51 protein-coding genes, 4 tRNA genes, 1 other RNA gene and 1 pseudogene are annotated in these 54,733 nt (G+C 65.9%); 34 read left to right on the top strand and 23 right to left on the bottom strand.

The annotated features are described in order from the left end of the window. A pseudogene (locus AC1DFE_RS12045) lies at window positions 1-113 on the top strand (L-idonate 5-dehydrogenase); the annotation flags it as partial. A gap of 50 nt (window positions 114-163) precedes the next feature. On the opposite strand, the gene AC1DFE_RS12040 reads toward AC1DFE_RS12045, so the two are convergent. Beyond that, the gene (locus AC1DFE_RS12040; RefSeq protein WP_476906096.1) at window positions 164-904 is read right to left on the bottom strand and encodes a FadR/GntR family transcriptional regulator; all 741 of its coding nucleotides are present in this window, start codon (window positions 902-904) and stop codon (window positions 164-166) included. Between the two features lie 243 nt (window positions 905-1,147). Between AC1DFE_RS12040 and gndA the strand changes: the two genes are divergently transcribed. Next, entirely contained in the window at window positions 1,148-2,584 is a 1,437-nt protein-coding gene (gndA, locus tag AC1DFE_RS12035; protein ID WP_476906095.1) for an NADP-dependent phosphogluconate dehydrogenase, read from the top strand. Window positions 2,585-2,701: 117 nt separating this feature from the next. Then, window positions 2,702-3,535: an oxidoreductase gene (locus tag AC1DFE_RS12030; protein ID WP_476906094.1), complete on the top strand. Its 834-nt coding sequence runs from the start codon at window positions 2,702-2,704 to the stop codon at window positions 3,533-3,535. 61 nt (window positions 3,536-3,596) lie between these two features. Here the strand turns inward: AC1DFE_RS12030 and epsC are convergent, their stop codons facing one another. The 3 genes from epsC to msrA all read right to left on the bottom strand — a co-directional run bounded on the left by epsC (window position 3,597) and on the right by msrA (window position 5,750). Beyond that, window positions 3,597-4,181, bottom strand: a complete 585-nt coding sequence (gene epsC / locus AC1DFE_RS12025; RefSeq protein WP_476906093.1) for a serine O-acetyltransferase EpsC — start codon at window positions 4,179-4,181, stop codon at window positions 3,597-3,599. Between the two features lie 41 nt (window positions 4,182-4,222). After that, the gene (gene cysK / locus AC1DFE_RS12020) at window positions 4,223-5,158 is read right to left on the bottom strand and encodes a cysteine synthase A (RefSeq protein ID WP_476906092.1); all 936 of its coding nucleotides are present in this window, start codon (window positions 5,156-5,158) and stop codon (window positions 4,223-4,225) included. A gap of 67 nt (window positions 5,159-5,225) precedes the next feature. Next, window positions 5,226-5,750 carry a peptide-methionine (S)-S-oxide reductase MsrA gene (msrA, locus tag AC1DFE_RS12015; protein WP_476906108.1) on the bottom strand — a complete coding sequence of 175 codons (525 nt, stop codon included), beginning with the start codon at window positions 5,748-5,750 and terminating at the stop codon, window positions 5,226-5,228. A gap of 115 nt (window positions 5,751-5,865) precedes the next feature. Between msrA and AC1DFE_RS12010 the strand changes: the two genes are divergently transcribed. Together AC1DFE_RS12010 and AC1DFE_RS12005 are read left to right on the top strand one after the other, a co-directional pair. Beyond that, the gene (locus tag AC1DFE_RS12010) at window positions 5,866-6,768 is read left to right on the top strand and encodes a Nif3-like dinuclear metal center hexameric protein (RefSeq protein WP_476906107.1); all 903 of its coding nucleotides are present in this window, start codon (window positions 5,866-5,868) and stop codon (window positions 6,766-6,768) included. A gap of 123 nt (window positions 6,769-6,891) precedes the next feature. After that, entirely contained in the window at window positions 6,892-7,629 is a 738-nt protein-coding gene (locus tag AC1DFE_RS12005) for a zinc ribbon domain-containing protein (protein ID WP_476906091.1), read from the top strand. Between the two features lie 18 nt (window positions 7,630-7,647). Here AC1DFE_RS12005 and AC1DFE_RS12000 read toward each other — a convergent pair whose 3' ends face one another. Beyond that, window positions 7,648-8,412, bottom strand: a complete 765-nt coding sequence (locus AC1DFE_RS12000; RefSeq protein WP_476906090.1) for a YaaA family protein — start codon at window positions 8,410-8,412, stop codon at window positions 7,648-7,650. A gap of 69 nt (window positions 8,413-8,481) precedes the next feature. Next, window positions 8,482-9,402 (bottom strand): alpha/beta hydrolase, encoded by a 921-nt coding sequence (locus AC1DFE_RS11995; protein WP_476906089.1) that lies wholly within the window; start codon window positions 9,400-9,402, stop codon window positions 8,482-8,484. Window positions 9,403-9,472: 70 nt separating this feature from the next. Between AC1DFE_RS11995 and rnpB the strand changes: the two genes are divergently transcribed. The 4 genes from rnpB to AC1DFE_RS11975 all read left to right on the top strand — a co-directional run bounded on the left by rnpB (window position 9,473) and on the right by AC1DFE_RS11975 (window position 12,914). Continuing rightward, window positions 9,473-9,864: RNase P RNA component class A (rnpB, locus tag AC1DFE_RS11990), an RNA gene on the top strand. Window positions 9,865-10,148: 284 nt separating this feature from the next. Further along, window positions 10,149-11,642 carry a glyceraldehyde-3-phosphate dehydrogenase gene (locus AC1DFE_RS11985; protein WP_476906088.1) on the top strand — a complete coding sequence of 498 codons (1,494 nt, stop codon included), beginning with the start codon at window positions 10,149-10,151 and terminating at the stop codon, window positions 11,640-11,642. Window positions 11,643-11,757: 115 nt separating this feature from the next. Then, a complete protein-coding gene (locus tag AC1DFE_RS11980; protein WP_476906087.1) occupies window positions 11,758-11,967 on the top strand; it encodes a hypothetical protein in 210 nt (69 codons plus the stop codon). A gap of 149 nt (window positions 11,968-12,116) precedes the next feature. Beyond that, window positions 12,117-12,914: an HNH endonuclease family protein gene (locus tag AC1DFE_RS11975; protein ID WP_476906086.1), complete on the top strand. Its 798-nt coding sequence runs from the start codon at window positions 12,117-12,119 to the stop codon at window positions 12,912-12,914. Window positions 12,915-12,940: 26 nt separating this feature from the next. Here the strand turns inward: AC1DFE_RS11975 and def are convergent, their stop codons facing one another. From def to orn, 3 genes are all read right to left on the bottom strand, one after another. Then, window positions 12,941-13,513 carry a peptide deformylase gene (gene def / locus AC1DFE_RS11970; RefSeq protein ID WP_476906085.1) on the bottom strand — a complete coding sequence of 191 codons (573 nt, stop codon included), beginning with the start codon at window positions 13,511-13,513 and terminating at the stop codon, window positions 12,941-12,943. Between the two features lie 126 nt (window positions 13,514-13,639). Beyond that, window positions 13,640-13,712, bottom strand: a tRNA-His gene (locus tag AC1DFE_RS11965). A 130-nt stretch (window positions 13,713-13,842) separates the two neighbouring features. Next, window positions 13,843-14,472 carry an oligoribonuclease gene (orn, locus tag AC1DFE_RS11960; protein ID WP_476906106.1) on the bottom strand — a complete coding sequence of 210 codons (630 nt, stop codon included), beginning with the start codon at window positions 14,470-14,472 and terminating at the stop codon, window positions 13,843-13,845. 248 nt (window positions 14,473-14,720) lie between these two features. Between orn and mptB the strand changes: the two genes are divergently transcribed. Further along, window positions 14,721-16,277: a polyprenol phosphomannose-dependent alpha 1,6 mannosyltransferase MptB gene (gene mptB, locus AC1DFE_RS11955; protein ID WP_476906084.1), complete on the top strand. Its 1,557-nt coding sequence runs from the start codon at window positions 14,721-14,723 to the stop codon at window positions 16,275-16,277. On the opposite strand, the gene AC1DFE_RS11950 is transcribed toward mptB, so the two are convergent. The 3 genes from AC1DFE_RS11950 to AC1DFE_RS11940 are packed head-to-tail and all read right to left on the bottom strand — an operon-like array spanning window position 16,270 to window position 18,764. Further along, window positions 16,270-16,956, bottom strand: a complete 687-nt coding sequence (locus AC1DFE_RS11950; RefSeq protein ID WP_476906083.1) for a DNA alkylation repair protein — start codon at window positions 16,954-16,956, stop codon at window positions 16,270-16,272. The two genes, mptB and AC1DFE_RS11950, sit on opposite strands and share 8 nt — an antisense overlap. Before the next feature lie 50 nt (window positions 16,957-17,006). Next, window positions 17,007-17,636: a GNAT family N-acetyltransferase gene (locus AC1DFE_RS11945; protein WP_476906082.1), complete on the bottom strand. Its 630-nt coding sequence runs from the start codon at window positions 17,634-17,636 to the stop codon at window positions 17,007-17,009. A gap of 39 nt (window positions 17,637-17,675) precedes the next feature. Beyond that, on the bottom strand, window positions 17,676-18,764 hold the full coding sequence (locus AC1DFE_RS11940; protein WP_476906081.1) for a LacI family DNA-binding transcriptional regulator: 1,089 nt from the start codon (window positions 18,762-18,764) through the stop codon (window positions 17,676-17,678). Window positions 18,765-18,941: 177 nt separating this feature from the next. On the opposite strand from AC1DFE_RS11940, the gene AC1DFE_RS11935 reads away from it, so the two are divergent. Genes AC1DFE_RS11935 through AC1DFE_RS11920 form a run of 4 tightly spaced genes read left to right on the top strand, consistent with a single transcriptional unit; the run spans window position 18,942 to window position 22,668 of the window. Then, window positions 18,942-20,111, top strand: a complete 1,170-nt coding sequence (locus tag AC1DFE_RS11935; protein ID WP_476906080.1) for a Gfo/Idh/MocA family protein — start codon at window positions 18,942-18,944, stop codon at window positions 20,109-20,111. Next, entirely contained in the window at window positions 20,111-21,325 is a 1,215-nt protein-coding gene (locus AC1DFE_RS11930) for a dihydrodipicolinate synthase family protein (RefSeq protein WP_476906079.1), read from the top strand. The genes AC1DFE_RS11935 and AC1DFE_RS11930 overlap by 1 nt, the downstream gene beginning before the upstream one ends. Continuing rightward, window positions 21,322-22,179 (top strand): sugar phosphate isomerase/epimerase family protein, encoded by an 858-nt coding sequence (locus AC1DFE_RS11925; RefSeq protein WP_476906078.1) that lies wholly within the window; start codon window positions 21,322-21,324, stop codon window positions 22,177-22,179. Before AC1DFE_RS11930 ends, AC1DFE_RS11925 begins: the two co-directional genes overlap by 4 nt. A gap of 57 nt (window positions 22,180-22,236) precedes the next feature. Next, window positions 22,237-22,668, top strand: coding sequence for an SRPBCC family protein (locus tag AC1DFE_RS11920; protein WP_476906077.1), 432 nt, complete (start codon window positions 22,237-22,239; stop codon window positions 22,666-22,668). A gap of 30 nt (window positions 22,669-22,698) precedes the next feature. On the opposite strand, the gene AC1DFE_RS11915 is transcribed toward AC1DFE_RS11920, so the two are convergent. Both AC1DFE_RS11915 and AC1DFE_RS11910 read right to left on the bottom strand, forming a co-directional pair. Continuing rightward, window positions 22,699-23,178 (bottom strand): LapA family protein, encoded by a 480-nt coding sequence (locus AC1DFE_RS11915; RefSeq protein WP_476906076.1) that lies wholly within the window; start codon window positions 23,176-23,178, stop codon window positions 22,699-22,701. Window positions 23,179-23,385: 207 nt separating this feature from the next. Further along, window positions 23,386-23,458 (bottom strand) — tRNA-Arg (locus AC1DFE_RS11910). A 207-nt stretch (window positions 23,459-23,665) separates the two neighbouring features. On the opposite strand from AC1DFE_RS11910, the gene AC1DFE_RS11905 reads away from it, so the two are divergent. From AC1DFE_RS11905 to ettA, 3 genes are all read left to right on the top strand, one after another. Continuing rightward, complete coding sequence (locus AC1DFE_RS11905; RefSeq protein WP_476906075.1) at window positions 23,666-24,232, top strand: single-stranded DNA-binding protein; 567 nt, start codon at window positions 23,666-23,668, stop codon at window positions 24,230-24,232. Between the two features lie 61 nt (window positions 24,233-24,293). Further along, complete coding sequence (locus AC1DFE_RS11900) at window positions 24,294-24,854, top strand: DUF6993 domain-containing protein (RefSeq protein WP_476906105.1); 561 nt, start codon at window positions 24,294-24,296, stop codon at window positions 24,852-24,854. A 43-nt stretch (window positions 24,855-24,897) separates the two neighbouring features. After that, on the top strand, window positions 24,898-26,580 hold the full coding sequence (ettA, locus tag AC1DFE_RS11895) for an energy-dependent translational throttle protein EttA (protein ID WP_476906074.1): 1,683 nt from the start codon (window positions 24,898-24,900) through the stop codon (window positions 26,578-26,580). Window positions 26,581-26,747: 167 nt separating this feature from the next. On the opposite strand, the gene AC1DFE_RS11890 is transcribed toward ettA, so the two are convergent. Beyond that, window positions 26,748-27,719 (bottom strand): acyl-CoA thioesterase, encoded by a 972-nt coding sequence (locus tag AC1DFE_RS11890; RefSeq protein ID WP_476906073.1) that lies wholly within the window; start codon window positions 27,717-27,719, stop codon window positions 26,748-26,750. 63 nt (window positions 27,720-27,782) lie between these two features. Between AC1DFE_RS11890 and AC1DFE_RS11885 the strand changes: the two genes are divergently transcribed. After that, entirely contained in the window at window positions 27,783-28,445 is a 663-nt protein-coding gene (locus AC1DFE_RS11885; protein WP_476906072.1) for a DUF8185 domain-containing protein, read from the top strand. Between the two features lie 35 nt (window positions 28,446-28,480). On the opposite strand, the gene AC1DFE_RS11880 is transcribed toward AC1DFE_RS11885, so the two are convergent. The 4 genes from AC1DFE_RS11880 to pepN all read right to left on the bottom strand — a co-directional run bounded on the left by AC1DFE_RS11880 (window position 28,481) and on the right by pepN (window position 32,765). After that, entirely contained in the window at window positions 28,481-28,954 is a 474-nt protein-coding gene (locus tag AC1DFE_RS11880) for a globin (RefSeq protein ID WP_476906071.1), read from the bottom strand. Window positions 28,955-28,956: 2 nt separating this feature from the next. Then, the gene (locus tag AC1DFE_RS11875) at window positions 28,957-29,616 is read right to left on the bottom strand and encodes a mechanosensitive ion channel family protein (RefSeq protein WP_476906070.1); all 660 of its coding nucleotides are present in this window, start codon (window positions 29,614-29,616) and stop codon (window positions 28,957-28,959) included. A 107-nt stretch (window positions 29,617-29,723) separates the two neighbouring features. Beyond that, a complete protein-coding gene (locus AC1DFE_RS11870) occupies window positions 29,724-30,203 on the bottom strand; it encodes an OsmC family protein (protein ID WP_476906069.1) in 480 nt (159 codons plus the stop codon). 3 nt (window positions 30,204-30,206) lie between these two features. Continuing rightward, window positions 30,207-32,765, bottom strand: coding sequence for an aminopeptidase N (pepN, locus tag AC1DFE_RS11865; protein ID WP_476906104.1), 2,559 nt, complete (start codon window positions 32,763-32,765; stop codon window positions 30,207-30,209). A 206-nt stretch (window positions 32,766-32,971) separates the two neighbouring features. On the opposite strand from pepN, the gene AC1DFE_RS11860 reads away from it, so the two are divergent. The 4 genes from AC1DFE_RS11860 (at window position 32,972) to AC1DFE_RS11845 (ending at window position 36,678) form a co-directional block, all read left to right on the top strand. Further along, window positions 32,972-33,988 (top strand): hypothetical protein, encoded by a 1,017-nt coding sequence (locus tag AC1DFE_RS11860; protein WP_476906068.1) that lies wholly within the window; start codon window positions 32,972-32,974, stop codon window positions 33,986-33,988. Window positions 33,989-34,100: 112 nt separating this feature from the next. Continuing rightward, window positions 34,101-34,595: a ribose-5-phosphate isomerase gene (locus tag AC1DFE_RS11855; protein ID WP_476906067.1), complete on the top strand. Its 495-nt coding sequence runs from the start codon at window positions 34,101-34,103 to the stop codon at window positions 34,593-34,595. Beyond that, window positions 34,595-35,497 carry an Fpg/Nei family DNA glycosylase gene (locus AC1DFE_RS11850; RefSeq protein ID WP_476906066.1) on the top strand — a complete coding sequence of 301 codons (903 nt, stop codon included), beginning with the start codon at window positions 34,595-34,597 and terminating at the stop codon, window positions 35,495-35,497. The genes AC1DFE_RS11855 and AC1DFE_RS11850 overlap by 1 nt, the downstream gene beginning before the upstream one ends. 95 nt (window positions 35,498-35,592) lie before the next feature. After that, window positions 35,593-36,678: a winged helix DNA-binding domain-containing protein gene (locus tag AC1DFE_RS11845; RefSeq protein ID WP_476906065.1), complete on the top strand. Its 1,086-nt coding sequence runs from the start codon at window positions 35,593-35,595 to the stop codon at window positions 36,676-36,678. 62 nt (window positions 36,679-36,740) lie between these two features. Here AC1DFE_RS11845 and AC1DFE_RS11840 read toward each other — a convergent pair. Beyond that, window positions 36,741-36,814: transfer RNA gene (locus AC1DFE_RS11840), tRNA-Gly, on the bottom strand. Window positions 36,815-36,952: 138 nt separating this feature from the next. Here AC1DFE_RS11840 and AC1DFE_RS11835 point away from each other — a divergent pair. The 6 genes from AC1DFE_RS11835 to AC1DFE_RS11810 all read left to right on the top strand — a co-directional run bounded on the left by AC1DFE_RS11835 (window position 36,953) and on the right by AC1DFE_RS11810 (window position 42,273). Continuing rightward, window positions 36,953-37,027: transfer RNA gene (locus AC1DFE_RS11835), tRNA-Pro, on the top strand. Window positions 37,028-37,105: 78 nt separating this feature from the next. Beyond that, window positions 37,106-38,497, top strand: coding sequence for a trigger factor (tig, locus tag AC1DFE_RS11830; RefSeq protein WP_476906064.1), 1,392 nt, complete (start codon window positions 37,106-37,108; stop codon window positions 38,495-38,497). Between the two features lie 242 nt (window positions 38,498-38,739). Continuing rightward, window positions 38,740-39,354 carry an ATP-dependent Clp protease proteolytic subunit gene (locus AC1DFE_RS11825; protein ID WP_476906103.1) on the top strand — a complete coding sequence of 205 codons (615 nt, stop codon included), beginning with the start codon at window positions 38,740-38,742 and terminating at the stop codon, window positions 39,352-39,354. A gap of 38 nt (window positions 39,355-39,392) precedes the next feature. Further along, window positions 39,393-40,052 (top strand): ATP-dependent Clp protease proteolytic subunit, encoded by a 660-nt coding sequence (locus tag AC1DFE_RS11820; RefSeq protein WP_476906063.1) that lies wholly within the window; start codon window positions 39,393-39,395, stop codon window positions 40,050-40,052. A gap of 194 nt (window positions 40,053-40,246) precedes the next feature. Next, on the top strand, window positions 40,247-41,533 hold the full coding sequence (clpX, locus tag AC1DFE_RS11815; RefSeq protein WP_307103359.1) for an ATP-dependent Clp protease ATP-binding subunit ClpX: 1,287 nt from the start codon (window positions 40,247-40,249) through the stop codon (window positions 41,531-41,533). 125 nt (window positions 41,534-41,658) lie between these two features. Continuing rightward, complete coding sequence (locus AC1DFE_RS11810; protein WP_476906062.1) at window positions 41,659-42,273, top strand: mycothiol-dependent nitroreductase Rv2466c family protein; 615 nt, start codon at window positions 41,659-41,661, stop codon at window positions 42,271-42,273. Window positions 42,274-42,651: 378 nt separating this feature from the next. Here the strand turns inward: AC1DFE_RS11810 and valS are convergent, their stop codons facing one another. After that, a complete protein-coding gene (valS, locus tag AC1DFE_RS11805; protein ID WP_476906061.1) occupies window positions 42,652-45,273 on the bottom strand; it encodes a valine--tRNA ligase in 2,622 nt (873 codons plus the stop codon). A gap of 86 nt (window positions 45,274-45,359) precedes the next feature. Between valS and AC1DFE_RS11800 the strand changes: the two genes are divergently transcribed. Further along, a complete protein-coding gene (locus AC1DFE_RS11800) occupies window positions 45,360-45,734 on the top strand; it encodes a DUF488 domain-containing protein (RefSeq protein ID WP_476906060.1) in 375 nt (124 codons plus the stop codon). A 78-nt stretch (window positions 45,735-45,812) separates the two neighbouring features. Then, entirely contained in the window at window positions 45,813-46,604 is a 792-nt protein-coding gene (locus tag AC1DFE_RS11795) for an SDR family oxidoreductase (protein ID WP_476906059.1), read from the top strand. 18 nt (window positions 46,605-46,622) lie between these two features. On the opposite strand, the gene AC1DFE_RS11790 is transcribed toward AC1DFE_RS11795, so the two are convergent. Further along, complete coding sequence (locus tag AC1DFE_RS11790; protein WP_476906058.1) at window positions 46,623-47,675, bottom strand: endonuclease/exonuclease/phosphatase family protein; 1,053 nt, start codon at window positions 47,673-47,675, stop codon at window positions 46,623-46,625. A 351-nt stretch (window positions 47,676-48,026) separates the two neighbouring features. On the opposite strand from AC1DFE_RS11790, the gene ileS reads away from it, so the two are divergent. From ileS to ndk, 4 genes are read left to right on the top strand one after another with little or no spacing between them, the layout of a single operon-like run. Beyond that, window positions 48,027-51,356, top strand: a complete 3,330-nt coding sequence (gene ileS, locus AC1DFE_RS11785; RefSeq protein WP_476906057.1) for an isoleucine--tRNA ligase — start codon at window positions 48,027-48,029, stop codon at window positions 51,354-51,356. Between the two features lie 3 nt (window positions 51,357-51,359). Then, on the top strand, window positions 51,360-52,721 hold the full coding sequence (locus tag AC1DFE_RS11780) for a bifunctional folylpolyglutamate synthase/dihydrofolate synthase (RefSeq protein ID WP_476906056.1): 1,362 nt from the start codon (window positions 51,360-51,362) through the stop codon (window positions 52,719-52,721). Continuing rightward, complete coding sequence (locus tag AC1DFE_RS11775) at window positions 52,721-53,185, top strand: DUF4233 domain-containing protein (RefSeq protein WP_476906055.1); 465 nt, start codon at window positions 52,721-52,723, stop codon at window positions 53,183-53,185. The genes AC1DFE_RS11780 and AC1DFE_RS11775 overlap by 1 nt, the downstream gene beginning before the upstream one ends. Window positions 53,186-53,226: 41 nt before the next feature. Next, window positions 53,227-53,646, top strand: a complete 420-nt coding sequence (ndk, locus tag AC1DFE_RS11770) for a nucleoside-diphosphate kinase (RefSeq protein ID WP_476906054.1) — start codon at window positions 53,227-53,229, stop codon at window positions 53,644-53,646. A 109-nt stretch (window positions 53,647-53,755) separates the two neighbouring features. Here the strand turns inward: ndk and AC1DFE_RS11765 are convergent, their stop codons facing one another. Further along, a complete protein-coding gene (locus AC1DFE_RS11765; RefSeq protein ID WP_476906053.1) occupies window positions 53,756-54,439 on the bottom strand; it encodes a vitamin K epoxide reductase family protein in 684 nt (227 codons plus the stop codon). Between the last annotated feature and the right edge of the window lie 294 nt (window positions 54,440-54,733).

Raw genomic sequence — 54,733 nt, 5'->3', positions numbered from 1 at the left:
CCATCGACCCGGTCATCACGCACGACTACCCCGTCACCGACGCCCTCGAAGCCTTCGACATCGCCCGCAACTCCGCCCAATCCGGCAAAGTCCTCCTCAACTTCGCCGGCTAAAGCCAGCCACAGCTTTCAGGCCGGATCAGCAGGCGGAACCAACCAGGGGGCTAGGCGGACTGCGTCCGCGGCTGCAGCGGAACGAAAACCCTCGGCTGCTCCACCCAGACGGGCTCCATTTCCGAGATGGTGCGGCGCATGATCCTGCTCGACGCCTCGCGGGCCTCCGATGCGTGGCCTCCAAAGATGGCTTCGGCCACATCGAGGTGCCACTGCAGCGTGAGGTCCCGGGGGCGGTCAGGCATGAGGCCGTGCACCGTGCGGCCGGTCAGGGTTTCGGCCACCTGGCCCACGAGGTTGGCAAACATCTCGTTGCCGGAGCCGCTGAGCAGCAGGGAGTGGAACTGGATGTCCAGCTCCAGGAAGCGGGGGACGTCGCCGGCTTTGCCGGCGTCGCGCATGGCCAGGGCCACGTCGAGCAGTTCCTGCCGGAGTTCCTGCGGTGCGTTGACCGCCGCCAGTTCTGCGGCCACGGGTTCGACGGCGGAGCGCAGCTCCGCGAGGGAGCGCAGCTGGGCACCGCGGCCTTCCCCCGCCAACCGCCACCTGATCACGAGCGGGTCGAACGGATTCCAGCGGTGCGCGGGCAGGACCTTGATTCCCACGCGCTTGGTGGTCTCCACGAGGCCCAGGGACTGCAGCACCCGGACCGCTTCGCGGATGACAGACCGGGATACCTGCAGTTCGTCCTCCAGCTGCTCCGCCAGCATCACATGCCCTGGCGGGAGGCTGCCGTCGACGATTCTGGTACCCAGGTGCTCGACGGCACGGTGGTGGAGGCTGGTTGACATAGTGGTAAGCATAATCCGGCGTGGAGGCTTTGGTGCCCTGCAGCCGGGGGAGTCTGGACGTCGCCGGAGTGGCGCGGCCTAGACTCTAGAGGGCGCGGTTTGCGTCCAAGGAGTGGTCACCCGCTTTCGCCCTCGACCGCGAATATATATGCTTTATTCACAGCCTACTTTTCTAAAGTTCGTTCCGCAGGACGTGCGGGACGCAATGCACAACACGTTGCACACACTGAATTGGAGTTTTTGATGTCAGCACACATCGGTGTCACCGGCCTTGCGGTGATGGGCGCCAACCTGGCCCGCAACCTGGCCCGCAACGGGTTCACCGTTGCCCTGCACAACCGCTCGGTCGAAAAGACCGACGCCCTCCTCGAAAAGCACGGCACGGACGGCGACTTCGTGCGCACCGAAACGCTGCAGGAGCTGGTGGACTCCCTGGAGAAGCCGCGCCGCGTGCTCATCATGGTCAAGGCCGGCAAGCCGGTCGACGCGGTCATCGACCAGCTCGTTCCGCTGCTGGAACCGGGCGACATCGTGATCGACGCCGGCAACTCGCACTACGAGGACACCCGCCGCCGGGAAGCCGCGCTGGCCGAGAAGGACCTGCACTTCGTGGGCGTAGGCGTTTCCGGCGGTGAGGAAGGCGCCCTCAACGGCCCGTCCATCATGCCCGGCGGCTCCAAGGAGTCCTACGACGCCCTGGGCCCGCTGTTGGAGAAGATCTCCGCCAAGGTTGACGGCCAGCCGTGCTGTGCCTGGATCGGTACCGACGGCGCCGGCCACTTCGTCAAGATGGTCCACAACGGCATCGAATATGCCGACATGCAGGTCATCGGCGAAGCGTTCGACCTGCTGCGCTCCGGCGCCGGCATCGAGCCTGCCGAACAGTCCAGGATCTTCGCCGAATGGAACAAGGGCGAGCTCGCTTCCTTCCTGATCGAAATCTCGGCCGAGGTTCTCGGTCACGTGGACGCCAAGACCGGCAAGCCGTTCGTCGACGTCGTCGTGGACGCCGCCGGCCAGAAGGGCACCGGCCGCTGGACCGTCATCTCCGCGCTCGAACTGGGCTCCCCGGTTTCTGGCATCGCCGAGTCGGTTTTCGCCCGGGCCCTTTCCTCCCAGGCGGAGCAGCGAAAACTCGGCCAGGAACTGCTGGCCGGCGAGGAAATCGCAGTCGAAATCCCCGAAAACTTCGTCGAAGACGTCCGCCAGGCGCTGTATGCTTCCAAGCTGATCTCCTACGCCCAGGGCCTGGACATGCTGACGTCCTCCGCCAAGGAATACGGCTGGGACCTCAAGCTGGACCAGATCGCCTCGCTGTGGCGCGGCGGCTGCATCATCCGTGCCGAGCTGCTCAAGGAAATCACCAAGGCTTACGCCGCGGACCAGAAGCCGGCCAACCTGCTGTTCGCCCCGGCCTTCACCAAGGCCATCGCGGAAGCGCTCCCGGCCTGGCGCCGCGTGGTTGCCACCGCCGTGCAGCTCGGCATTCCGGTACCCGTATTCTCCTCATCGCTCGCCTACTACGACGGCCTGCGCCGCAAGCGCCTCGCTGCGGCGGTCATCCAGGGCCAGCGCGACCTGTTCGGTGCACACACGTACGGCCGTGTCGACGCCGAGGGAACGTTCCACACGCTGTGGGGCGAAGACAAGTCCGAGGTCGAGGCAGTGGACACCCACTAGTCACACCCGGTGAAACGCAGGAACGGCCGGCCCTCCCGGATAGTCTGGGAGGTGCCGGCCGTTCGTGCGTCCGGCTCCGGCCATGTCTCGACGACGATCCGCCCCTAGGAGTGCCGAGTGTCCCAGCACGTAGCGATTGTCACCGGAGCCTCCACCGGCATCGGATTCGAATCGGCCAAGCTGCTCAGCGCCAACGGATTCACTGTGTACGCCGGGGCAAGGCGGGTGGACAGGATGGAGCCGCTCAAGGCGCACGGGGTCACGGTCCTGCCGCTGGATGTCACGGATGACAGGTCCATGCAGGGCGTGGTGGCCACTGTCATGCGGGAGCAGGGCCGGATCGATGTCCTGGTCAACAACGCCGGTTTCGGCTCCTTCGGCGCGCTGGAGGAGATGGAGCTGGCGGAGGGACGCCGGCAGTTCGACGTGAATGTCTTTGGGCTGGCGCGGATGACGCAGCTGGTCCTGCCCTCGATGCGTACTGCCGGGCGGGGCAGGATCATCAACATTTCGTCCATCGGAGGGAAGTTTTATGAGCCGCTTGGCGCGTGGTACCACGCCACTAAGTTCGCTGTGGAAGGGCTCAGTGATTCGCTGCGGCTGGAACTGAAGCCGCACGGGATCGGCGTGTCCATCATCGAACCCGCGAGCACCGTCACCGAGTGGGGCCGGATCGCCGCCGCGGGGCTGCTGGCCAGTTCAGGCGAGGGGCCGTACGCGGACCAGGCCAGGGAGATGTCCGCCGTGCTGGCGTCCACCGAGAGGCCAGCAACGTCCACCCAACCGGACGTCGTCGCCGGGGCGGTACTGCAGGCAGCCACCGCCGCACGTCCGCGGACCCGCTACCCGGTGGGCAGGGGCGCCGCCGCCATTACGGCCTTGCGGCGGCTCCTGCCCGACCGGGTCTACGATCTGGCGGTGACAGCGGTGCTGAAACGCATTGCCCGCTGATGCGGCCGGCGCCGCAGCTCAACAAGCCTGCCCACAGGGCACAGCCGGCCAAAATAAGGGATCAGATCCGGTATTCGATGTAATACTCGGCCGGGTCCACGGCGGGCTTGGTTTCCCGCAGGGCGTCGCGGTGCCGCCAGCTCGCAGGGATGCCAGTGATAATGGACTCGGGCGGGGCGTCCTTGACCACGACGGCGTTCGCCCCCACGGCGCTGTCGTGCCCGATGGTGATCGGTCCCAGGACTTTGGCCCCGGCGCCGATGGTCACGCGGTCCCCGATGGTGGGGTGCCGCTTGACCTTCGCGAGGGAACGGCCACCGAGGGTGACGCCATGATAGATCATGACGTCCTCGCCGATCTCGGCCGTTTCACCGATGACCACGCCCATGCCGTGGTCAATGAAAAAGCGGCGTCCGATCGTGGCACCCGGATGGATCTCGATGCCCGTCAGGAAGCGTGTCAGCTGCGAAATGAGCCGGGCGGGGAACCGCGTGGACGGGTCCTGCCACAGCTTGTGCGTCAGACGGTGCGCCCAAATGGCGTGAAGCCCGGAGTACGCGAAAAAGTTCTCGAAAGAACCTCGAGCCGCCGGGTCGTGGGACCGGGCGGCGTCGAGGTCTTCCTTAAGTCTTGCGAAGAAACCCACAAAGTTCTTTCTACAGGAAACGGAAAGCGGGTGGCTAAGGTCTAGCCGCGGATGTCGTCATAGAGCACGGTGGAGATGTAACGCTCGCCGAAGTCGCAGACGACCGCCACAATCAGCTTGCCGGCGTTTTCCGGGCGCTTGGCCAGTTCGAGGGCACCCCAAACGATGGCGCCGGAGGAGATGCCGCCCAGGATGCCTTCCTTGATGCCGAGCTCGCGGGCAACGGCCACGGAGTCCTCCAGGGTGGCGTCCAGGACCTCGTCGTAGACGCTGGTGTCCAGGAGTTCCGGGATGAAGTTGGCGCCCAGGCCCTGGATCTTGTGCGGGCCGGGGGCGCCGCCGTTGAGGATGGCGGAGTCCTTGGGCTCGACGGCAACGATCTGGACGCCCGGCTTTCGCTCCTTCAGGACCTGCCCGACGCCCGTAATGGTCCCGCCGGTGCCGATGCCGGAGACAAAGATGTCCACCTTGCCGTCGGTGTCGGTCCAGATTTCCTCGGCCGTGGTTTCACGGTGGATCTGCGGGTTGGCCTCGTTGGCGAACTGCTGGGCCCAGATGGAGTTCTCCGTGTTGGCCACGATTTCCTGTGCCTTTTCCACAGCACCGCGCATGCCTTCCGAACCCGGGGTCAGCACGATCTCGGCACCGAAGGCGCGGAGCATGACGCGGCGCTCGGTCGACATGGTTTCCGGCATGGTCAGGATGACCTTGTAGCCGCGGGCTGCGCCCACCATGGCCAGGGCGATGCCGGTGTTGCCGGAGGTGCCTTCGACGATGGTTCCGCCGGGCTTGAGCGCGCCGGACTTCTCCGCGGCGTCGATGATGGCGACGCCGATACGGTCCTTGACGCTGTTGGCCGGGTTGTAGAACTCGAGCTTGACCGCAACGGTGGCGTCCAGGCCTTCCGTCAGCCGGTTGAGCCTGACCAGCGGGGTGCCGCCCACCAGCTGTGTTACATCGTCGTAGATCCGTGCCATGTGTACTTGCGCCTATCTCTCAGGAGGGAATACTTTGGTCAGCCTAACGATGGGGTCAGCGCCCCCGCTAAGCATTAAGCCACGCAGAGTAATATTTCCGTGCCTTGGCCAGCTTCGGGTTAATAATGACCTGGCAGTAGCCCTGCTCCGGGAACTTGGCGTAGTAGTTCTGGTGGATGTTCTCCGCCGGGTAGAACGCGGGGAGTCGGCTGACCTCGGTCACAATCGGCCGCGACCACAATGCCTGGTTCCGTTCGATCGCCTCCTCGAAGAGGATCTTCTCCTCGGTGGTCTCATAGAACATTGACGACCGGTACTGCGTGCCGACGTCGTACCCCTGGCGGTTGAGTGTGGTGGGGTCGTGCAGGGCGAAGAACATGTCCAGGATGACCTCGGCCGGGATGACACCCTCATCGAACGTCACAGCCACCACCTCCGCGTGACCCGTGGTGCCGGAGCAGACGGAGTAGTAGTCCGGGTCGCGATCATGGCCGCCGGTGTACCCCGAAACCACCGATGTGACGCCCTTCGTTTTCTGGTAGACGGCGTCCAGGCACCAGAAGCAACCCCCGCCAAGCACAAAAGTCTTCATGTCCTCTTTACTCATGCTTCTTTAATGATCCAGGCACGCCAATGATTCCCCCAGCCAACCCTAGGCTCATATGCCGGGCAGTGGCCAGAGACGACTGTAGGGTAAAAATATGAGTATGGAACCTGTGAACAGCGACGTTGCAGCGGAACCGGAAAAAGCTCCCGATGCCGCGGAGTCGCCCGCCGCCGCAACGCTGGGGCAGCTCATGCTGGCCGTGGAGGAGCTCTGGCCGGAGTCGCTGGCAGAGTCATGGGACGAGGTGGGCCTCGTGGCCGGCCATCCGTCCGCTGAAGTCACGCGCGTCATGTTCGCCGTGGATCCCACCATTGAGGTTATCGACGAGGCCATCGAATGGGGCGCGGAGCTGCTCATCACCCATCACCCGCTGCTCCTCAAGGGCGTCACCTCGGTTGCCGCCAACACCCCCAAAGGCCGGGCAGTGCACCGCCTGATCGAATCCGGTACGGCGCTCCTGACGGTCCACACCAACGGCGACTCAGCGGTGGGGGGCGTTTCCGACGTCCTGGCCGACGCCCTTGGCCTGGAGAACGTGTCTCCGCTGACCCCTGCAGCGGACGGCCTGCCCGAGGAAGGCATTGGGCGGGTTGGGGACCTCAGCGAGTCGATGACCCTGGGCGACTTCGCCGCCCGGGTTTTCGGCATCCTTCCCGCGGTGGCGGGCGGCGTGCGGGTGTCCGGGGACAAGGACGGGCTGGTGCAAAGGGTCGCCGTGTGCGGCGGGGCCGGGGACTCCCTCTTTGGCGAGGTCCGGGCCAGCAACGCCGACCTGTACGTCACCGCGGACCTCCGCCACCATCCGGCGTCGGAGGCCAGGGAAGCTGCCGTCAATGACCGCCCGTACCTGATCGATGTTTCGCACTTCGCCAGCGAATGGCTGTGGCTCCCGGCTGCCGCCGAGGCGCTGGGCAACGTGCTCGGAGACCAGGGCCTCGACGTCGAAATACGGGTCAGCACCACCAACAGCGATCCGTGGGACTTCATACTGACTCCCGGCTAAGCCTGGCGCGCGAGGGGCCCCCGGGTGAGCGTAGCGAGGCTGGGGAGCGCGTTAGGCGCTAGAGTCTAGAAAACCCCACAGGGGTGCCGGCCAGGGGCCGGATGGGATCAAGCGGAGGTAAACGTGGCCAAGGCAGCACCGGCGGAACAATTAAAGTTGCTCGAGCTACAGGGCCTGGACGCCCGGCTGAAGTCACTGTCGAACCGCCGCCGCAGCCTTGAGACCGATCCCCGGATCACCGATCTTGAAGCGGCACTCAGCGTTGCCAACGGGGAACTGGGCGCCGCGAAACTCGCGGTCCATGACGCCGAAGCGGAACTGAAGCGGGCCGAGGCAGATGTGGAGCAGGTGGCTACCCGGATCGAACGGGACGAGGCCAGGCTCAACAGCGGCACCGGCCTGTCCAAGGACCTCGTCGCCCTGCAGAAGGACATTGCCTCGCTTAACAAGCGCCGGTCAGACCTGGAGGATGTTGAACTGGAGGTCATGGAGCGGCTGGACGGACTGCGTGCGCGGCAGGCGGCGCAGCAGAGCATTGTGGACGACATTCAGGGCTCGTTCGGCGGGATCCGGGCCGAGCTCGACGCTGCTCTGGCCGAGGTCGCCGCCGAGGAGACCGAAGTGGCCGGCAGACGGGCGGCCTTTGCAGCGGGGCTGGACGCCGGGATGCTTGCCGTCTACGAGAAGACGCTGGCCCGGCGCGGAGTGGGTGCGGCGCGGCTCTTCCACGGCACGTCCGAAGGTTCCGGCATGCAGTTGAGCCCCGGTGACCTGGCGGAGATCAAGGCTGCATCCGAGGACGACATCGTGTTCTGCCCTGACTCCGGCTGCATCCTGGTGCGCTCCGCCGAGTGGGTCTGACCCTGAATCAGCGCAGGTCTACCCCGGCAGGATGACGTTCAGGGCGTGGGCCTTGCGCGCCGTGCCCGGAATGAGTTCGGCCTGCCACTTTTCGGCCGCGGCTTTCTGCACCTGCTCCGGGGTCTGCGGGGCCTTTCCCCGCCGCGTCAGCAGGTGCCGGGCAAGTTCGCCCCGCGTGTGCTTGGCGAAGTGGCTGACCACCTTCCGCTCGCCGTTCACTTCCGTGAACACATTGACCGTCACGGTGTCTGCCGGCGGCGGAGTCCAGGCGGCAGCGTAGGTGCTGGACCGGCAATCGACCAGAAGCTGGCCGGCGGCAGTTTCGCCGAGGGCGTCGGTCAGCTGCGGTTTCCAGAATGAGGCAAGGCGTCCGACGTCGGGCAGTGCCGTTGACATGGATAGCCGGTAGGCGGGCACGGAGTCGGCGAACCGGATGGCGCCCCACAACGCGGAGATGACCAGCACCGATTCATCAGCCCGCCGCCGCTGCGCCGGCGTCATCGACCTGTAGCCGAGGGCGTCGTACAGGACGCCCGAATACACCTGGTGAGCCGGCGCCGCCGGTTCGGCGTGGAGCCGGGTGTTGCGTTCGACGTCGTCCTTCAGGGAAGCTCCGACGCCCAGCAGGGCGAGGGCGTCCTGGTGTGCACTGACTGTCCCCAGGGCGTCGAGCACCTTGGCCCGGTAGGAGTTCAGCACAGGGAAACTCAACGAGGCCCAGTCCATGGCGTCACCGCGGACGGGCGGAGTCTTGCCCTCGGACGGGGGGAGCAGAATCAGCACCGTACGATCTTACCGGCCAGGTGCGGGCGAACCAGTTGACGTACTCGGATGCAGTCGCGGTGCATTCGTTCAGTCGAGGGAACGGCCCAGGAAGTCCAGCACGTCCGGCAGGACTGACCGCCAGTACAAGGCGTCGTGGCCGCCGGGCTGAAAGCCTCCCTCCACCCGGCCGGGAAGTCCCGCACGGTACTGGCGCACCACGGGGGCCAGTTCATCCTCACTGCCGCAGTCGATCCTTTTGGGAATCGCTGCAAGCCTCGGCCGGAGCGCGAAAACGTTATTCGCCGCGAAGTCGGCCGGGCCGTCGAAGGCGCCGTACATCCCCTCCCCGTAGCTGGGCCAGATGGCCGGGCTCATGGCCGCAACGGCGCGAAGTCCGGACACCCTGCCCCGCGACGCCAGGAGCAGCGCACCGAACCCTCCCATCGACGTGCCGAAGATGCCAACCCTTCCGAGGTCGAGCCCCTGATCGCCCAGGAACGGAAGGAACTCCTGCACCAGCATCGACTGCGTGTCGCTGCCGTCGGCGCGGGCATGCCACCAGGAGTCGCCGCCGTCCACCGCGGCAACTGCAAAGGGCGGCCCGCCGTCGTCCAAGTGGCGCTGTATCGCCCGGTCAGCCTCAAGGTCGCGCAACAGCATCTCGCTGCTGCCGCCCAGCCCGTGCAGGAAGATCGCCACCGGCAGCAACTGGTTTGCGTGCTCCGGAAGCGGCACCGCCAGTGACCAATGCGTGGTGACAGCCAGGCGGAAGCGGGAAACAAATGCGCCTGTCCGGGTCGACACTGTGGAAGGCGACACTGTAGACGGGGGAGCCGGCGGGATGGCCGCCGTCGTCGTTCCCGCCGAGTCGGGCACGGGGCTGGTCGCTGTGGGGCCGGGAACCGGGGGAGGCGTCGCCGTGCAGGCGGATGCCGCGGCTGCGGTCAACCCGGCAGCGACGGCTGCCAGTTGCAGCATGCGCCGCCGTGGAAAGGACGACTCGTCCATTTCCCGATCTTAGACCCCGGAACCGGCGCGTGTCCGGGCGTGCGGGAAAGCCCGTAAACTGGACTGCGGATGGGTTGACCAGGCGGCCGCGCGCCACGCAAGTGGCTCGAGGAACGTCCGGGCTCCACAGGGCAGGGTGGTGGGTAACGCCCACTCGGGGTAACCCGCAGGCCAGTGCCACAGAAAACAGACCGCCTGCGTCGCGCCGATTTGAAAGCGGCACGAAGCAGGTAAGGGTGAAACGGCGGTGTAAGAGACCACCAGCTTCCCGGGTGACCGGGAAGGCTAGGTAAACCCCACCCGGAGCAAGGCCAGACAGGACACGTTTGAGGGCTGCCCGCCCGAGTGTCCGGGTAGGCCGCTGGAGGGCGTCGGCAACGGCGTTCGTAGATGGATGGCCGCTACTCCCGTGCCGGCAACGGCCCGGGAGCACAGAACCCGGCGTATCGGTCAACCCATCCACTTTTTGACCGGGTTTTCTTGACCGGGCGACAGGCATCACACCCGGTGTGAGTGATTTCACGGACGCCCGGACCTTTCGGGACCCGGGGCCCACCTAGAATGGATAGTGAACGTAGAAGTTCCTCCGCCGGATCTGCGTTCGCAGCCGGCGGTTTTTCTTTGCACGTCCAACGGCATCCGGGGTGGACCGAAACCCTGCCGGTGCCAGCATGCCCTGGATAACTTCCAGTGGCCGCCATCCGGTTTACGAGGACGTAGCCGGTTGAACCAAGGAAGGTAGTTCTGTGAGCCAGACGTCAGATTCTTGTCTTGATACGTGGATGAGCCGAGAGGCGCTCGCCGAGGCCATGATCCCGGTTATCGGCCGGCTGTACCGTGAAAACAACGTGGTTACCTCCATCCACGGCCGCAGCCTGATCAACAAGTCCACCATGAACATCCTGAAGGCGCACCGCTTCGCGCGCCGGATGAGCAAGGACGAGCTGCTCCTGGAGGAGACCGCGCCGCTGCTGAACACGCTGGCACAGCTGGACCTGGGTGCCGCTGCCATCGACATCGCCCGGCTGAACCAGAAGTTCAAGTCCGACGGCGGCGACCTGACTCTGGAGGAATTCCTCCGCGCCGAACTTGCCGAGATCGTGGGCAAGCGCGGCGGCGACGACCGCACCAGCACCGACGTCGTGCTGTACGGCTTCGGCCGGATCGGCCGGCTCCTGGCACGCCTTCTCATCGAAAAGGCCGGCGGCGGCCACGGCCTGCGCCTGCGCGCCATTGTGGTCCGGCGCGGCTCGGACAACGACCTGAGCAAGCGCGCCAGCCTGCTGCGCCGCGACTCCGTCCACGGTTCCTTCGAAGGAACCATCCGGGTGGACACCGACGCCAACACCATCACGGCCAACGGCGTCCGGATCCAGGTCATCTACTCGGACAATCCCGCCACCATCGACTACACGTCCTACGGCATCAACAATGCCCTGGTGGTGGACAACACCGGCCGCTGGCGCGACGCCGAGGGACTGTCCCAGCACCTGCTGAGCAAGGGTGTGGCCCGTGTCCTTCTGACCGCACCGGGCAAGGGTGACCTGAAGAACATCGTGCACGGAATCAACCACCGCGCCATCACCGAGGCGGACCGGATCGTGTCGGCAGCCTCCTGCACCACCAACGCCATCACCCCGGTGCTGAAGGCCCTCAACGACAAGTACGGCGTGATCCACGGCCACGTCGAAACGGTCCACTCGTTCACGAACGACCAGAACCTGATCGACAACTTCCACAAGGGCGACCGCCGCGGACGCTCAGCCGCGCTGAACATGGTGATCACCGAGACGGGCGCCGCCAAGGCCGTGGCCAAGGCGCTGCCCGAACTGCTGGGTAAGCTCACCGGCAGCTCCATCCGGGTTCCCACCCCGGATGTTTCCCTGGCCATCCTGAACCTCAGCCTGGAAAAGGGAACCACCAAGGACGAGGTCAACGACTACCTGCGTGAGATGTCGCTGCACTCGGACCTGCGCAAGCAGATCGACTACATCGACTCCCCGGAAGTCGTCTCCACCGACTTCGTCGGCTCCCGCCGGGCCGGCATCGTGGACGGCCTCGCCACCATCGCCAACGACAAGAACCTGGTTGTCTACGTCTGGTACGACAACGAGTTTGGCTACAGCTGCCAGGTGGTCCGTGTCATGGAAGAGATGGCCGGGGTCAACCCGCCGGCCTTCCCAGTCAAGGACTCGGAAAAGGACGCCGCCCCGCTCCTGGCCGTGGCAGCCTCCGCCTAACCGGTACCTTTCGTCAGCCCCGTCAGCACAGTGGTGCCGGCGGGGCTGACCCATTCACGGGAAGTTCCCGGGCAATTCTCTGGAATCGGCCGGTAATCGGGGACAAACTTGTGTCATGGAACAGAACCCGACCATCGAGCATGAGACAACCCTGGAACATGCCCTTGATGTTGCAAAGGCCAACCAGAAAGAAGCCCAAAGACTTCTGGACGAGGCTCGCGCTTCACATGCGGCAGGGGACATCCGCGACGACAGGGTGGCCCAGCTGGAGCGCCTCCTTGATCTCGCCAACACCGACCTCCATCGGGTCATGCGGGAGCAGTAGGCAACCCGCCCTCCACAGGACACCCCTCCTCAACACTGTGGATACCCGCACAGCCACGGGTGGTTTCGCCTAGGCTCCTGGGTGTGAACCGAGATCCTGCCCGGAATCAGCATCGCCCTTGGGGTGCCACCGTGCCCTCGGGCGGCCCTGTGAGTAGCAGCTGGGCCACCTACCGGCGTGCGCGCCGACGCTCCCGGGAGGCCTGGGTGCTGCTCGGTGCCGTCGCCGCTTCGCTGGTGGCTGCCACCCTATGGTTTTTTATTGCAGGCCAGTACATCGTCGCGGAGCCTGCCGTGTCCGGACCCAGCGAGGCGCCGGTGTTCGATGTTGCCTGGATGAAGCCCGTGACGCCCCCGCACCCGGTGCCCAGTGGCGGTGCAGCCGCTGCGCTGGAAACCCTGGCGGTGAAGGGCAGGGCGTCTGGGAGCCACTATGACCGGTCAGCTTTCGGCCAAGCGTGGCAGGACGCCGACCACAACGGCTGCGACACCCGCAACGACATCCTGCGCCGGGACCTTCGCGACGTTTCGTTCAGCAAGGGATCCAAGTGCAGGGTTGCGTCCGGCAGCATGCAGGAACCGTATGTAGGGCAGGTAGTCAGGTTCGTCCGCGGCGCAGACTCCAGTAAGGACGTGCAGATTGACCACGTCGTGGCGCTGGGCGACGCCTGGCAAAAGGGGGCCCAGCGGCTGACAGCGAAGGAGCGGCAGAACCTGGCCAACGATCCGCTGAACCTCATCGCCGCGGACGGTGACGCCAACCAGGAGAAAAGTGCGTCGGATGCCGCCACCTGGCTGCCGAAGAACAAGGCTCTCCGATGCCACTACGTGGCACGCCAGATCTCGGTGAAAGCAGCGTATGGACTCTGGATCACACAGCCGGAGAAGGATGCCATGGCCCGCGTACTGGGTTCATGCCCCCAACAGCAGACCGTGGTGCCACGGTAAGGCTGGAGGTCAAAGAGGTGGGGGTATCAGTGGCCGAACGGGTCAGGATCCACACCGGGCATCCAGGTCAGGCCCGGGACACCCCAGCCGCTCTTCTTGGCTTGTTTCATCGCCTTCCGCGAATATCTGTCGATGAGGCGGTTGACGTACAGCTTGCCATCCAGGTGGTCGTACTCGTGCTGGATGATCCGGGCAAACCAGCCCGTAGCTTCGAAGTCCACCGGCTCGCCGTGCCCGTCAAAGCCCTGGACGCGCACCCAGTCGGCGCGCTTGAGTGGATACTGCTCGCCCGGGAAGGACAGGCAGCCCTCAACTTCCTCGTCCGGATCGGGCAGCGCGCCGGATACCTTGGAGAGGGTCAGTACGGGGTTCACCACCGCGCCTGCCGGGGGAGCGCCGTCCTCGTTCTCGTACTTGTACACGAAGATCCGCTTGCCGACGCCGACCTGGGGCGCGGCCAACCCAACGCCGTTCGCCTTGTCGTTGGTTTCGAACATGTCGGCAATCAGCTGGCGAAGCCCGTCGTCGAACTTCTCCACTTCAGCAGCCCGGCGGTGCAGCACCGGCTCGCCCCAGATCGTGATGGGCAGAACGGTCATGGCAGCGGATTCCTTCGGCGCTTTGCCGGACAGGAGCCGGCAGGGGTGGAAAACAAACAAAGGCCGCACCGGATAACCGGTACGGCCTTTGTTGCTGGCCGGCAATGAACTGCCGTCCTCGGTGAGGGTGAGCGACGGGGGTTGAACCCGCGACCTCCTGGACCACAACCAGGCGCTCTGCCAACTGAGCTACGCCCACCATGTGCCCTGCAGACTATCCGGTGTCCCGGCCGTCCGAAAAGGCAACGACAAATAGCTTACCTGCTGTTGGGGGATGCTTTTGCCATTTTTGGCTGTTTTGGCAAAATTTCCTTCAAACGTGGCGCAGATTACTTTCCCGGCTGCTGCGCTGCGGGCGGCGGAACGCTTTCAGAAGCCCGCTGCTCAACGGCTGAGGGCGACGCCGCGATGCGCTGGGAGATCTTCTGGGCCGTGGCGCTGTCCGGCCCGGGAGCGGAAACGAAGACGGCTTCCCGGTAATATCGCAGCTCGTCTATCGAATCCTTGATATCCCCCAGGGCCCGGTGGCCGCCGAGCTTGGCCGGGGCCTGGAAGTAGGCACGCGCATACCAGCGCCGGGCCAGTTCCTTGATGGTGCTGACGTCGATGATGCGGTAGTGCAGATGTTCCACCACGGAGGGCATATCCCTGGCGAGGAAGACCCGGTCCGTCCCAACAGAGTTGCCGGCCAGCGGCGCCTTGCGGGGGTCCGGCACCCACTTGCGGATGTAGTCGAGTACGAGGGTCTCGGCCTCGGCCATCGTCCTCCCCGCCGGAAGCTCGTTCAGCAGTCCCGACCGGGTGTGCATGTCCCGGACGAAGTCGTTCATCTGCGCGAGGGCGGCGTCGTCCGGCTTGATCACCACGTCCACCCCGTCTCCGAGGATGTTGAGTTCGGAGTCGGTCACCAGGGCCGCCACCTCGATCAGGGCGTCGTTGACGCTGTCGAGGCCGGTCATTTCGCAGTCGATCCAGACGATGCGTTCGTTAGTAATAGGCACCCGTTCAGCCTACCGTTTAGCCGCGCGCAAGCCTTGGAGAGGCGCTCCGATGCTAATATTTCGGGTACGTGGCAACGCCTTATTGCGGCGGCCACGAGCCCGGCGCCGCTCAATTCGACTGGCCGCTCAGCTTGGCTGCACATGGGGCAGCACGCCCAAAGAAACATGCCTAAAAATAGGCGCAGAAGAGATTGGACGATCCTGAGATGACGGCGCCTGTGCCTGCGATAGGGGAAACGGCCACCGGCACTTCCACGGACCCGGCCCGGCCGGAAGTGGATAACCCACGTTCGCCGATACTCTCCGGCTTTATCGGTTCCATGTTCCTGCTCATCGGCTCGCTTGGCGTGGGCTGGCTGGCGCCCGTCTCCGAACTGCGGCGGATGCCGCTGTTCATCTGGATGCGCACCGAGGCGTTCGGCGTCGGGCTGTCCATAGTGCTGCTCGCGGTGGGCGGAATGCTGCTGGTCCGGGCGTGGCTCAGGCTTGGCCAGCACGTCCACGTATGGGGCCGGGAGGCCCGCAAGGCCACGCTACAGGCGATCCTCGCGTGGGGCCTTCCCATGATGTTCACGGTACCGCTGTTCAGCCGGGACGTTTACGCCTACATTGGCCAGGGCAGGCTGATGGTGGAAGGCTTCAACCCGTACGAGAACGGGATCTCGGCGCTGTCGAACTACTTCCAGCTGGGCGCGGACAAGATGTGGACCGAGGCCCCGGTTCCCTACGGCCAGGTGTTTTTGTGGATCGAGCAGTTCGTGGTCTGGTCTACCAACGTGCAGCCGGAAGCCAGCATCATGCTGTTCCGTCTCGCCGCCGTTGTGGGCGTGGTGCTGTGCATCGTCTACGTCCCCAAGCTCGCCGAGCTGCACGGGGTCAATCCGCACCGGGCCCTGTGGCTGACGGCGGCGAACCCGCTCTTCCTGACCAACTTCATCGCCAGCGTCCACAACGATTCGCTTATGATCGGGCTCGCCCTCGCGGGCCTCTACTACTGCGCGACGCGGCGCGTCATCCTCGGCATTATTCTCGTGACTGCCTCCATCGCGGTGAAGCCGATCACCGTGGTGTTCCTTCCGTTCATCGGCCTGCTCTGGGCGGGCAAGGGGGCCAGCTGGCCGAGGAAGTTTGTGTTCTGGGGCCTGACGGCCGGAATCAGCTTTGCCCTGCTCTACCTGATGAGCCTTGTGAACGGTTTCGGATTCGGCTGGATCAACGGTCTCTCGGCGCCCGGCAGCGTCTGGATCTGGTACGCCCCCGTGGGTCTGCTTGGCCTGGTGGTGGCGTCCATCGCCAACGCCTTCAGCCTGGACGGCTGGGGGCTCGCCAAATGGGTTTACGACGCCGGCAAGCTTCTTGCCGTGGGCATCGTCGCCTGGCAGATTTTCAGGGGGGACCATGACCGCCTCATGCGCCGCCTGACCCTCGCCTTCGCGGCAGTTGTGGTGCTGGCGCCCATGATCCAGTCCTGGTATGTGGTGTGGCTGATCCCCCTGTTCGCCGTCACGGGCATCCGCGACGACTGGCAGGTCAAGGCCCTCTACTTCATCGTTTCCTTCTTCATGGTCTACGCCATCTCCGACCAGCTGGAAGTCTTCCCCTACCTGCAGACCGATGACCTGGGCCTGGCCCTGGCGCTGGCCCGGAACGCGGCCGCGATCATCGCCCTGCTGTTTGCGCTGTACCTGATCTTCCTCGACCGCAGCACCAAGCTGCTGTTCAGCAAGGCGGAGCAGCCCGTCACGACGCGCCCAATCATCTGACCTGCTGGTTTTTGAGGGCTTCCCTGCACGAGAGCGGGCTGAGGGACGGGCCGTTCCGGGTCACGAACTCCAGGACCCATTCAGGGTCGGTTTTGGCGTACTCACGCAACGCCCACCCAATGGCTTTTCGGATAAAGAATTCCTTGTCGGCCATGTTCGCCTCGATGACGTCAGTGAGCAGCCCGGTATCCGTCTGGAACTTTGCTGCCAGCTGGGCCGTGATGGACGCCCGCCGGATCCAGAAGTCCTGGTCGACGCGCCACTGCAGCAGGACACAGGTAAGTTCCTCCCGGCGGGCCTGGAGCAGTGCGCCGATCCGGTGGGCCACCCCGTCCACATAGTCCCACGATGAGCCCGTTCGGATGATCTCCTCATACACCGGGAGCATCAGAGGGTCTCCGGCCACACTCCGCAGTCCGGTCAGGTCGATCGCCGCGTAACGTTCCTCGCGGTAACGGGCTTCACGCCAGAGGGCAAGCACCGTTGACCGCAGGTCGTCGGCGGATTCGAAGGGATGGGCGGCGGCCACGGCCTTGGTTGTCTTGCGCACATCCGGCACGCGGACGCCGAGGGATGGCGTTGGGGACTTCATGTACGCCTGCGCCGCGGCGCCGCGGACGGGGTCTGCAGCCGCCTGCAGTTCGGAGCGGATCAACGCCAGCACCGCTTCGTTTGCCATGCTGCCAAGATAGCCGGTGATCCTAACCCCGCCCTGAGGCGGAGTTTCTGCTATCGCACCCGCAGCCGCACCACCGCACGCCCGGGAACAGCGTCACTCACGACCTCAAACCCGGCGGCCAGGAACAGCCCGAGCGTGCCCTGGTAGAGGTCCGGCGGCCCGGCCTTCGGCCGTTGCGCGGGATCCACCGGATATCCCTCGACGACGGCGGCCCCGTTGGCGCGTGCGTGGTCGACGGCGGCGGTCAGCAGGGCAGCGGCCACGCCGCTGCGCCGGTGCCCGGGGGAGACAACGAAACAGCTCACCGACCAGACGCTCTCCCCGTCTCCGTCCCGGTCGCTGTCGCCGTCGTCGGCGACGGCGCGGCCGGCCGCCCTGAACACCTGCGAACGGAGAATCCGCGGGTAGCGCCCGCGCGGCTCCACGGCGCACCAGCCGACGGCGGAACCGGCGCGGTACGCCAGAACGCCCGGCGCCGGCCTGCCGCCGTCGAACTTGTCCTTCAGCTGGGCCTTGCGGTCACCGGTCGGCGTGGCCGCAAAATCGGCCCTCGGGAGGGCAAAGAACCGGCACCAGCAGCGTGCTGGTTCGCCCCGGACACCGAACAGCTGTTCGACGGCGGGCCACTCGGCGGCCGCGGTGGTGATGCCGTCCGCTGCCTCCTGCGAAGAATCTGTCATGGCCGCCTTCCCTTGCCGCAGGGCTATCTTGCCGCAGGACTACGAAGCGGCTTCGCCGGCCGGCTCGGTGCTGCGGCGCAGCGTCACTTCGCCGGTGACCGCGACGGCTGCCGGCTGGCCGGAACCGGCGCCGGGAACTGCCAGCCTGCCGATCTCCTCCAGGGGCAGCCGGACGGTGGAGAGCGCCGGCCGGAAGTCGCGCAGCGTTTCGATGTCGTCAAACCCGGCGACGGCGGCGTCACGAGGGATGCGCAGGCCTTTGGAGCGCAGTGCGGCGGTGACCCCGATCGCCATGACGTCGTTGACGGCGAAGATACAAAGCCGGGGCCGTCCGGCTCCTTCAGGACCTTCGCCGCCGTTTCCGCCGTGCGGGTCGATGCGGGCGGCGAGCTCCAGGCCGGCGTCGTATCCGCCCGTGCGGTCGAATCCGGTATGCAGAACGTCTGCCGGCGGCAGCCCTGCGTCCGTGAGGCCGCGCTGGAAGCCGCGCACCCGGTCGTCGGAGGTCAGGAGGCCCTCCGGGCCGGCGATGATCACGAACGCTCCGGAGTGTGTGGCGGCCAGTGACCGGGCGAGTTCGGCGGCGAGTTCCTCGTTGGGAACCTCAACCACCTGGTAGCCCTCGTCGGATTCGGCGCCGACCACGGCATGGCCCACTACACCCACCCGCCCGCCGTTGCGGCAGTAGCGGTCAAGCTCCGCGGCCAGTTCGGCATTGCCCTGCTTGTCGGCCGTCCGCGCAGAGCGCGAGCCCGCTATCACTATCGAATCCGCCCGGCGTGCGGCAAAGGCCGCCACAGCCGCGCGCTCATCAGCGGGGCTGCCCGCGGTGGTGGCCAGCAGCACCATTTTGTTCTGGTGCCGGGCCGCGGTCTGGACACCGCGGGCGATGGCCGAGAAGTAGGGGTCCGCAATGTCGTGCACGATGAGGCCGATCAGGCCGGAGCTCGATTTCGCGAGGCCCTGCGCCTGGGCGTTGGGGATGTAGCCCAGGGAGTCCGCGGCTTTCCGGACGCGTTCCGCGATGTCAGGTCCGGGTGTCCTGGCCGAACCGTTCAGGACACGGCTGGCGGTGGCAGGGGAGACTCCGGCCAGGCGGGCTACTTCGGTCAGCGTGCTTGCAGCCACAGGCGCAACTCCTCTTTCAACGGCCCCAGCCTCGGGAAAACTCGGCTGATGCTCACATTATCGCAGCTGCAGAAATCTTCGGAAAGCGCTTGCCAGATCGGCTCGGCGTTCTGCACTATAGAAGCAGCGGGAACGCGCTTTCCCGATATCAATCCACTTACCACTGAATGAGGACTCATGGGCTTCGAAACAAAGACGATCCGCATCGCCATGAACGGCATCACCGGCCGGATGGGGTATCGCCAGCACCTCCTGCGCTCCATCGTTCCGATCCGCGACGCCGGCGGTTTCACCCTGGAGGACGGCACCAGGGTCCAGGTCGAGCCGATCCTCGTCGGCCGCAATGAAGCGAAAATCCGCGAGCTCGCCGAGCTGCACAAGATTTCGGAGTGGACCACAGACCTCGACGGCGTGATCAACGATCCCACTGTCGACGTCGTCTTCGACGCCTCCATGACCAGCCTCCGGGCCGCAACGCTGAAGAAGGCCATGCAGGCCGGCAAACACATCTTCACCGAAAAGCCGACGGCGGAAACGCTCGAGGAGGCCATCGAACTGGCCCGCATCGGCAAGGACGCCGGGGTCACCGCTGGCGTGGTGCACGACAAGCTCTACCTCCCCGGTCTGGTCAAGCTGCGCCGCCTCGTGGACGAAGGGTTCTTCGGCCGGATCCTCTCCCTCCGCGGCGAGTTCGGCTACTGGGTCTTCGAAGGCGACGTGCAGACGGCACAGCGCCCGTCGTGGAACTACCGCAAGGAAGACGGCGGGGGAATGACGACGGACATGTTCTGCCACTGGAACTACGTCCTCGAAGGCATCATCGGCAAGGTCAGGAGCGTCAACGCCAAGACCGCCACCCACATCCCCACGCGGTGGGACGAGGCCGGCAAGGAGTACAAGGCAACGGCCGACGACGCCTCATACGGCATCTTCGAGCTGGTTACCCCCGGCGGGGACAATGTCATCGGCCAGATCAACTCCTCGTGGGCCGTCCGGGTCTACCGCGACGAGCTGGTCGAATTCCAGATCGACGGTACCCACGGGTCCGCCGTCGCAGGGCTGAACAAGTGCGTCGCGCAGCAGCGGGCCCACACCCCGAAGCCGGTCTGGAACCCGGACCTTCCGGTCACCGAATCCTTCCGCAGCCAGTGGCAGGAAGTCCCGGCCAATGCCGAACTGGACAACGGCTTCAAGCTGCAGTGGGAAGAGTTCCTGCGTGACGTCGTCGCCGGCCGCGAGCACCGCTTTGGGCTGCTCTCCGCCGCCCGCGGCGTGCAGCTCGCCGAACTCGGCCTGCAGTCCAGCGACGAACGCCGCACCATCGACATCCCGGAGATCACGCTCTAATGACTTCACTGATCCTGCCCACATCCGACGGCGGAACCCGGGAATACCGGCTCCGCTCCGCCACCACCTGGACCAAGCCGACAGCGCCGCTGACATCGCGCCGTGCCTACGCGGCTGCCCACGTCATCCCCGAGGTCACCGCCGACAACACCCCGGGTGCACCGGCCCGGCTGGACTGGGAGGCCACCCTGGCCTACCGGCACGAGCTGTGGTCCTACGGGCTCGGCGTTGCCGATGCGATGGACACCGCCCAGCGCGGCATGGGCCTGGACTGGGCCGCCACGCAGCAGCTGATCAAGCGCACCGGGGCGGAGGCAGCCTCCGTGGTCTCCGCCGGCGGGACGGCCACCGCCGGTATGACGGTCCGCGACCTCGTGGCCTGCGGCGCCGGCACCGACCAGCTGGACCTCGCCACGCTGCCATCCGGAGAGGCCGGGCTGCAGGCAGTCCTGTCCGCATACCGCGAGCAGGCCGCCGTCGTCAGTGAGGCCGGACCCAAGGTGATCCTCATGGCCTCCAGGGCGCTGGCCCAGGCGGCGTCCGGTCCCGAGGACTACCTGAAGGTCTACTCCACCCTGCTCCAGGAGGCCGGCCAGCCGGTCATCCTGCACTGGCTCGGCACCATGTTCGACCCCGCGCTGGCCGGCTACTGGGGCTCCGACGACGTCTCCGCGGCCACCGAGACGTTCCTCTCCCTCATCCGCGAGTACGCGGACAAGGTGGACGGCGTCAAAGTTTCCCTCCTGGACGCTTCGCATGAAGTCGCCCTGCGGGCCGCGCTTCCCGCGGGCGTCCGCCTCTACACAGGGGACGACTTCAACTACCCGGAACTGATCGACGGCGACGGCACCCTCCACTCCGATGCCCTGCTGGGCATCTTCGCGGCCATCTATCCGGCCGCGTCCGCGGCGCTGCAGAGCTACGACGCCGGAGACGCCGCGAAGGCGCGGGCTATCCTGGACTCCACCAGGGACCTGGGCAAGCACATCTTCAGCGCCCCCACGTTCTACTACAAGACCGGGATCGCCTTCCTGTCCTGGCTGAACGGCAAGCAGCCGGGCTTTCAGATGGTCGGCGGGCTGCACTCGGGCCGTTCAGTGGTGCACCTGGCCAAGACCTTTGAGCTGGCCGACGAAGCCGGGCTGCTGAAGGACCCTGCGCTCGCAGCGTTCCGCATGTCCGACTTCCTTCGCATCAACGGAGTGGGAGTATGAGCCTCTTTTCAGAACCGTCCCCGTTTTCGCGGCTTTCCCTCAACAGCGCCACCACTAAGAAATGGACGCTAGCCGAGGCCGTTGACGGCTGCGTGCGCGCCGGCATCCCCGCCATCGGGCCCTGGCGGGACATCGTTGCCGAGGCCGGACTGGACAAGGCGGCGAAGCTCATCAAGGACGCCGGGCTTCGGGTTTCCTCGTTGTGCCGCGGCGGGTTCCTCACGGCTCCGGACGCAGATGGGCAGGAGGCGGCGCTCGCCGACAACAGGGCCGCAATCCTGGAAGCCGTGGTGCTGGACACCCAGGAACTGTTCCTCGTGGTCGGAGGCCTGGCGCAGGGGGAGAAGGACGTCGTGGCTTCCCGCCAGCGCGTGGCTGACCGGCTCGAGGACCTCGTCCCGTTCGCCGTCGAACACGGCGTCCGGCTGGTGCTGGAACCCCTGCACCCGATGTACGCCGCTGACCGCGCCCTCATCTCGACTCTGGGGCAGGCGCTGGACCTGGCGGCTCCGTACGATGCCCGGGCGGTGGGGGTGGCCGTCGACACCTTCCATGTCTGGTGGGATCCGGAACTCAAAGTCCAGATCGAGCGGGCCGGCAGGGAGAACCGGATCGCCTCCTACCAGGTGTGCGACTTCAACCTTCCGATCGCCGCGGACGCGCTGCTTTCCCGCGGCATGATGGGCGACGGTGTGATTGACTTCGCCACGATCGGCAGCTGGGTCCGGGATGCAGGCTACACCGGCGACATCGAAGTGGAGATCTTCAACCAGGATATTTGGGACGCGGACGGCGACGACGTCCTGGCGAGGATGAAGGACCGCTACGCGGAACTGGTGCAGCCCTTCGCCTAGGCCTGTGCCTTACCTCGGCGGCCGTCCGCGGGTAGGGTGGCGCCAGGAGGGGAAGCCATGGACAAACAATTCAGGGACGCCGAAGCGAGCATTGTTGTCCCCGCACAACCGGAGCGCGTGTGGAAGGCGCTGACGGATCCGGCCGATGTCAAGGAATACTTTCTCGGCACTCGCGTCACCTCGACCTGGCGGGTGGGCGAACCCGTGACATTCGAGGGGGAGTGGCAGGGCAAGACGTACCGGGACACCGGGACCGTGCTGGAGGTCCGGCCCAACGAGCTACTGCGCATCACCCACTACAGCCCCTTGTCGGGACTGCCCGACGAGCCGGAGAACTACCACACCGTTGACTACGGGCTGGAGCCCGTGGCGGCGGGCACCCGCGTCACCATCATTCAGGGCAACAACAAAAGTGATGGCGAAGCCGCGGAGTCGGAAAAACTATGGGGCATGGTGCTTGGAAACCTCAAGGAGTACCTGGCGGGGTAACTGGTGCCGCGGCCCTGACCGCGTTCGGCTTTACCGCTTTCGGGTGGACACCCGGCGCCGGTGGGCAGCAGCGCGAAGCTGGATGATCCGGGCTGCGCCGGCCATGGCCACGAGGACACCACCGCCCACTGCCGCAATGAAGAGGGACATCCCGAGCGACACCGCCCCTTCCAGGCCCAGGAACTTCACCTGGACGAGTTCCTGGTTCTGCAGGATGAAGATGATCAGGAGCACCAGTACCACCAGGGCCGAGGCCACCGCCGCCCAGATCATCCCGGCGCGGGTCACGCGCCGTTCGGGCTCGGGCATGCCCGGCTGCGGTGACGTTGTTCCGTCGTAGCCTGGGATGGCGGCCGTGCCGGGATGGCGCCCTGCCGCGCCGGTATTCGTGGCCGCGACCGTCGGGGTTGGTTCACTGGGCGCCGCGGCGCCCGGCTGGGCGGCCGCCGGGCCCGCGGGCCCTGGCGTTTCCGGATCGGTGGGGTATCCGCCCGGCTGGCTCTGCTGCATGCGGGTGTTCCTTCCTCGACGGTAGGTGCAGGTTGGACCGGCCTGTACATGACGCCGGCGCCCAGTCCGATCATAGGCACAGTTCGGGCATATTAGTAAGCATGCTTTGCATATTTTCACTGGGCAAAGAAAAACACCCCGGTCCGAAGACCGGGGTGTCACCGATGCCCGGCGCACCCGTCACGGATGTCCCGACTCATCACAACGCGCCCCAGGAGGGAATCGAACCCCCGACCGGCGGATTAGAAGGCCGCTGCTCTATCCCCTGAGCTACTGGGGCAATGGCTGGCCGACACATTGCTGGCGCGTAAAAAGTCTACATTGAGTTGCGCGCCGCCAGCGTCAGGCGCCGGCTGTTTCACTCTCCCGTCACAGGCCGCGCGCTCCGGTTTTCCACATACGGAACATCGGCCCTCGCTGTCCCCCTGCTGCCGGTTGATGCTTGGAATGCCTGCTAGGGCACGACCATTCGAGACAGGACACCAAGATGACCGACACCATTACTGTCCGCGGCTTCGTTGCCACGGAGATCCGCAGCTCCACCACTCCCGGGGGCGTTCCCACCGCCTCGTTCCGCCTCGGTTCCGCTGAACGGCGGTACGACCGCACCGCCAACGCCTGGGTGGACGGCAACATTAACTGGTTCACCGTGCAGGGATACCGTCAGCTGGCCGGAAACATGGGCTGCAGCATCAAGAAGGGCCAGCGCGTCATCATCATGGGCAAGTTGAAAATGCGCAGCTGGGAGAAGGACGGCCGGATCTACCACGACGCCGAGATCGACGCCGACGCGGTGGGCCACGACCTCAAGTGGGGGACCGCCAACTTCATCCGCAACTCCGGCAACCCACAGGCCACTGACTTCGGCCCCGCGAACGGTGAGCGAAGCACTTCCGGCCCCTCAGGCGCGGGCGAGGATGGGGCCGACGAGGACCGGGAGGAAGATGACGACTCCGATGGGGACGCGGCCGCGGCAGGCATCTTCCTCGACGACACCGGCGACGAACTGCAGCTCGATCCCGAAACGGGCGAACTCACCGGAGCCGCTGCCTGAACGCCGGGTGCCGTGCGGCACCGCACCCCCTGGCGGTGCCGCATGGCAGAATGGCAGCGTGATGCGAGCGACGACACTTCAGCGGAACCATGCACTCCGCGGCAACGCCACTGGCGCCTGGGGAAACACCACGCGAGTTACCGGCCGGCTTGCACTGGCGGTGGTATTGCTGTCCGCGCTCGCCGCGTGCACGGGGTCAGGAGATCAGGCGACGGTGAGTCAGCCGGCGGCCGCCCAGGCAGCAACGGGAGCGTCAGCGCTGGCAAAGCCGTCGTCGACTTCGCCGGCGACCAATGCCCCTGCTACCGGCGCCCCCGCCGCTGCGGCGACTACGGCAGCGCTGCAGCGGACCATGACCGATGTCCTCGGAAGCGTTGTCGCAGCCAACTCCAAACCTGCTTCGGCGGACATCACAGCGGCACTCACGGCGGCAGGTGTTCCGGCGCGGAACCTCGAGGTATCCGCGGGGAGGACACCCACCGGACTCGACGTGGATTCCATGGAAGCCGCGGCAGTCCAGGGCAAAGAATGTGTGATCGGCCAGATTCGCGAAGGAAAGGTGACCGTGGCTGTGCTGCCGGTGCTATCGAACGGGAAGTGCTTCGTGGGCGCTCCGGCCTGACGCGAATGTGAGATATGCCCGCCAACCCACTAGATTTGGAACCATGGCGGAATTTATCTACACAATGACCAAGGCCCGAAAGGCTGTTGGCGAAAAACTTATTCTCGACGACGTAAGCATGTCCTTTTTCCCGGGCGCCAAGATCGGTGTTGTTGGCCCCAACGGTGCCGGTAAGTCCACCATCTTGAAAATCATGGCCGGCCTGGACACCCCCTCCAACGGCGAAGCCCGGCTGAGCCCCGGCTACACCGTGGGCATCCTGCTGCAGGAACCGCCGCTGAACGAGGAGAAGACCGTCCTGGGCAACGTCCAGGAGGGCGTTGGCGAGATCTACGGCAAGATCCAGCGCTTCAACGAGATCTCCGAAGAGATGGCCAGCCCGGACGCTGACTACGACTCGCTCCTGGAAGAGATGGGCCACCTGCAGGAAGCCATCGACTCCGCCGATGCCTGGGATCTGGACTCCCAGCTCGAGCAGGCCATGGACGCCCTCCGCTGCCCGCCGGCCGACGCGGATGTCACCCTGCTCTCCGGCGGTGAGCGCCGCCGCGTGGCGCTCTGCAAGCTGCTCCTGCAGAAGCCGGACCTGCTGCTCCTTGACGAGCCCACCAACCACCTCGACGCCGAGAGCGTGCTGTGGCTGGAACAGCACCTCTCGTCCTACGAGGGCGCAGTTCTCGCCGTCACCCACGACCGGTACTTCCTGGACCACGTCGCGGAATGGATCGCCGAAGTGGACCGCGGCCACCTGTACCCGTACGAGGGCAACTACTCCACGTACCTGGAGAAGAAGCGCGCCCGCCTGGAAATCCAGGGCAAGAAGGACGCCAAGCAGGCCAAGCGCCTCGCCGAAGAACTCGACTGGGTCCGGTCCAACGCCAAGGGCCGGCAGACCAAGTCCAAGGCGCGTCTTGCCCGCTACGAGGAAATGGCAGCCGAGGCTGACCGTACCCGGAAGCTGGACTTCGAAGAGATCCAGATTCCGCCGGGACCGCGCCTTGGCGGAGTGGTGCTGGAAGCCAAGAACCTGCAGAAGGGCTTCGACGACCGCACGCTGATCGACGGACTGTCCTTCTCCCTGCCCCGCAACGGTATCGTCGGCGTCATCGGTCCGAACGGTGTGGGCAAGTCCACGCTGTTCAAGACCATCGTTGGCCTTGAGCCCCTCGACGGCGGCGAACTGAAGATCGGCGACTCGGTCAAGATCTCCTACGCCGACCAGAGCCGCGGCGGTATCGATCCCAATAAGACCCTGTGGGAAGTTGTTTCCGACGGCCTGGACTTCATCCAGGTGGGCAATGTTGAAATGCCGTCCCGCGCCTACGTCGCGGCGTTCGGGTTCAAGGGACCGGACCAGCAGAAGAAGGCAGGCGTGCTTTCCGGCGGTGAGCGCAACCGCCTGAACCTGGCGCTGACCCTCAAGCAGGGCGGAAACCTGCTGCTGCTCGACGAACCCACTAACGACCTCGACGTCGAAACCCTCAGCAGCCTGGAAAACGCGCTGCTGGAATTCCCGGGCTGCGCCGTCGTGGTTTCCCACGACCGCTGGTTCCTGGACCGTGTGGCCACCCACATCCTCGCCTACGAAGGCGACGAGGAGAACCCGTCGAAGTGGTACTGGTTCGAAGGCAACTTCGAATCCTACGAGGAGAACAAGGTGCAGCGCCTCGGCCCCGACGCCGCCAAGCCGCACCGCGTCACGCACCGCCGCCTGACCCGCGACTAACCTGACCCGCGACTAACCTGGCCCGCGACTAATAAGTCGCGACCAATAAGGCGCGGCTCATCAAGCCGCGGTCATTAGGCGCTGGGCACGTAAAAGGCCGGCCCCGGTTGAAGAGTTCAACCCGGGGCCGGCCTTTCGTATGCCCGACTTTACGTACCTGAAATCCGTCAGGCCTTGCGAATCTGGTGCTGCAGGATCTTCGTCTGGACGGCGCCGGCCACCTTGCTCTTGATGTCCGTCGGGACCCGGACCATGCCTTCCTGCGCCACGGACGCCACGTGCACGCCCTCGCGGTTGAAGATCTTGCCGGTCGCCAGGCCCCGCGCTCCCTGGGCGCTGGGGGACTCCTGCACGTACAGCAGCCACTCGTCAACGCGCGCGGGACGGTGCCACCACATGGCGTGGTCGAGGCTCGCCACGCTCATGCCCGGCGTGATCCAGCTCAGCCCGTGCTTGCGAAGGATCGATTCGAGCAGGGTGTAGTCGCTGGCGTACGCAAGCGCAGCGCGGTGCGTGTTGGCGTCGTCCGGCATGGGGCTGAAGGTCTTCATCCACACGGCGTTGCGCGCTTCCTTCTTCCCCGTGGCCGCCACATAAAGGGCCGGATCCACGTGGCGGATGTCGAAGGGCCGCTCGTAGGCCCAGTGCCGGGCGACGGGGTGGTCGAACTTGCCCAGCAGGTCAGCCGTGCTGGGCAGGGTGTCTGGATCGGGGATGCCGGCCGGCATCTCGGACTGGTGTTCAATGCCGTCATCCCCGGCCTGGAATGAGGCGATCATGGATAGGATCGGCGTGCCGTCCTGATACGCATGTACGCGCCGTGCCGAGAACGAGCGGCCGTCCCGCAGGCGCTGGACGCCGAAGGTGATGGGCTTGTTCGCGTCACCGGGCCGGAGGAAATAGCCGTGCATGGAATGGACGGTTCGGTCCTCGTCCACGGTACGCATTCCCGCGACCAGGGACTGGGCCAGGACCTGGCCGCCGAAGACGCGCTGGTGCGGCTGGCGCTGCGACGGCCCCATGAAAATATCCTCGTCGGTGCGGGCGCCTTCCAGCTCACCGAGGTCCAGCAGTTCGAGGAGGGAGTTGGTGGGGTCATTCGTGGGCAAGGCCTGCAATCCGGCGTCCGCTTCAGTCATGGTTTGACTCTAGACGGCGCCCCGGCACCGCTCAACCGGGCCCCAGCCGGTAGTGTTCTTAACGTGTCTGATCTCCTTACCCAGTCTTTCCGCTTCGCTGACCCCCGCGACCTCTCCGATCTGAAGACCTTTGCCACCCGCGCGAAGGCCATCGATGACGGCGCCATCCGCCTGCAGGCGGCCGGAACGGTACTGGCCGCCTACGTGTGCGTGCTCCGGCCACGGATCCTGGGCGAGTCCACGCCCACCATCCTCGGCCTGCGCACCATGGGACTGGCAGAGCCGTCGGCAACTGACGTCACGGTTCCGCTGGCTGCGGTCCTGGACCGGCTGGCCCGGGCGGGGGAGAACGACGCCGACCTGCCGGTCCCGCCGTCGACCGTCACCGAATCATGGGCTGGCGTGGGCGCCCCGCGCGGGGGCTGGGAACTTGTGGACTCTGTGCCAGACGCTGAACTGCGGCAGGCCGCCGAAGCCGGCATCGCCGAGGTGGCGGAAATCGTTCCGGACAAACCCGGAGCCATGATCGTGAATAACGCCCGCGCCGCCGTCTGGGGACGCGGGCTCGAGGGGCGGCACGGGGTACCGGCAGGGGCGGCCTTCGCCGCCCTGGCCCTGGGCTTCCTGGGCGAGGGCGAACAGAAGCTCTACCGCTCCGGGCGCTGGTTCCGGCTCAGCGGAAACCGCGGCCACGTGCTGGCGCGTGCGGGTGCCGGCCTGACTTAAAGCCCCCGGCTCCAAGGCCAGGAGTGCCGCCGGCTTCAGCCCTGCGCCTCGGAAGGGCTGTTCACCATGGAGAGCGCGGCGCGTTCCATGTAGTCCCACAGCGTTCCCTCATGCAGCGGCGGCAGATCCAGGGAATCCACAGCGGTCCGCATGTGGCGGAGCCAGCGGTCCTTGGCCTCGGGTGTGACCCGGAACGGCATGTGGCGCATCCGCAGCCGCGGATGGCCGCGCTCCTCGCCGTAGGTGGTGGGGCCGCCCCAGTACTGCTCCAGGAACATCAGGAACCGCCGCTTGGCCGGCGCCAGGTCCTCTTCCGGATACATTGGGCGCAGCAGCGGATCGGTGGCCACGCCGTCGTAAAAGACGTCAATGAGCTTCACGAACGTCTCGTGGCCGCCCACGGCGTCGAAGAAGTTGTCGGTGTAACCCGGCTGGCTGAAGGGGTCGTTGCGCATCAGCGGCTTGCGGACGCCGGGCTCTGGCGGGGTGAGTGGGGAGGGGATGGTCATGGCTATTCTCCGGCCTTCTGCTGGGGTGCGTGCTCGGCATCGGCCGAGGCGTCCGTCTCGGCGGGCGGTGCGTAGTTTCCCTGTGAGCGGTTGCCGACGCGCAGGATTTCGCCGTTGCGGAGGTACCAGATGGCGCCGTTCTCGTCGCGGACGCGCGTGATCCTCAGCCCGATCGACTCCACCACACCCACCACTTCGCTGGTCTCAATGATGTCGCCGATGCCGTACTGGTCCTCAATGGTGATGAAGATGCCGGCGAGGAAGTCCCTGATGAGCTGCTGGGCGCCGAAGCCGATGGCGATACCCAGGATTCCCACGCTGGTCAGCAGCGGCGCCACGTCGACGTCGAGGTTCTTCAGCATGTAGATGGTGGTGATGACGGCGATCATCACGCCGAGGCCGCTCTTGAGGAGCGATCCGATCGTGTTGGCCCGCTGCACGCGCCGCTCATGGTCCAGGGCGCGCAGCGCCGGCGCCACCCAGCGGAAATGGGGCTTCTTGAACAGTGACGTGCCGCTCGCCACACTCTTGGTGATCCTGGCGATCAGGAAACTTGCGATCAGCCACAGGACAATGCCTGCGCCGAGGCTGATGGCCACGCCGGCCAGGTCAAGGCCGGTGGGTTCCAGTGAGGCCGAGGGCGTTGTGAACATGCTGTGCATCTGCAGGAAGGCTCCTTGCTGCTGTCCGGCGGCGGCCGGTCTCCGCGCTTACCGGGGAGACCGGCCGCTCCTTGGTCACTTTTAAGCCTAGCGGGGTCTGCCGCTGGCTAGGGACTTGCGGCTGTGGTAACGGGAGCGTGCCGTACGGGGAAATTTACGCTACGGGCAATGAAACACACCTGGTTCGCCTCATGGTGCATCTGCTCCACCAACGCAGTGTGCCCGGCATCGGCCACCGTCACCCGCGGCCGGAGCGTCACGGATTCGAACTGGCCACTGCCGTCCCGGTTCAGCCGCATCACGCCGGTGGCGTTGTCCTCATAGGACAGGACCACCACGCCATGCCTCACGGCCACGTGCAGGAAGGACAGCATGTGGCACTGCGCCAGCGCCGTCAGCAGCAGCTGCTCAGGGTTATACCGGGTGCGGTCGCCGTGGAAGGTGGGGTCGGCCGAGCCCTGCAGGACCGGCAGCCCCGGAATCTCGATGTCGTGGTCCCGGGAGTAGTCCCGGTAGGACGACGTGCCGCTTCCAAGGTTGCCGGTCCAGCGGACCGTCAGCGCATAGTGGTGTTCGTCGAGTGCCATCGGTCAGGCCCGCGCATCCACCGCACGGGCCCGCAGCGCCCGGGCCACGCCGTCGCGGTTTTCCAGCATCATCCGGCGCAGCGCAGCGCTCTCTTCCGGCAGCGACGCCAGGAACTCGTCAGTCCGGTCCACGGTGGCCTGGTTGGTCAGCTGTGCCGGATACAGTCCGACGACGATCTGCTGCGCCAGGGCATTGGTCCGTTCGGCGACGATCCCGGGAACGGCCTCGAAGTACTTCTCCGCGAACGGCTCCAGCAGCGCAGTGTCCAGCACCCGCGTGAAGCCGGCGACGGCCGAGGCCTGGATGGCGTTGGAGAGCTCGCCCTTGACCACGATCGACTCCCATGCCTCCGCCTTGGCCTCCGGGGTGGGTATGGCAGCCTTGGCCAGCGCCGCCGCGTTCTGGCCGCTGGAGGTGTTGTCCCGCTCCAGTTCCTTGTCGATCTCCGCCTGCCCCAGCCTGCCGCCCGCCACAAGGGAGGCCACGAGCTCCCAGCGGAGGTCCTGGTCCACAGTCAGCCCGGCCAGGGTGACTGAGCCGTCCAGCAGCCCGGCGATCCGGTCCAGCTGCTGCCCGCTACGGGCAAGGAGCGCGAACGACTTAGTGAACTGCAGCTGGGCGTCGGATCCGCCCGGTACGCTCGAGGCCAGCTCCCAAAGCCGGTCGACGGCGGCAACAGTGGTTGCTTCGCGGTGTTCCTCGGCAACGTAGAACGTCAGCGTGGTGGCCAGTTGCCGCAGCTGCACCAGGATCACCGAGGAATCGGACTCGGAGGAGATGTTGGCCAGGATCAGCTCGACGTAACCGCGGGCGGGGCTTTCCCCGTCCCTTGCGGCGTCCCAGGCCGAGCCCCACACCAGCGACCGCGGCAGGCTCTCCCGGAAATCCTTCAGGTGCGCCGTGGCGGTGGCCAGGGACTGCTCATCCAGCCGCACCTTGGCGTACGCGAGGTCATCGTCGTTGAGCAGGATCAGGTCCGGCCGCTTGAGTCCAGCCAGTTCCGGCACCTCGGTGCGTTCACCGTCAACGTCCAGCTCCTCGCGGTGCACCCGCTCGAGCGTGCCCTCGTCGGTGATGTCATAGAAGCCCACCGCCAGGCGGTGCGGGCGAATGGTGGGCTGCTCGGCGATCGCTGACTGCAGGATGGCGAATGACGTGATGGTGCCGTCGGCATCCACCGCCAGCTCCGGCTTGAGCGAGTTCACTCCGGCCGTTTCCAGCCACAGGCGTCCCCACTGGTCCAGATCGCGTCCGCTGGCCCTCTCCAGCTCCACCATCAGGTCGCCGAGTTCGGTGTTCCGCCAGGAATGTTTGGCAAAGTATTCACGCATGCCGGCCATGAACTGGTCCGGCCCCACCCAGGCCACAAGCTGCCGCAGCACGGAGGCGCCCTTGGCATAGGTGATGCCGTCGAAGTTCACCTCGACGTCCTGCAGGTCGTTGATTTCGGCGAAGATCGGATGGGTCGTGGGGAGCTGGTCCTGGCGGTAGGCCCACGACTTTTCCACCGAGGCGAACGTTGTCCAGGCGCTCTGGAACTTCGTGTTCTCCACCGCGGCCAGGTGGGACATGTATTCGGCGAAGGACTCGTTGAGCCAGAGGTCGTTCCACCAGCGCATGGTCACGAGGTCGCCGAACCACATGTGCGCCAACTCGTGCAGCACGGTGATGGCGCGGCGTTCCACCTGCGCCTCCGGGACCTTGCCGCGGAAGACGTAGCCTTCGAGGATGGTGACCGCTCCGGCGTTCTCCATCGCGCCGGCGTTGAACTCCGGCACAAACAACTGGTCGTACTTCTCAAACGGGTAGGGGCAGCCGAACTGGGCCTCGAAGAACTCGAATCCCTGGCGCGTGAGCTCAAAGATGTTGTCCGCGTCCAGGTACTGCATAAGGGACTTGCGGGCGAAGACGCCCAGCGGTACGACGCGGCCATCCGAACTGGTGACATCGCTGCGCACCGACTGGTACGGTCCGGCGATCAGCGCGGTGACGTACGAGGACAGGCGTGGCGTGGGCGTAAAGTCCCAGACCGAGCGGGCGCCGCCGTCGTTCCCCGGGGAAGCCGCCTCCGGCTCCGGCGTCGGGGAATTGGAGACGACGTCCCAGTGCGAGGGTGCTGTGACGCGGAACCGGAAGGTGGCTTTGAGGTCGGGCTGTTCAAAGACTGCGAACATCCGGCGCGAGTCCGGCACCTCGAACTGCGTGTACAGGTACACCTCACCGTCCACCGGGTCCACGAAGCGGTGCAGGCCTTCGCCGGTGTTCATGTAGGGGGCGTCCGCCACCACTGTGAGCTCGTTGTCCGCGGCCAGGTCCGGCAGCTTGATCCGGACGCCGTCAGACACCTCGGCTGGGTCCAGTTCGCGCCCGTTCAGCGTCACGCTGTGCACAGCGTCTGTCACGGCGTCGATGAACGTCGACGATCCCGGGGCCGCCGTGAACCTGACGGTGGTGGTGGAACCGAAGACGGTCCCGCCCCTGGTCAGGTCCAGGCTGACATCATAGGAGTCGACGGCGATCAGGGCGGCGCGCTCGCGTGCTTCGGCGCGGGTCAGGTTCATGCCTGGCAAGGTTGTGCCTCCAGAGGTTGTGGTGGCCGGACTGGCCCGGCCCGCCGGCTGCTGCGCGGTGTTCACGCACGGGGTTGCATCACTGTGAAGCCATTGTTTCATTCCGGCGCCGCTTGGCAAGTTAGCTGGCTCACTTCTGTGGCCCGTTCCCTGCGGGAGCCCTCTCCAGCCGGCGGGCGCGGGGGTAGCGTTAAGGCATGGGAAAGATCCTCGAGGCTGTGGACACCAAGGCGCTGCGGTTCGCGGCCGGCTTCCCCGTACTCCTTGCGGTAGCGTTCGCTGTCTGTGCCGTGCTGCTGCGGCCGGATCTGCCGGAACCGCTGGCGGTCATGTGGAACGCCGACGGCGGCACAGCCTTCGCGCCGTTCGCCGCCTTCGTGGGCGGCGGGGCTGCCCTGATCGTTGTCATCGGCTGGCTGGTGCTGCTGCAGGCTGTGCCGCTTTCCCGGCCCACCGTGATGCGCCGGATCCTGATGGGCGCGGGGCTGACAGTGAGCCTTTTTGTCACCACCGTGCTGGCGGCCGCTCTCGTCGGCCAGGCGGGGGAGGCAGACGCCCGGGAGTCCAGTGTGGACGTCATTGTCCTTGCTTCGGGCAGCGGTGCCGCGCTTTCCCTGGGGGTCATCATCGGCTTCGTCTTCAAGGCGGACCACCAATGGACCCCCGAGGATGATCTTGCCCTGCAACGGGCGCTGGAGCAGGAACTCGACCCGGACCTTGCCGGGGATTCCGTACGGTTCTGGGTGCACGCGCGCAGCTCCGTGTTCGTCATGATCGCCATTGCCAGCCTGTTTCCCGCTTCGCTGCTTGCCATCGTCGTGCCATGGCTGGGGGCCCTGCTGGTGGCGGCCGCCCTGGTGGGCGCCGCGTTCCTTTTCGCCAGGGTCACCGCGGACCGCAGCGGACTGCGCGTTTTCCTGGCCGGCATCCTGCGTGTCATCGATGTTCCCGCGACCGCCATCTCCGCCGCACATCCCGCGGACGTCCGGGCTGCCGACTACGGCGGCTGGGGCTACCGCAACCACGACGGAACCGCAGCGGTGCTCGTCAGCAGCGGCCCCGCCGTCGTCGTCCGCAAAACCGACGGCCACCGGCTGGCCGTAAGCGGCGGCAACCCCGACTCCGCTGCCCATCTGGCGGAGGTCCTGACTCGCGTGGCGGCGAGGGCCCGCCGCGACACGCGCCCGCCGGCGCAGGGCGACGCGGACGCGTAACGGCCTGGCAGGCACCCCGCGGCCGGAAGCACACCGAGTACTCTTGGATCTGTTGATTTGACCTGTACCAGCCCGGCTGCGCCCCGGTGCTCATGACTGAACGGAAGCTACCGTGACAACAAACCCTGTGTTCCCGCGGGTCCACATCGCCACCGACCACGCCGGCATGGAGCTGAGCGCCCACCTGGTCAAGCACCTGACGGCGAACGGCTATGACGTGGTGGATCACGGCCCCCAGGAATACGACGCCCTCGATGATTACCCGTCGTTCTGCATCAACGCGGCGCTCGCAGTGGTGGCGGACCAGGAAGCAGGAGTCCATGCGCTGGGCATCGTGCTGGGCGGATCCGGAAACGGCGAGCAGATCGCGGCCAACAAGGTTAAGGGTGTCCGCGCGGCCCTGGCTTGGAACCACGCCACCGCCACGCTGGCCCGCGAGCACAACGACGCCAACGTCGTGGCCGTCGGCGGGCGCCAGCACAGCGTTGAGGAGGCCACGTCACTGATCGAGGCCTTCCTGCAGGAGCCCTTCAGCAACGACGAGCGGCACGTGCGCCGCATTGGCAAGATCGCCACCTACGAGACCACCGGCGAGATCGTCGAATAGTGCCGGAAGGCCACTCCATACACCGGCTCGCCCGCCAGTTCGGTGACGTATTCGCCGGTGAGCGGCTGGCCGTCAGTAGCCCGCAGGGCCGTTTCGCCGCCGGTGCCGCGCTGCTGGACGGGCACACCATGGTGCATGCGTCAGCGCACGGTAAACACCTGTTCCTGCATTTCGAGCATGCACTGGTGCTGCACGTCCACCTGGGCCTCTACGGGGCCTGGGACTTCGGTGGCGACACCCAGTTCCGCGGCGCCTCCAGCATCGGCGCGCCCCGCAGGGTGGGGGAGCGGGAAGCGGCCGACGTGGCCGGCGATGCTGCTCCCGCCGGGTACGCCGGCCCGCCGGCGCCGGTGGGAGCCGTGCGGGTGCGGCTGGCAGGTAACCACGGCTGGGCCGACCTGCGCGGCGCCACCACGTGTGCGGCCATCACCGAAGCCGAGGCGGCAGCCGTGCTGGACAGGCTGGGTCCCGATCCGCTCCATAACGCCGGCGGCAGCCGGGACGATTTCGTCCGGCGCGTCCTGTCAAAGCGGACTCCGCTCGCCACGCTGCTGATGGACCAGAAGGTGATTGCCGGCGTCGGAAACGTCTACCGGGCGGAGGTGCTGTTCCGCGGCCGGATAGACCCCCTGCTTCCCGGCCGGGCGCTCACGGCGGACGCCGCCGGCGTCCTCTGGGACGACACCGCCGCGGTGATGGCCGACGGCGTCCGCGACGGGCGGATCGTCACCACCACCTCCGGCTTCTGGACCCGGAGCGACCAGCTTCCGCCGGGGGAGGAGGCACACTTTGTCTACCGCCGGCACGGCCAGCCATGCCGGGTCTGCGGCACGTCGATTGCCCTGGCCGAACACGCGGCCCGCAAACTGTACTGGTGCCCGTCCTGCCAGCAGCCCGGCTGAGCCGGCTTTCGTGACTGCCCGCGATGACTGACGGGCCCGTACGCGGGTATTCGTGGGCACAGGTCTGTGCCAGGCGCCTGGAGCGCCAGTGGCTTTTGGCCCCTTCTCAAACCGCCTCCCCGGCGGACATCGTGCGGGACATGTGTGGCGCGCACGCCCAGGTGATGCCGGCGGCCGAGCTGTCCGTGGGGATGCGGAGCGCCGTAATTTCCCGGGCCGACGTGCGCGCTTCACTCTGGGAGGACGGAACCCTGGTTAAGGCCTTTGGCCCCCGCGGCACTGTCCATCTGCTGCCCACGGCCGACCTGTCCCTGTGGACCGGGGCGCTGGGAGCCATTCCTCCGCATCCGGGGCTGGGACAATTCCTGACGCCCGGCCGGGCCGATGAGATCGTGGCCGCAGTTGCAGACGCGCTGCGCAACAGGGAGCTGACCGTCGACGAACTCAACGACGCCATAGTTGACAGGACCGGCGCCTGGGCGGCTGAACCGGTGATGCCGGCATTCCAGGGCATGTGGCCGCGCTGGCGCGCGGCGATGTCCACCGCGGGAACCCGCGGAGCGCTGTGCTTTGGTGCCGGCAGGGGCCGGGCAGCGACGTATCGCAGCCCTGGGCAGCTACTTCCCGGGTTCCGCCCGGCCGACGCGGCACCCGCGCTCGGTTGGCTCCTCCGGTCCTACCTGCAGGCATACGGCCCCGCCACCCCGGCCCATTTTGCCCGCTGGCTGGGGGCTCCGCGCGAGTGGGCTTCCCGACTCTTTGAGGACCACCGCGAAGAATTGGCCCCGGTCACCGTGGAAGGTTCGCCGGCTTGGGTACTGCGGAGCGACCCGGACGCAATCACCACTGAACCTGCGGGCGCACGGCTGCTTCCCTACTTTGACTCCTACGTTGTGGCCGGCCAGCCCCGGGAGTTGCTGTTCCCGGGCGCGGCAGGCGCCCGTGCCCTGGCCAGGGGGCAGGCAGGCAACTATCCCGTCATACTCATCGACGGCGTCGTCAGCGGACTCTGGCACCACCGCCGGTCCGGAAAGAAAGTGGAGATTACGGCCGAATTGTTCCGTCCGGCGGGGTCACTGCAGCTGGACGAGCTGGCGCAGCAGGCGGACCGGGTCGGGAGCTTCCTGCAGTCCGAAGTGCGTCTCGCCCTTGGCGCGGTGGACATCGGAGGCCACGCCTAAGCAATTTGCTGAGGACAGGGCTTAACGCAAAGAGGCCCCTCGGCGAGGGGGCCTCTTTGTTGTGGAGGGGACGACGGGAATCGAACCCGCGTAATCAGTTTGGAAGACTGAGGCTTTACCATTAAGCTACGTCCCCGAGGGAAAGCATTCCGGCGTTGGCCTTCGGGCTTTTCTTCGGCGGCTGTTCAAGCCGGATACAACTAAACCTAATTCATGCCCCACGTGTCAAATGTGCAAACGCGGCAGGTATGAACGTAGACTGTCCTGTGCATTACGGGGTGTAGCTCAGCTTGGCTAGAGCACCTGCTTTGGGAGCAGGAAGTCGCAGGTTCAAATCCTGTCACCCCGACTCTGCGGCCGGGCCCCAGGCCTGGTCACAACAACGCGTTTGCAGAGCCCATCCAACAAAACCAGGAGTACTTAGACCGTGAAGAGCGCTGTCGAGAACCTCACCCCCACGCGGGTCAAGCTCAATGTTGAGGTCCCCTTTGAGGAATTGAAGCCCAGCATCGACGAGGCATACAAGACTGTTGCTTCGCAGATCCAGGTTCCTGGCTTCCGTAAGGGCAAAGTTCCCGCCAAGCTGATCGACCAGCGCGTCGGCCGCGGCTACGTCCTGGAGACCGCAATCAACGAGGGGCTCAACGGCTGGTACCAGGCCGCCGTCCAGGAATCCGGCATCCGTCCCCTGAGCCGTCCCGAGGTTGAGATCACCGAGGTTCCGGACCCCTCCGCCACTGACGGTGAGCTGAAGTTCCAGGCCGAGGTTGACGTCCGCCCCGAGATCGAACTGCCCGACTACGCCGGCATCAAGGTTGAGGTTGCTGCCGCCGAGTCCTCCGACGCCGACGTCGACAAGGCCCTGGACGAACTGCGCGGCCGCTTCGGCACGCTCAAGACCGTGGAGCGCCCGGCCGCTGACGGCGACTTCCTGAGCATTGACATCACGGCCAGCATCGACGGCGACGAGGTGGACTCCGCCTCCGGCCTGTCCTACCAGGTTGGCGCCGGCACCATGCTCGAGGGCATGGACGAGGCCGTGACCGGCCTGAGCGCGGACGAGGACGCCATCTTCGACACCACCCTGGTGGGTGGCGAGCACGCTGGCGAGTCCGCGCAGGTCAAGGTTGTGGTCAGGTCCGTCAAGGAGCGCGAGCTGCCCGAGGCGAACGACGACTTCGCCCAGCTGGCCTCCGAGTTCGACACCCTGGCCGAGCTGCGCGAGGACCTCGCCAAGCAGGCCGCCGACTCCAAGGTCGTCGAGCAGGGCGTCGAAGCCCGCGACAAGGTCCTGGACAAGCTCGTTGAACTTGTTGAGGTTCCGGTTCCGGAATCCGTCGTCGAAGAGCAGCTCGAGCAGCACTTCACGGCCGAGAACTCCCATGGTGAGGGCGAGCACGACACCGAAGAGCACCGCGCCGAAGTCAAGGCCAACACCGAGCGCGCCTTCCAGAACGAAGTCATCCTCGATGCCATCGCCGAGAAGGAAGAAGTGGACGTCAGCCAGAACGAGCTGATCGACTACATCGTCACCACCGCCAGCCAGTACGGCATGGACCCCAACCAGTTCGCCCAGATCATCGACCAGAGCGGCCAGGTTCCCATGATGGTCTCCGAGGTCCGCCGCCGTAAGGCACTGGCCGTCGTCCTGGGCCAGGCCGAGGTCACCGACTCCGAAGGCAACAAGGTTGACCTGAGCGACTTCGTCCGCCCGGGCGGCGAAGAGGTTCCGGCCGTCGAAGCCGACGCAGAAACCGAAGCCGAAGAGGCAACCGCCGAGGGCGCCGCAAACGACGATCCCGCGGCCGTGAAGTTCTAGCAGCAGCACGCAGCAGCGGCACCAGCCCCCGGGTCCTCGGATCCGGGGGCTGGTGCGTTAACGGCCGCTGTTCGGCTCTGCGGGCAATCGTGCGCCGTCAGCGAACAGTGCGATTCCGACGAACAAAACCGCTCCGAAAGCGGTTAGTGTCCAAGTAGTGAAGTTCAGTGATGTCGTTCAGTGATGTCACCGTCACCAGCGAGAGGTAAGTACACATGTCACAGCAAGCAGCGGCCCCCCGCATGGCAACCGTCGATCCTGCAGCCCAGGACAACTACATCTACAACCGCCTGCTGAAAGAGCGCATCATCTGGCTTGGCTCCGAGGTCCGCGACGAGAACGCGAACGCTATCTGCTCACAGCTGCTGCTGCTTTCCGCCGAGGACCCCACCAAGGACATCTACCTCTACATCAACTCTCCCGGCGGCTCGGTGACGGCAGGCATGGCCATCTACGACACCATGCAGTTCATCCCCAATGACGTCGTCACCGTCGCCACCGGCCTGGCTGCCTCCATGGGACAGTTCCTGCTCTCCTCCGGCACCAAGGGCAAGCGGTACGCCACCCCGAACGCCCGTATCCTGATGCACCAGCCTTCCGGCGGCATCGGCGGAACGGCTTCGGACATCAAGATCCAGGCCGAGCTGATCCTTCACATGAAGAAGGTCATGGCTGAGCTCACGGCGGACCAGACCGGCCAGACCGTGGAAACCATCCTCAAGGACAACGACCGCGACAAGTGGTTCACCGCCGTTGAAGCGCTCGAGTATGGCTTCTTCGACAAGATCTCGGCTCACGCAGGATCTGTCGCCGGCGGCGGCGGAACCCAGAACGCTTCATCCAACGGCCAGAGCTAACCGGCATCGAGACAGAACTGAATTCAGGAGCAATGAAAATGAACTACAATTTCGGGTCGTCTGCCGGCAACCTGCCGACAAGCCGCTACGTTCTTCCGCAGTTCGAGGAGCGCACGCCCTATGGTTTCAAGCGCCAGGACCCCTACACCAAGCTTTTCGAGGACCGCATCATCTTCCTCGGCGTCCAGGTGGACGACGCGTCGGCCGACGACATCATGGCACAGTTGCTGGTGCTGGAGTCCACGGACCCTGACCGCGACATCACCCTCTACATCAACTCGCCAGGCGGCTCCTTCACCGCCATGACCGCGATCTACGACACCATGCAGTACATCCGCCCGGAGATCCAGACCGTGTGCCTGGGCCAGGCGGCAAGCGCCGCCGCCGTCCTTCTGGCTGCCGGTACGCCGGGCAAGCGCCTCGCGCTGCCGAACGCCCGCGTCCTGATCCACCAGCCGGCGCTGTCCGGCGGCCAGGGCGGGCAGGCTTCGGACCTCGAAATCCAGGCAGCTGAAGTCATGCGAATGCGTACCTGGCTCGAGGACACACTGGCCCACCACTCGGGCCGCACCTCGGAGCAGGTCAACAACGACATCGAGCGTGACAAGATCCTTACCGCCGCCGAGGCACAGAACTACGGCCTAATCGACCAGGTCCTCGATTCCCGCAAAATCAAGCCGCAGGCACTTGCCCGGTAAATACGGGTACATGCCGGGTCAACAGCAGTAAAGGGCGCCGGTGCGGTTGAGATTTTTGAACCGCACCGGCGCCCGGTTTCCACCCCTCGGGCCGAATGTGACCTAGAGTGGATGTATTCATTGCCGGATCCCGGCCGTGATTCCAGCAACCGGTGCAAAGCTGCCCTTGCGGCAAGATACTAAGGGGTTCACATATGGCTCGGATTGGCGAGAGCGCGGATCTGCTCAAGTGCTCTTTCTGCGGCAAGAGCCAGAAGCAGGTGCGCAAGCTCATTGCCGGGCCCGGCGTCTACATCTGCGACGAGTGCATCGAGCTCTGTAACGAGATCATCGAGGAAGAACTCGCAGAGGTCGCCGATCTGGGCAGTTTCGAACTGCCCAAGCCCCGCGAGATCTTTGACTTCCTGCAGGAATACGTCATCGGCCAGGAACCCGCCAAGCGGTCCCTCGCCGTCGCGGTGTACAACCACTACAAGCGGATCCAGGCCGGCCATGCGCCCAAGAGCGGCACGCTGGCCGACGGCGTCCATCACGACGACGTTGAAATCGCTAAGTCCAACATCCTGCTGATCGGTCCCACCGGTTGCGGCAAGACCTACCTTGCGCAGACCCTGGCGCGCCGGCTGAACGTCCCGTTTGCCGTTGCAGACGCCACCGCCCTGACCGAAGCGGGCTACGTGGGCGAAGACGTGGAGAACATCCTCCTCAAGCTCATCCAGGCCGCCGACTACGACGTCAAGAAGGCCGAACAGGGCATCATCTACATCGACGAGATCGACAAGATCTCGCGCAAGAGCGAAAACCCCTCGATCACGCGCGACGTCTCGGGCGAGGGGGTGCAGCAGGCGCTGCTGAAGATCCTGGAAGGAACGGTTGCCTCTGTTCCCCCGCAGGGCGGCCGCAAGCACCCGCACCAGGAATTCATCCAGATCGACACCACCAACGTCCTCTTCATCGTTGCTGGCGCCTTCGCCGGCCTGGAGGACATCATCGGTTCCCGCTCCGGCCGCAAGGGCATCGGCTTCGGTGCTCCGCTGAACGAGGTCAAGAATACCGACTCCTACGGCGAGGTGATGCCGGAAGACCTGCTGAAGTTCGGGCTAATCCCGGAGTTCATCGGCCGCCTGCCGGTCATCACCACCGTGTCCAACCTTGACCGTCCGGCGCTGATTCAGATCCTATCCACACCCAAGAACGCTCTGGTCAAGCAGTACCAGAAGATGTTCCAGCTGGACGGCGTGGAGCTGGTGTTCGACGACGACGCCCTGGACTTGATTGCAGACCAGGCCCTGGAACGGGGAACCGGAGCCCGCGGGCTGCGCGCCATCATGGAGGAAGTCCTCCTGCCGGTCATGTTCGACCTGCCCAGCAGGGACGACATCGCCAGCGTCGTCATTACCGCCGACGTGGTGGCCAAGAAGGCCCAGCCCACCATGATCACGCACGACGTCGTGGCCAAACGCCGGAACAAGTCCGCGTAGCCCCAAGAATTTCGACTGGACGGAATAAAACCACGCAGTCGGGCGCTGTCGCTTAAGCGTGCCATGCCGAATGCGGCTACATTGCGGTGCGCCGTACCCCGAAGACTTTCCTGAGGAGACTTGCTGTGTCTGAAGCTGCCCCCCACAAGGCCGATTTCTGGTTCGACCCGCTCTGCCCGTTCGCCTGGATCACCTCCCGTTGGATCGGCGAGGTGGAAGCAGTCCGCGACATCCAGACAGAGTGGCACGTCATGAGCCTGTCCGTGCTGAACGAAGGCCGCGACCTCGACCCCAAGTACCGCGAAGCCATGGCCAAGGCCTGGGGGCCGGTCCGGGTCATCATCGCCGCCCAGGAGCAGCACGGCGACCAGGTGGTCAAGCCGCTGTACGACGCCATGGGAACGCAGATCCACGACGCCGGCCAGAAGGACTTCTCGATCGTCATCAGCAAGGCCCTGGCCGACTGCGGCCTTCCCGCCGCGCTGGCCGCCGCCGCGGGTTCCGACGAGTACGATCCGCAGCTGCGTGCCAGCCATGAAGAGGGCATCTCCCTGGTGGGCCAGGATGTCGGAACCCCCGTGGTCGCCTTCAACGGCACCGCGTTCTTCGGACCCGTCCTCACCCGCATTCCCCGGGGAGAGGAAGCCGGAAAGATCTGGGACGCGTCGGTCACCCTCGCGGCCTACCCGCACTTCTTTGAGATCAAGCGCAGCCGAACGGAAAGCCCTGCCTTCGATTAGCCGTGGAGCCCGCGGTCCGCTGTGCCGCCGTCGGGCGCTTAAGAGCCCCGCCGGAACTACATGAGAGTAGTTCCGGCGGGGCTCTTGCGCATCCGCAATGGGAGGACAATGATGGTTCTTACCCACTTCGAAAGAAGTGAGACGCAAGAACCAAAGATTCAGTGACATGCTTCCGACGCAGCCTTCGGCAAAGTTAGAAGCAGGCTACCAGTGACAGGGTAGGAAGACCTGAAATTCTAAGGATCTTGCCAGACTGTCACAGATGTCACCAGACAGCCGAAAAGTCGAAGCCCCACCAACGGCAAAACGCTGATGGGGCTTCCCCTTTGCCCGGAATAATCCGGGGGAACCCGGAATGCGGCGGGCTCCCTGCGTGTCTTAGGCCTGCGCCGGCTCCTCCGCCGGGGCCAGTTCCACGTTGCTGACGGTGAGTTCGCCCTCGCCCGTGGTGAGCGTGATGTCCTGTGCGTTGGCCGCAGCCTTGAGGTCCCCAAGCCCTGCCTGAAGCTGGGCCACGAGCGACTCTGATGCCGTAATCGTCGCCGTCAGGACCTCGGTGCGCTGCTTGACCTTGGCCTCGGACTTGGCCTTGCGGATGCCGCTGAGCGCAATGCCCACGGTGCCCAGCATGCCGGTGTCGCCGTCGGTGATCTCCAGCGGCGCCGGCCAGGCGGCGCGATGCACGGAACCGGCCCGCCACCAGCCCCAGACCTCTTCGGTGGCGAAGGGCAGGAACGGCGCGAAGAGGCGCAGCAGCGAATCCAGTGTGGTGGCCAGGGCAGCGAGCACGGAAGCCTGCTCGGTCTCGCCGGCGGCACCGTAGGCACGGTCCTTGATCAGCTCGACGTAGTCGTCGGTGAATTGCCAGAAGAACGATTCGCTGATCTGCAGCGCCCGGGCGTAGTCGTAGTTGTCGAACGCCTTGGTGGCCTGGGCCACGACGTCGGAGAGCTGGGCCAGCAGGGCACGGTCCAAGGGATTGGTCAGGACCGTGAGGTCTGTGGAAACCACCGAGTTTTCCGTGGCGCCAAGGTTCAGCACGAACTTCGAGGCGTTCAGCAGCTTGATGGCCAGGCGGCGGCCGATCTTCATCTGCGCGATCTCGTAGGCCGTGTCCGCGCCCAGGCGTGCAGAGGCAGCCCAGTAGCGGACGGCGTCGGAGCCATACTCGTTCAGGACATCCGTCGGTACCACCACGTTGCCCTTGGACTTGGACATCTTCTTGCGGTCCGGGTCCAGGATCCAGCCGGAGATGGCCGCGTGCTTCCAGGGTGCGACGTCCTGCAGGGCGTCGGCGCGGACGGCGGAGGAGAACAGCCAGGTGCGGATGATGTCGTGTCCCTGGGGGCGCAGGTCGAACGGGAACACCTTGGCGAACAGGTCCTCGTCCCGGCTCCAGCCGCCCACGATCTGCGGGGTCAGGGATGAGGTGGCCCACGTGTCCAGTACGTCGGCGTCACCGGTGAAGCCGTTGGGCTGGTCGCGCTGGGATTCGTTGTAGCCCGGGGCGGCGTCGGCGGCCGGGTCCACCGGCAGCAGGTCATCGGACGGCAGGACAGGGTTGTCGTAGTCCGGGTTGCCCTGGGCATCCAGCGGGTACCAGACCGGGATCGGCACGCCGAAGAAGCGCTGCCGGGAAACCAGCCAGTCCCCGTTGAGGCCGGCAATCCAGTTCTCGTACCGGGAACGCATGAACGCCGGGTGGAAGTCGATGTCCTGCCCGCGGCCGATCAGGCGTTCGCGCCGGTCCTCGTCGCGGCCGCCGTTGCGGATGTACCATTGCCGGGACGTGACCACCTCAAGGGGCTTGTCACCCTTCTCGAAGAAGTTCACCGGGTGGGTGATCTTCTTGGGCTCGCCGTCGAGCAGGTCCGCCGCCGTGAGGAGCTCCACCACAGCCTCCTTGGCGGAGAAGACCGTCTTGCCGGCGATGGCGGCGTACGCCTCGCGGCCGGCATCCGTGGTGATCCACTCCGGAGTCTCGGCGAGGATGCGGCCGTCGCGGCCCACGATTGCGCGGGTGGGGAGCTGGAGTTCGCGCCACCAGGTCACATCGGTCAGGTCGCCGAAGGTACAGACCATCGCGATGCCCGAGCCCTTGTCCGCCTTGGCAAGCGGGTGGGCCTTGACCTCGAGTTCAACGTCGAATAGCGGGGACTTGACCGTCTTGCCGAACAGCGGCCGGTACCGCTCGTCGTCGGGGTTTGCCACCAGGGCGGCGCAGGCCGCGAGCAGTTCGGGACGGGTCGTCTCGATGAAGATCTTCTCGCCGTCGGCCGTGAAGAACGGGTAACGGTAGTACGCGCCAGGCACCTCGCGGTCCTCGAGCTCGGCCTGGGCCACGGCGGTGCGGAACGTGACGTCCCAGAGGGTGGGGGCCTCGGCCATGTAGGCGTCGCCGGCGGTCAGGTTCGCGAGGAACGCGCGCTGGGAGACGGCCCGGGAGGTGTCGTCGATGGTGCGGTAGGTGAGGTTCCAGTCGACGGACAGTCCAAGGGTCTGGAAGAGGTTCTCGAAGACCTTTTCGTCCTCGACCGCAAGTTCCTCACAGAGTTCGATGAAGTTCTGCCGGGAGACGACGTCGAAGTCCCGCTGGTTCTTGGCTGGCTGTGCCGGCGGCTGGTAATCCGGGTTGTACGGGATGGCGGGATCGCAGCGGACACCGTAGTAGTTCTGGACGCGGCGCTCGGTGGGCAGGCCGTTGTCGTCCCAGCCCATGGGGTAGAAGACGTTCTTGCCGGTCATGCGCATGTAGCGGGCCTGCACGTCGGTCTGCGTGAAGGAGAACATGTGGCCAACGTGGAGGGAACCGGAAGCCGTGGGCGGGGGAGTGTCGATCGAGTAGACCTGCTCCCGGGTGGTGTCCGGGTCGAACCGGTAGGTTCCTTCCTCGAGCCAGCGCTGCGTAAGGGCAGCCTCCAGGCCTTCCAGGGCCGGCTTGTCGGGAACATTGATGGGGGCGGTGGCGGGCGTGTCTGTACCCTGCGTTGATTCAGCCATGGCCCAATTGTTTCATGCCGGGCCGTTGTTTCCTGCCCGGCGGCGGGCGGCTGCAGCGGGACGACGACGGGAGTAGCATGCGGCTCATGGCGAAAGCAGGCGCTTCCTTTGCGATCAAGCGCATCTATGAGGAACCAGCGGACGACGACGGCTGCCGGGTTCTGGTGGACAGGCTCTGGCCGCGCGGGGTCAGTAAGGAACGGGCCCAGTTGGAGCTGTGGCTCAAAGACGTCGCGCCGTCCCCGCCGCTGCGGCAGGAATTTGCCCACATGCAGGAGCGGTTCGCCGATTTCCGTGCCCAGTATGAGGACGAACTGGCTGACAACTCGGCGGTGGATCAGCTCCTGGAACTTGCGGGACAGCACCGGAAGGTGACGCTGCTGTACGCGGCCAAGGATCCGGACGTGAACCATGCCAGGGTTCTCCTGGAGTTCCTTGCAGCACGTGGCCGAAAAAAGTAGGCGGAACCGCGTCAGCAAGGGGTTCTCGGAAGTAAACATTGGGCTGGTTCACCCAGTGGTTGCCGCTAGGGTGGTGCCATGACTGAGGTTTCCGCAAGCTCTGACGTGTCCACCAACAAGTCCACCCGCAAGGCAGCTCTTGTTACCGGCGCCAGCTCCGGCATTGGCGAGGCCACCGTGCGGGCGCTCCGCGCAGAGGGCTGGACCGTGTACGCCGTCGCCCGCCGCCAGGAACGGCTGGCCGCGCTGGAAGCGGAGACCGGCGCCGTCGCCATCGCGGCGGATATTGCCGAAGACGCGGACGTCGCCCATCTGCTGGCTGAAGTGACCTCCGCCGGCGGGATCGACACGCTGGTCAACATCGCCGGCGGTGCCCGCGGAGCGGACCGTGTGGGGCAGGCCGTGACCGAGGACTGGGAGTGGATGTACCGCGTGAACGTCCTCGGCACCATGAAGCTCACGCGCGCCTTCCTGCCGATGCTGCGCGAGCATGGGGAGGGCACCGTCCTGAACCTCACGTCCACGGCCGGGCTGGATGCCTACGAAGGCGGCGGCGGCTACAACGCCGCCAAGTTCGCCCAGCATGCCATGACCGGGGCGCTACGGCTGGAAGAGGCCGATCACAACGTCCGGGTCATCGAGATCGCCCCCGGTCTTGTCCAGACCGAGGAGTTCGCGCTCAACCGGCTTGGTGACGCCCAGGCCGCCGGCAGGGTGTACCAGGGCGTGGAGAAGCCGCTCACGGCCGAGGACGTGGCCGATGTGGTGCGCTACGCCGTGAGCGCACCGCACCACGTGAACCTCGACCAGATCGTCATCCGCCCGGTGGCTCAGGCCTCGACCTACAAGCTGATCCGCAAGCAGGCCTGAGCCGCTAGCCCGCCGTCCCTAACCCGCGGCCGGAACGTTCAGCGTGGCCAGCACGGCCGCATGGTCCGTTCCCGCGACGCGGTGCACGGCGTAGCCCGACGCCGGAAGGCGGGCACTGGTGATGAGGTGGTCGATGGTGATGCCGGGCAGCGCTTGGCCGTCCATCGGCCAGGTGGGCGTGAAACGCGCCCCGGAGGCCGTGCCGATGTCGACCAGTTTCCGGCCGTCCGGGCCGCCGTCGAGCAGTTTGCGGAACTCCGAGTGGTCATAGGTGGCGTTGAAGTCACCAAGCAGGAGCTGATTGCGCAGCAGTTGGCTGCCTTGGCCCCCAGCCCCGTTGCCGGTGACCAGCCGGCCCAGCGATTCCAGGTCGCTGCGCCGCTGCCCTACGCGGACATCCACCGGCGGCAGGGTGTGGACGTTGGTGACCTCGAGCGTGGCGGCTGCCCTGCCACCATCAGCAACGGGCAGGGTCAGCCGGAAGGTCGGCATCTGGAACGGTGTGTCGGGGATCAGCCCGATGGCTTGGATAGGGTGTTTTGAGTACGTTGCGCTGCCAGAACCGTTCTCCATGGGGCTGCTGATCCGGTGGGCAAGAAGGCTCCCCAGGCCTTCGGCCGCCAGCCGGTCCTCCAGTCCCTGGGTGTACTCCTGGATGGCGAGGAGCTCCACACCGTTGTCCCGGACCAGCCGGACGATTTCGGCGGCATCGGCCTTGCCGAAGCGGGAATTGATGCTCATCACCGTCAGTGGAACGGTACTGCCGGGACCGGGCGCGCCGGAGTCCGACCGGCCCGCGCCCGCTTGTCCTGCGTCCGCCCTACCTGCGTCCGGCGCCCAGAGCCAGAAAAGCTGGGCACCAAGGAGCAGGGCGGCAGCGGCGGTGACCACGAGCCGCCGGCCCAGCAGTGCCAGAACCAGCGCAAGGGCGGCCGGAATCATCAGCCACGGCGTGAAGGAGAGCAACTGGACCACCGGTGTTGGCCACTCGGCCGGGACGGCGCGGAACACCGAAAGCAATGCGACCGGCAGGAGTATGCAGAGCGCCAACACCCTGGCCGAAGCAGTCATGGATCGAGTCTAGGCCGTGGCTGTTGCATGGTTATGGCCGCCGCGGCCGCAGCAGTTAGACTGGAGCCATCAGCTTTGACCCGGCCATCACCGGTGAGCTTCCGGAAGAACACCCGGCCCGCTTGCGGACAACCAATCGCTTGCGGACCAGGGCCAGTAGAACCGGACGGGTAAGCCCGTCACAGCAGCAATGAGCGGCCGTTCGTCGAACTCCCTTGGTGTAAGGCGGCGGTAAGTGAGGTGGTACCGCGGTGCCGGGTGCGTTGTCCAACGCTGTTGGATGGCTGCACACGCGCCGTCCTCGCATCCTGAATGATCCACTTGTTCACCAGCTCAACCCAGGATGTCGAGATGACGTATTACCCTAAGGCCTCAGCAGCCCCGTCCGGTCCGGGCTCCTCTGCAGGAGTGTCCGCCTCCGTGAAGTTTCCGGAGATCGAAGAGCGGATCCTCAAGTACTGGGACCAGGACGGCACCTTCCAGGCAAGCATCGACCAGCGCAGCGCGGACCTCCCCGGCGGCGCCCCCGGCAGCAACGAATTCGTGTTCTACGACGGCCCGCCCTTCGCAAACGGCCTGCCGCACTACGGCCACCTGCTGACCGGCTACGCCAAGGATTTGGTGGGCCGCTACCAGACCCAGCGCGGCAAGCGCGTGGAGCGCCGGTTCGGCTGGGACACCCACGGCCTGCCCGCCGAGCTGGAAGCCATGAAACAGCTGGGCATGACGGACAAGACCCAGATCGAGGCCATGGGCATCGACAAGTTCAACGACGCCTGCCGCGCCTCGGTGATGAAGTACGCCAACGAGTGGCAGGCCTACGTCACCCGCCAGGCCCGCTGGGTGGACTTCGACAACGACTACAAGACGCTCAACGTCGAGTACATGGAGTCCGTACTCTGGGCTTTCAAGCAGCTGCACGAGAAGGGCCTGACCTACAACGGCTACCGCGTGCTGCCGTACTGCTGGAAGGACGAGACGCCGCTGTCCAACCATGAGCTGCGCATGGATGACGACGTTTACAAGAACCGCCAGGACCAGACCGTCACGGTGACGTTCCCCGTCAAGGCGGGGGAGTCGGAACTGTCCAAGCAGCTGGCCGGCGTGCAGGCGCTCGCCTGGACCACCACGCCCTGGACGCTGCCCACCAACCTGGCGCTCGCCGTCGGGCCGTCCATCAGCTACGCTGTGCTGCCCGCCGGACCGAACGGCGTCAAGGCCGCCTCGGCCGAAGCGCCCGTCACCGGCAGTTTCCTGCTCGCCGAGGACCTGCTGGGAACCTACGCGAAGGACCTCGGATACGACGACGCCGCTGCCGCGGCCGCCGCTGTAACCTCGACCCATACCGGAGCCGAGCTCGAGGGACTCGCCTACGAGGCGCTCTGGCACGACTTCGCCGACACGGAAAAATACGGCACCCAGAAGGCCTGGCAGTTCCTCGTGGCCGACTACGTCACCACCACCGACGGCACCGGCATCGTCCACCAGGCCCCGGCCTACGGTGAGGACGATCAGAAGGTCTGTGAGGAAGCCGGCATCCCCGTGGTCCTCTCCGTGGATGAGGGCGCCAAGTTCCTGCACCTGTTCGCCCACGGCGACCTGCACGACATCGTCGGGCTGCAGGTCTTCGAAGCCAACAAGCCCATCACCCAGGTGCTCCGCGCCCAGGGCCGCCTGGTCCGCCAGGCCAGCTACGAGCACAGCTACCCGCACTGCTGGCGCTGCCGCAACCCCCTGATCTACCGCGCCGTCTCCTCCTGGTACGTGGAGGTCACCAAGTTCCGCGACCGCATGTCCGAGCTGAACCAGGAGATCAACTGGATCCCCGGCAACGTCAAGGACGGCCAGTTTGGCAAGTGGCTCGCCAACGCCCGCGACTGGTCCATCAGCCGCAACCGCTACTGGGGCAGCCCCATCCCCGTGTGGCAGTCCAGCGACCCCGAGTACCCGCGCACGGACGTCTACGGCTCGCTCGCCGAAATCGAGGCCGACTTCGGCCGGCTGCCGCTGAACAAGGACGGCCAGGTGGACCTGCACCGGCCGTTCATCGACGAACTGACCCGCCCCAACCCGGACGACCCCCGCACCCCCGAAGAGGGCCAGTCCGTGATGCGCCGCGTGGAGGACGTGCTGGACGTCTGGTTCGACTCCGGCTCCATGCCCTACGGCCAGGTGCACTACCCCTTCGAAAACGAAGCCTGGTTCGACACGCACAACCCGGCCGACTTCATCGTGGAGTACATCGGGCAGACCCGCGGCTGGTTCTACATGCTGCACATCCTGTCCACCGCGCTGTTTGACCGCCCGGCCTTCCGGAACGTCATCAGCCACGGCATCGTGCTGGGCTCCGACGGTCAGAAGATGTCCAAGAGCCTGCGCAACTACCCGGACGTCTCCGAGGTGCTGGACCGCGACGGTTCCGACGCGATGCGCTGGTTCCTCATGTCGAGCCCCATCCTGCGCGGCGGCAACCTCGTGGTCACCGAACAGGGCATCCGCGACGGCGTTCGCCAGGTCATCCTGCCGCTGTGGAATGTGTACAGCTTCTTCACGCTGTACACGAATGCCGCGAAGGGCGGGAACGGCTACGACGCGCAGCTGCGGTACGACGGCTACATGGACACGCTGGACCAGTACCTGCTGGCCAACACCGGCGACCTCGTCCGGAACATGACCGCCCAGCTGGACACCTATGACATCTCCGGTGCCTGCGATGAACTCCGCAGCTACCTTGACATGCTCACCAACTGGTACGTCCGCCGCAGCCGGCAGCGCTTCTTCGACGAGAACGCCGACGCCTTCGACGCGCTGTACACCGCCCTGGAAGCTGTGTGCCGCGTGGCCGCCCCGCTGCTGCCGCTCGTCTCCGAGGAGATCTGGCGCGGCCTCACCGGCGGCCGCTCCGTGCACCTCGCCGACTGGCCGGATCCGGAGCTGTTCCCGTCCAATGCCGCGCTGGTCGAGGCGATGGACCGCGTGCAGCAGATCTGCTCCACCGGCTCCTCGCTGCGGAAGGCAGCCAACCTGCGCGTGCGCCTGCCGCTGCAGGAACTCACTGTCGTGGCACCCGGCGCGGATGCGCTGGGCGGTTTTGCCGCCGTCGTCGCCGACGAACTTAACCTGCGCTCGGTGCGCCTGCTCGACGCCGCCAGCGCCTCCCCGGAGGAGTTCGGCATCGAGCAGAAGCTCGTGGTCAACGCCCGGGCCGCCGGTCCGCGCCTCGGCAAGAACGTGCAGCTGGCCATCAAGGGTTCCAAATCCGGAGAGTGGTCAGTCTCCGACGCCGGTGTGGTCACCGCGGGCGGCCTTGAGCTGGAACCGCAGGAATACACACTGGAGACGGTCGTGGCAGAGTCCGACGGCGGTTCGGCAGCTGCGTCTTCTGCTGCCGCAGTTCTTCCCACTGGCGGCTTCGTGGTGCTCAACACGGAAGTTACCCCGGAGCTCGAGGCCGAAGGCCAGGCCCGGGACATGGTCCGTGCCGTCCAGCAGGCGCGCAAAGACGCCGGGCTGAACGTCAGCGACCGGATCCGGACCACGGTCACCGCCGCGCAGAACATCATCGACGCGCTGCTGGCGAACGCCGAGCTCGTGAAGACCGAAACGCTGACGCTGGAGCTGGAAGCGGTGCCCGCCGACGCCTCKGAACCGCGCATCACCGTCGAAAAAGTGGGGGCCTGAGACATGAGCGACGAATTCTCCGTGGAGAGCGTCTACGCCGAGCTGCTGGGCCGGGCGCCGGAAAACAAGATGGAGCCCCGGCTTGCGCCGCTGTTCCGGGCCATGGATGTGCTGGGGGAGCCGAACAAGGCCTATCCGATCATCCACATCACCGGCACCAACGGTAAAACGTCCACGGCACGGATGATCGAGGCGGGCCTGCGCGCCCACGGCCTCAGCACCGGGCGCTACACCAGTCCCCACCTGTCCAAGGTGACGGAGCGGATCAGCCTGGACGGCGAGCCTGTGTCCGACGAGACGTTCGTGCGGATCTGGGACGAGATCCGGCCGTACCTGCAGATCGTCGACGGCGAACTCACTGCCGAGGGCCAGCCCCGGCTCACGTACTTCGAGTGCCTGACCATCCTGGCCTTCGCCGTATTCGCCGACCAGCCGGTCAATGTGGCGATTATGGAGGTGGGGCTCGGCGGCATCACCGACGCCACCAATGTGGGCGACGGCCAGGTGTCCGTGGTGACGCCCATTTCCCTCGACCACACCGACCTGCTGGGCGACACCACCGAGGACATCGCCCATGAGAAGGCCGGCATCATCAAGCCCGGCGGTTTCCTCGTCAGCGCGGCCCAGCCGCTGGATGCCGCGCAGGTCCTGCTGGAGAAGGCGAAGGAGGTGCAGGTGCCGTTCCGCTTCGAAGGGGTGGAATTCGGCGTCGAATCCCGGCAGGTCGCCGTCGGCGGACAGGTGGTGACGGTCCAGGGCATCGCCGGCCGCTACCCGGACCTCATGGTCCCGCTGCACGGCGCCCACCAGGCCGAGAACGCTGCCGTGGCCGTGGCCGCCCTGGAGGCCTTCCTTGGCGGCGGCGAGAAGGAGCTGTCACTGGAGATCCTGCAGGAAGCCTTCGGCACGGTCTCGTCCCCGGGCCGCCTGGAGGTTCTGCGCACGGCCCCCACCATCATCGTGGACGCTGCCCACAACCCGGACGGCATCCGTGCCTCCGCCGAGGCCATCCAGGAGGCATTCAGCTTCAGCAAGCTGGTGGTGGTGGTGGGTGTGCTCAAGGAGAAGGACGCCGAGGAGATCCTGCGCCAGCTCAAGGAGTCACTGGGCGGCCTCGCGGAGGAATTCTGCTTCACCCAGTCCAACTCCCCGCGGGCGGTGCCTGCGGCGGAACTGGCGGAGCTCGCCGTCGACCTCGGCTTTGGCGAGGAAAACGTGCACATCGCCGAGAAGCTGGACGATGCGCTGGAGTGGGCCGTTGAACGCGCCGAAGCCAACGACGACCTCGCCGGCGGCGTGCTGGTGACCGGGTCCATCACACTCGTGGCGGACGCCCGAATCCTGCTTGGAAAGGCAGCCGCCTGATGGCCCGGCTCACCAAGGCCCAGCGCGAATGGCGCCCCGGCATGCCCAAGAAGCGCCGGTCCACCAAGGTCATGTTCGGCTCGACGGTCCTGCTGCTCGAGGCCTTCGTGGTCTTCTTCGCAACCCTGGCGGTGTTCGGCCTGCGCCGCGCTGAGATTTCCCCGGCGCTGATCCTCTCCGTGGGCATCGGGCTGAGCGTGGTGCTGGTCCTCGCCTGCGCCGTGCTGTCCAGGCCGTGGGGTGTGGCGCTGGGCTGGATCCTGCAGGTTGTGCTCATCCTCACCGGATTCGCGGAACCCATGATGTTCCTCGTCGGTGTGCTCTTCGCCATCGCCTGGTGGTACGGCATCCGTGCCGGCATCCGGATTGACCGTGAATCCGCCCAGCGGGACCGCGAGCAGGCTGAATGGGAGGCCGCGCACCCGGATGCCGCCGGCAACGATGGCGCCGGCCGAACCCCGTAGACTTACCGTCGAAACCCACAACCAACCTCATTGGAGCAACTGTGAGCATTGAGCGCACCCTTGTCCTGATCAAGCCGGACGGCGTCAGCCGCAACCTGACTGGCGAAATCCTCAAGAGGATCGAAGCCAAGGGCTACACCCTGGCCGAACTCAAGAAGACCAACGCCAGCCGTGAGCTGCTCGAGCAGCACTACGAGGAGCACGTGGGCAAGCCGTTCTACGAGCCGCTCGTGGAGTTCATGCTCAGCGGCCCCGTGGTCGCGGCCATCTTCGAAGGCCACCGCGTGATCGAGGGCTTCCGGTCTCTGGCCGGCACCACCGACCCCACGACGGCCGCGCCCGGAACCATCCGCGGCGACTTCGGCCGCGACTGGGGCCTGAAGGTCCAGCAGAACCTCGTCCACGGCTCCGACTCGGGGGACTCGGCCGAGCGCGAAATCAAGATCTGGTTCCAGGCCTGATCTTCCAGACAGGCTAAGCGCGCGGGCAGGTTAAGCGCGAACTGGCAGCTGAAGCCCCGAAAAGCTGGTTTTCAGGGCGTTAGCTGCCAGTTCGCGCTTTTTCGTTGGACTAGAAACCTGAGGTACCGGCGAACACCTGGATGAACGCGAAGAAAATCGTGGCGATCACGGCGACATACAGCAGGGCGGAGATGATCCAGCCCGAGTCGCCCATGATCCGGGCAAGGCCTGCCGGCGCCGGAATCACGCCGCGGACAACGTTCCGCACCGTGACCCAGACAAAGAGCGGAATCATCGCTGCCCAGACAATCATGCAGAACGGGCACAGGATGTGGATTGAGTAGAGCGCCTGCGACCACAGCCACACCACGAAGATGAAGCCAAGGGTGACGCCGGCCTGCAGTCCAAGCCAGTACCAGCGGGCGAACCGGGCGCCGGCAAGCAGCGCCATTCCCACGGTAACCGTGATGGCGAAGGCGACAATCCCGATGAACATGTTGGGAAAGCCGAATACCGAACTCTGCCACGTCTGCATGACCTGCCCGCAGGAAATCCAGGGGTTCACGTCGCAGACGGTGGTGTGGTTGGGATCCTTGAGGACCTCGAGCTTCTCCAGTACCAGGGTTCCGGACGCCAGCCAGCCCACGATGCCCGTGATCACCAGCAGCCAGCCGAAGGGGCGGTCGCGGGTCATGGCAGGCGTTGAGCCCCCGGCCGAAGCCGCGGCGGCCCCGGTCCCCTCCTGATGGTCCTGATCGAAGTCCGTGCCCGTTGGAGGCGAAGTGCGTGGCATGGGATGGCGTCCTTTTGTCTGGGGTGCTTCCTGCCCAGATTGTATCGCCGCAGGCTTGAAGCACGCTGGATCCGGCGCCGTCGGCGTCTTGACCGGCTTTGTCACACGCTTACAGCGTGTTTGAAGGTCCATATGAGAGAATGAACGTGGCTGGAGCGCGAACCACATTCGTACTCCAGTCCGGTGGCTTGTTCTCAAGACCGCCAATGAGCAGTGGTGCAGGCTTTGGAAAGAAGATCCGGCCTCCCGCATTCCATTGGACGGCACCTGTTGTGGTTGTCAGAAACAACGGGT

This window comes from Arthrobacter sp. 05T423, assembly GCF_056396245.1.
The sequence above is the reverse complement of the archived record's forward strand: the minus strand, read 5'-3'. Positions and strand labels throughout refer to the sequence as shown.

Coding starts and splice junctions, on each gene's coding strand:
- AC1DFE_RS11980 (WP_476906087.1), top strand. CDS start 11,758: ATGGAACAGAACCCGACCATCGAGCATGAGACAACCCTGGAACATGCC.
- clpX (WP_307103359.1), top strand. CDS start 40,247: ATGGCTCGGATTGGCGAGAGCGCGGATCTGCTCAAGTGCTCTTTCTGC.
- AC1DFE_RS11950 (WP_476906083.1), bottom strand. CDS start 16,956: ATGGCAAACGAAGCGGTGCTGGCGTTGATCCGCTCCGAACTGCAGGCG.
- AC1DFE_RS11935 (WP_476906080.1), top strand. CDS start 18,942: ATGGGCTTCGAAACAAAGACGATCCGCATCGCCATGAACGGCATCACC.
- msrA (WP_476906108.1), bottom strand. CDS start 5,750: ATGAAGACTTTTGTGCTTGGCGGGGGTTGCTTCTGGTGCCTGGACGCC.
- orn (WP_476906106.1), bottom strand. CDS start 14,472: ATGACCGGCCTCGACAGCGTCAACGACGCCCTGATCGAGGTGGCGGCC.
- AC1DFE_RS11765 (WP_476906053.1), bottom strand. CDS start 54,439: ATGCCACGCACTTCGCCTCCAACGGGCACGGACTTCGATCAGGACCAT.
- valS (WP_476906061.1), bottom strand. CDS start 45,273: ATGGCTGAATCAACGCAGGGTACAGACACGCCCGCCACCGCCCCCATC.
- gndA (WP_476906095.1), top strand. CDS start 1,148: ATGTCAGCACACATCGGTGTCACCGGCCTTGCGGTGATGGGCGCCAAC.
- AC1DFE_RS11995 (WP_476906089.1), bottom strand. CDS start 9,402: ATGGACGAGTCGTCCTTTCCACGGCGGCGCATGCTGCAACTGGCAGCC.
- cysK (WP_476906092.1), bottom strand. CDS start 5,158: ATGGCACGGATCTACGACGATGTAACACAGCTGGTGGGCGGCACCCCG.
- AC1DFE_RS11870 (WP_476906069.1), bottom strand. CDS start 30,203: ATGGCACTCGACGAACACCACTATGCGCTGACGGTCCGCTGGACCGGC.
- AC1DFE_RS11930 (WP_476906079.1), top strand. CDS start 20,111: ATGACTTCACTGATCCTGCCCACATCCGACGGCGGAACCCGGGAATAC.
- pepN (WP_476906104.1), bottom strand. CDS start 32,765: ATGAACCTGACCCGCGCCGAAGCACGCGAGCGCGCCGCCCTGATCGCC.
- AC1DFE_RS11780 (WP_476906056.1), top strand. CDS start 51,360: ATGAGCGACGAATTCTCCGTGGAGAGCGTCTACGCCGAGCTGCTGGGC.
- AC1DFE_RS11795 (WP_476906059.1), top strand. CDS start 45,813: ATGACTGAGGTTTCCGCAAGCTCTGACGTGTCCACCAACAAGTCCACC.
- AC1DFE_RS11790 (WP_476906058.1), bottom strand. CDS start 47,675: ATGACTGCTTCGGCCAGGGTGTTGGCGCTCTGCATACTCCTGCCGGTC.
- AC1DFE_RS11915 (WP_476906076.1), bottom strand. CDS start 23,178: ATGCAGCAGAGCCAGCCGGGCGGATACCCCACCGATCCGGAAACGCCA.
- AC1DFE_RS11775 (WP_476906055.1), top strand. CDS start 52,721: ATGGCCCGGCTCACCAAGGCCCAGCGCGAATGGCGCCCCGGCATGCCC.
- AC1DFE_RS11820 (WP_476906063.1), top strand. CDS start 39,393: ATGAACTACAATTTCGGGTCGTCTGCCGGCAACCTGCCGACAAGCCGC.
- AC1DFE_RS12010 (WP_476906107.1), top strand. CDS start 5,866: ATGGAACCTGTGAACAGCGACGTTGCAGCGGAACCGGAAAAAGCTCCC.
- AC1DFE_RS11800 (WP_476906060.1), top strand. CDS start 45,360: ATGGCGAAAGCAGGCGCTTCCTTTGCGATCAAGCGCATCTATGAGGAA.
- AC1DFE_RS11905 (WP_476906075.1), top strand. CDS start 23,666: ATGACCGACACCATTACTGTCCGCGGCTTCGTTGCCACGGAGATCCGC.
- mptB (WP_476906084.1), top strand. CDS start 14,721: ATGACGGCGCCTGTGCCTGCGATAGGGGAAACGGCCACCGGCACTTCC.
- AC1DFE_RS11900 (WP_476906105.1), top strand. CDS start 24,294: ATGCGAGCGACGACACTTCAGCGGAACCATGCACTCCGCGGCAACGCC.
- AC1DFE_RS11860 (WP_476906068.1), top strand. CDS start 32,972: ATGGGAAAGATCCTCGAGGCTGTGGACACCAAGGCGCTGCGGTTCGCG.
- AC1DFE_RS11880 (WP_476906071.1), bottom strand. CDS start 28,954: ATGACCATCCCCTCCCCACTCACCCCGCCAGAGCCCGGCGTCCGCAAG.
- AC1DFE_RS11875 (WP_476906070.1), bottom strand. CDS start 29,616: ATGCACAGCATGTTCACAACGCCCTCGGCCTCACTGGAACCCACCGGC.
- AC1DFE_RS11945 (WP_476906082.1), bottom strand. CDS start 17,636: ATGACAGATTCTTCGCAGGAGGCAGCGGACGGCATCACCACCGCGGCC.
- AC1DFE_RS11925 (WP_476906078.1), top strand. CDS start 21,322: ATGAGCCTCTTTTCAGAACCGTCCCCGTTTTCGCGGCTTTCCCTCAAC.
- def (WP_476906085.1), bottom strand. CDS start 13,513: ATGACCGTTCTGCCCATCACGATCTGGGGCGAGCCGGTGCTGCACCGC.
- ettA (WP_476906074.1), top strand. CDS start 24,898: ATGGCGGAATTTATCTACACAATGACCAAGGCCCGAAAGGCTGTTGGC.
- AC1DFE_RS11825 (WP_476906103.1), top strand. CDS start 38,740: ATGGCAACCGTCGATCCTGCAGCCCAGGACAACTACATCTACAACCGC.
- AC1DFE_RS11920 (WP_476906077.1), top strand. CDS start 22,237: ATGGACAAACAATTCAGGGACGCCGAAGCGAGCATTGTTGTCCCCGCA.
- AC1DFE_RS12040 (WP_476906096.1), bottom strand. CDS start 904: ATGTCAACCAGCCTCCACCACCGTGCCGTCGAGCACCTGGGTACCAGA.
- AC1DFE_RS11890 (WP_476906073.1), bottom strand. CDS start 27,719: ATGACTGAAGCGGACGCCGGATTGCAGGCCTTGCCCACGAATGACCCC.